The organism is Candidatus Thiothrix putei (genome assembly GCA_029972225.1).
Taxonomy (GTDB): domain Bacteria; phylum Pseudomonadota; class Gammaproteobacteria; order Thiotrichales; family Thiotrichaceae; genus Thiothrix; species Thiothrix putei.
Genome location: CP124756.1, coordinates 57,672 through 114,982 on the forward strand (window position 1 = coordinate 57,672; position 57,311 = coordinate 114,982).

Below are 57,311 nucleotides of genomic sequence, written 5' to 3' on the forward strand. Positions count from 1 at the left end.
AATTTGTGCCGGTGTCGCAGGGTGAAATTGTAGTGCGTTTGCTAGATGCACCTGCGGGTGTCACGGTGACAGTGGCGGATAATGGGGTTGGCATTTCCCCGGATAAGCACGCACTGGTGTTTGAAAAGTTTAGGCAAGTGGATAATGAAGCGGGTTCGGTGCAAGGCACGGGGCTGGGTTTGCCGATTAGCCGCCAAATCGTGGAACATTTTGGTGGACGCATGTGGCTGGAGTCGGAGGAGGGCAAAGGCGCGTGTTTTGGCTTTTTCTTGCCGAGGTAACGATTGGAGAGAGAGGAGCATAACATGACAAAAACCGTACTGATTGCGGACGATGAGCCGAATATTTTGATTTCGCTCGAATATCTGATGAAGCGCGAAGGCTATCGCGTGGTCGTTGCGCACGATGGGCAGGAGGCGTGCGAATTGATTGAGCGCGAACACCCCGATTTGGTGTTGCTGGATGTGATGATGCCGAAAAAAACCGGCTTTGAGGTGTGCCACGAAATCCGTGCCAATGAGACGTTTAAGGCGCTGCCGATTGTGTTGCTGACCGCGAAAGGGCGCGATACCGATGTCGCTAAAGGGCTGGCGATGGGGGCGAATGATTACATGACCAAACCGTTTTCCACCAAGGAATTGGCGCAAAAAGTGCGTGACTTGTTGGTGGCGGCAGCATGAGGCGTTTTGATAAACGGGTTGCGTTGGGTGTGGCGTTGATTGGTTTGATTGGGTTGGTGTGGTTGGGGGCAACGGGCGGTTTGATCTGGTCAACCTTGGATGACGCGGGGCGTACCATCCTCAAAGACACGTTGGGCGAACGCATTATGCTGCTGCTGTTAATGTGGGCAGTGTCGTTGATTGCGGTGGGGTCGGCATTGCGTTTTCTGGTGTCGTATTTTATGACGGCTCCGGCACGCTTGGCGGAAGAGGCGCAGGTATTGCTGGGAACCGATGTGAAGCGCCAGCTTGTGCCGACGGGCAGTATTGAAAATCGACGCTTGGCGGATTTGTTTAACCAATTGGTGCAACAGCGCGAAGCCTTGCGCGACGAAATGGATGCGCGGGTGCAAGAAGCGGCACGCAATACCGAACAGGAAAAAAACCGTCTGGCGGCGTTGATGTCGGAGCTGACCAAAAGCGTGGTGGTGTGCAATCTGGATGGGCGCATTCTGCTGTATAACAATCGGGCGCGGATGCAGTTTCGGGCGTTGTCGCAAGCGCCGGGTGTGGCGGGTGGCGGCGAATTGATTGGCTTGGGACGTTCGGTTTACGGCGTGTTTGACCGCAAATTGGTGATGCACGCGCTGGAAAATATTCAGCACCGTTTGCAACGCGGTGCGTCTGCGCCTTCCGCGCAATTCATTACCACGACGCAAACGGGGCAGTTATTGCGGGCGCAAATGGCTCCGGTACGTTCGGTGCAAACAGCGGCGAATGAGCCGGTGCAAATGACGGGTTTTGTGCTGATGCTCGACAATATTACCCGTGAATTTGAGGCGCAATCTCGCCAAGATCATATTTTGCATACGTTGACGGAACGCAGCCGTGCCGCGCTGGGCAATATGCAGGCGGCGTTGGAGGTGTTGGAATACCCCGATCTTGAGCCGGACATGCACGAGCGGTTGCTGGCGGTTTTGCGCGAGGAAACCGCAGGCTTGGGAACACGCTTACGGGAATTGAAATCGTCGGCGTTGGATAGCACGGTGTTGCGTTGGCCGCTGGAAGACATGCTGGGCGCGGATTTGGTGGCAGCCGCGATTCGGCGTATCGAAGCTTTGGGTGGATTAGCGGTGGTGGCGACTGAGGTCGATGATTCCTTGTGGCTTAAAGTGGAAAGTTTTTCGTTGTTGCAAGCCTTGTCGTATTTGGCGGAACGTTTGCGCCAAGAATGCGTGATTAATACGGTGCAATTGCGCTTGAGCATGGGAGCGGGGCGGGCGCAATTGGATTTGTGTTGGACACCGAGTGCCGCGAAGTTGACCGATAAAGTCGTGCCGGGTTGGGAACATGACCCGATGCGTTCGGGGGGGGAGGATACCTCGCTGACGATTCAGGATGTGGTGGAACGCCACGGCGGGGCGTTCTGGTTTGAACGCGAAGCGGCGACGGGAACGGTATTTTTCCGCTTCTTATTGCCGTTGGCAGCGCCGCAAGAACAGTTGGAAACCAGCAGTGTGGTGCGCAATGAGAGTCGCCCGGAATACTACGATTTCGATTTGTTCCAAGCCTCGGCGCAATCGCGTTCCTTGGAAGACAGCAAGCTGAGCGAGTTGTCGTTCACGGTGTTTGATACCGAAACCACGGGACTAGACCCGGCGAATGGCGATGAAATCATTCAGATTGCGGCGGTGCGCATTGTGAATGGCAAGCTGTTGCGCCACGAAAACTTTGACCAGTTGGTTGATCCGAAGCGTAATATTCCGGCGATTACGATTCCGATTCATGGGATTACGCCGGAAATGGTGCGCGGGCAGCCAACGATTGACAAGGTGTTACCGGCGTTTCATCAGTTTGCGCAAGACACGGTGTTGGTGGCGCACAATGCCGCGTTTGATATGCGTTGCTTGCAGGTGAAGGAAAAGGTGACGGGCATGGTGTTTGATCATCCGGTGATGGATACCTTGTTGCTGTCGGCGGTAGTGCATCCGAATCAGGAATCACATCGGCTGGAGGCGATTACCGAGCGCTTTAATATCAATATTTTGGGGCGGCATACCGCGCTGGGGGATGCGATGGCAACGGCAGAGGTGTTTATGCGCTTGATTCCGTTGCTGGCGGAAAGGGGGATTCATACGCTGGGGCAGGCGCGGGAAGCGGCGCAGAAAACGTATTATGCGCGTTTGAAATATTAGGGTTGACCTTGGCAGTGATTCAGCTTAGCTTATCTGATTACTAAAATTTTAGAGCGAAACCAAAATGGCACGTATTACGGTTGAAGATTGTCTGGGTCATGTCGAGAACAATTTTGCACTGGTGTTGAAAGCGGCGAAACGCGCCCGTGACATTTCTCACGGCGCACAGCCGCTGGTGGCAGAGGAAGGTGATAAGCCGACTGTTATTGCCCTGCGCGAAATTGCGGAAGGCTTGCTGGTCAAAAAGCCGGTGGTGATTTCCACCGCAGCAATCGACGCTTAAGACTGATAAAGAATACCCACTGCTACATTGAGTGGGTATTTTTTTGAGGTTAGTCATACGACCTGACCTGATACGCTCGGTGAGGATGTTTTATGTCAGATGATGCATACCGTGAATCTGCGCCCGACGACGAGCGTGGGGATGAATCCAACAACATGGGGGATGGCTTCCATGAGTTTAGTGAACCATCGTTTGAGCCGCTTGCTGCTTCCCCGCCTGAACTACCTGAGCCTCCTGCCCCCAAACCGGCGATTTCACACAATATCTTTCGTGCCAATAATCTGATGCAGTTGGTTGAGCGTTATATGACGCAAGCCGATTCGCGCAAAGTCTACGATGCTTTTTTGTTGGCGGCGGAAAAGCACGAAGGTCAGATGCGGGCGGATAAAATTACCCCTTATATTACCCACCCCTTGGAAGTCGCCCGCACCCTAGCGTTGTGGTATTTGGATGTGGATACCGTGTGTGCCGCTCTGTTGCACGATGTCCCAGAAGATACCGATTGCACCAATGAAGAAATCGTGGCGAAATTTGGGGCTACAGTCGGGCATTTGGTTGGCGGTGTTACCAAATTAAAGCGTAATGATGCGTTGCCGACTAAACAGGCTGTGACGATTGCCAGTTACCGCAAAATGATGCAGGCGATGACCCAGGATTTTCGCGTGGTGTTGGTCAAATTAGCTGATCGTTTGCACAATATGAAAACTTTGGGCAATGTTGAGCCAGACAAGCGGCGGCGGGTAGCGCGGGAAACCTCCACGACCTATGTGACGTTAGCACGGCGCATGGGGATGAATATTATCCGGCGCGAATTGCAGTGGCTATCGTTTCAAGGTTTGTACCCTTGGCGCAGCAGCATTATGGAACGGGCGCTGGAGACCTATCTGCACGAAAATGAAGAGAAGCACGAGCAAATCTTCAAAAGCATTTCTGATGCATTGGAGGTGAGCATTCCCGGTAGCAGTGCCATGGTCTGGCCGAAAAACCTGTTCCGCGTGTATGAGCAGTGTCGCCGTAAAAAGGTCGGTTTCCGCCAGCAGTGTGATTTGCTGGAAATCAGTGTGCAAGTCGCTGAGCGAGAAGAATGCTACAGTGCATTAGGCATTATTCACAGTTTATTCAAACCGCGCATGGGCATGGTCAGGGATTTCATTGCGGCTCCCCGTGCGTATGGTTTTCAGTCATTGCAGACTACGGTGACGGCATCCAATGGGCAGGTGGTACGTTTCCAAATCCAGACACGCGAAATGTATCAAGTGGCACAATTGGGGGTTGCGGCACGTTGGAATCATGCATCGGGAACCCGTTCTTATACTCAGGGGGTCTTTAATAGCTGGATCGAGCAAGTCAAGGAATTTGATAGTCAGGCGCAAAATTCGGATGAATTTTACGCGGCGATGCAAGGCGATATGTTCCAAACCGAGATTTACGCCTATACCCCTGAAGGCGATGTCAAAGAATTGCCGCGTGGCGCGACGTTGGTGGATTTTGCTTATGCGGTGCATACCGAATTGGGGCATCGTTGCACTAAAGCCAAGGTGGATGGTGTGGAACGCGCCTTGCGCAGCCGTGTGCCAAATAATATGGCGACGATTGAGATTATTTGCGGTGATGCTCCCGAACCCCAAGCCGCTTGGTTGAATTTCGTCAAAACCAGTAAAGCACTGTACGCGATCCGCAGTTGGCTACGCCAGCACAATGCCTTGCCTAAAGAGGGTGAAAATGGTACGGGGCAAAAAATGTTAGCCGGTATTGTCGTGGAAGTGCGCGATGTGAAAGGCATGTTACGCCAAATCACCAAATCGCTGGATGGCTTGGATGTGAACATCGTCGATTTAAAGATCACTGGCGAGGGGCGTATCAAGCAAGATGCTTTTACTATTCAGGTTGATGATCAAGGGCATTTACAAGAAGTCATTCGTCAGCTAAAACATATACCGAATGTATTGAATGTAAGCAAATTGACGAAATAAGGAACTTCATGAACAAGACCATCATTTCCACGCCTGACGCGCCACAGGCGATTGGTACGTATTCGCAGGCGGTGCGCGTGGGCGATACCGTCTACCTGTCCGGGCAAATTCCTCTGGTTCCTGCCACCATGCAAATGGTTGAGGGCGATATTGCCGTGCAAGTGCGCCAAGTGTTTGAGAATTTGTCTGCCGTTGCCAAGGCTGCGGGTGGTTCGCTGAATGATTGTGTGAAAGTGCATGTGTTCCTGACCGATTTGGTGAATTTTCCTGTCGTGAATCAGGTGATGGCAGAGTTTTTCACCGAACCCTACCCCGCGCGTGCGGCGATTGGTGTTGCCTCCTTGCCACGCGGTGCGGAAGTGGAAGTCGATGCCATTATGGTCTTGGGCTAAGCCATGACGAACGGGCAAATGCCGTATAAGCTGGCAACCATTGATTTGGGGTCGAACAGCTTCCACATGATCGTGGTGCAGATTGATGCGTTTGGGCAGGTCAATATCTTGGATCGCTTGCGTGAGCCGGTGCGCTTAGGCGGCGGGTTGGATACGAAAGGTAATCTGAGCCTGGAGGCGCAACAGCGTGCGGTCGATTGCCTGCGGCGTTTTGGCGAGCGGATTCGGGATTTCCCCTCGGAAAACGTGGCAGCCGTTGGCACGAATACCTTGCGCCTGACCAAAAATTCCCGCGAGTTTTTGCACCGTGCTGAGGAAGCTTTGGGGCATCCGATTGCAGTCATCAGCGGGCGTGAAGAAGCGCGTTTGATTTACCTCGGTGTGGCACATTCCCTTGCCAAAGATCAGCAGGGCAAGCGCTTTGTGATGGACATCGGCGGTGGCAGCACTGAGCTTATCATTGGACAGGGTTTCGAGCCGCTGCATCTGGAAAGTTTGCGCATGGGCTGTGTGAGCAGTAGTTTGGCGTTTTTTCCCGATGGTAAGTTAGGCAAAGCCTGTTGGGACAAAGCCATTACCGCTGCTTTACTGGAGCTGCGCCCGATCAAAGCCGCTTACCGCGCCATTGGTTGGGAATCAGCTACCGGCGCTTCCGGCACAATCCGTGCGGTAAAAAAAGTCATTCAGCAAACCGGGCTTGCGCCTTACGGCATTACCTTGGAACACATGTACCGCGTGCGTGACATGATGATCGAGGCGGGGCATATCGACAGACTGAAATTGCCGGGGTTGAGTGAAGAGCGCAAGCCGGTGTTTGCCGGTGGTTTGGCGGTGCTGATTGCGGTGTTTGAGGCGCTGAAAATCGATCGCATGTTGGTGTCTGATGGAGCCTTGCGCGAAGGTTTGGTGTATGACCGGTTGGAGCGTTACCAGCACGATGATATTCGTGATAAAACGGTGCGGGCTTGGCAACAGCGTTTTCAAGTTGATCAGGGTTATGCGGCGGCAGTGCATTTGACTGCGCTTAAATTGTTCAACCGTTGCCGCGATGATTGGAAACTGCCAAGCCATTTGGCGGAATTGCTGGGTTGGGCGGCTGATTTGCACGAATTGGGGCTGGCGGTGTCGCATTCCAGTTACCATAAGCACGGTGGTTATTTGCTGGAATACGCGGATTTGCCGGGATTTTCCAATGAGGAACAGCGCTGGTTGAGCGTGTTGGTGCGTACCCACCGGCAAAAAATTTCCAGTAAACTGTTTGGTTTGTTGAATGTGGAAGATTACCAGAATGCGCTGTATCTGTGCGTGTTGCTGCGTTTAGCGGTATTGTTGCACCGTTCGCATAAGGAAGTTGCCCCGCGTATTGAGCGGATTCGGGTGGCTAAAAATCGTATTGAATTGCGCTTTGCAGATGACATCCGAACAAAAAAGCCCTTGTTACTTGCAGACTTGGAGCGCGAACAGGTGTTTTTAAAAGCAGTAAAGGTGGAACTGATATTCTAACTGCTGCTGGCAAGCGGGGAATGCCTTGCAAAGGCAACCCCGCCCATAAGCATTCGTTTATGGACGCCAAGCCACAAAATTTTCCAACAGTTTTAAGCCATCATCCGCAGATTTTTCAGGGTGTGCCTGAATGGCGAACACATTGTCTTTGGCAATCGCTGAGGCATAGCTAATGCCGTATTCGGTCGAACCGGCAATCAAGTCCGGCGTTTGCGGCTCCACATAATAGCTGTGGACGAAATAGAAACGCGCACCATCGGGGATGCCTTTCCACAGCGGGTGTTCCATCTGCTGCCACACCTGATTCCAACCCATCTGTGGGATTTTCAAGCGAACACCAATATCCTGATGCACAGTGCCAAAATAGCGCACATTGCCTTCATACAAACCTAAGCATTCAATCCCGCCGTTTTCTTCGGAATGCTGCATCAAAACCTGCATCCCCATGCAAATGCCGAGGAAGGGTTTGGTTTGTATGACTTCGCGTACCACTTCTGCCATGCCACGGGTTTCGAGTTCACGCATACAATCACGCGCTGCCCCTTGCCCCGGAAATACCACGCGGTCGGCTTTTAAAATCATGTCCGGGTCAGCGGTAATCGCTACCGTGGCATTGCCGCCCGTAGCGTGGGAAACGGCGCGTTCCACTGAGTGCAGGTTGCCCATGTTGTAGTCGATGATGGCGATTTTTTGCATTACAAGCTCCCTTTAGTGGAAGGCATGATGCCCGCCATGCGCGGATCAAGCTCCAATGCCATGCGCAACGCCCGCCCGAACGCCTTGAAAACGGTTTCGGCAATGTGGTGCGAATTGCGCCCTTTCAAATTGTCGATGTGCAGCGTCACCTGTGCATGATTCACAAAACCCTGGAAGAATTCGTAAAACAGGTCAGTTTCAAACGCGCCAATGCTGGAGCGCGGGTATTCCACCTGATGTTCCAGCCCCGGCCTGCCGGAAAAGTCGATGACCACACGGGAGAGGGCTTCATCCAACGGCACATAAGCGTGCCCGTAACGGCGGATACCTTTCTTGTCACCCACGGCTTTAGCGAACGCTTGCCCCAAGGTAATGCCGAGGTCTTCAGCACTGTGGTGGTCGTCAATGTGGTGATCGCCTTTGCATTCGATGTCGAGGTCGATCATACCGTGACGGGCAACTTGGTCGAGCATATGGTCGAGGAAAGGCATCCCGGTGGCAAAACGGGCTTTACCTGTACCATCAAGGTTGATGGTGATACGAATTTGGGTTTCAAGCGTGTTGCGTTCCACGCTGGCAGTACGTTCGGTCATAACTAAACCTGTGTTTGGTTGATCTACAGGGATATTACCATATCAGCTTTCGACGCTGACCTGTTGATTACGCACCCGAATACGGGTTTTACCTGAGAGTACCTCAGTAAACAAATCATTCACGAGCACGCCACGCCAGTCATCTGAAAGGGTAGTGCGCCCTTCTTCCAGCATTTTTTCAAGCTGCTGGCGAGTCGCAATCATCTGCGCAGAAATTCCATGCTCATTGGCAACTTGATTGAGCAAGGCCGTCAGCAAATCCGCGACCACACTCATGTTGGCATCCAGTTTACGGCGGCGAGGCAAAGACGGGCATTCGTTGTTGGGAATAGCTTGCCCGCGAGCAATACAGGCTAACCATTCACCCGCCCCGCGTTCAATTTGCTCCTCACTCAAGCCGCGAATCTGGCGCAAACCTGCGGGGCTGTCAGGTTGCATCCGTGCCATATCCAGCAAAATCTCATCGGACAAAATCCAACGGCGTGGAATATCCTTTTGCAAGGCACGCTGTTCCCGCCATGCCGCCAATTCGCGCAAAATGGCAAGCTGTTGCGGTTTGAGAATCTGCAAGCCTTTCACCCGCTCCCATACCGTTTGCGGATCAACTGTGTATGTTGCAGGGTCAGACAGTTTTTGAAAGGGCTTTTCCAGCCATTTCATACGCCCCAGTTTCTCCAGTTGTTCACGCAATAGCAGGTAAACATCCCGTAAGTGGCGCACATCGTCAATGGCATATTCCAGTTGCGCAGTGGTCAAGGGGCGGCGTGACCAATCGGTACGTGACTGGGATTTATCCAACGAAACCCCCAGTAATGCCTCGACCAAGCGGGCATACCCTAATTGGTCGCCCATACCCAAGACCGCCGCCGCCACTTGCGTGTCAAACAATGGTGTAGGGACATTGCCTCCTCCCAAATGGTGGAAGATTTCCATATCCTGCCAGGCAGCGTGCAATACTTTCAGACGTTGGGGTTGGTTCAACCAATCGAGAAAGGGCTGTAAATCACTGATGGCAAGCGGATCAATGCAAGCCAGCATGTCAGCACTGGCAATTTGAATCAAACACAAACGCGGGTAATAGGTTTTTTCACGAATAAATTCGGTATCGAGTGTGACCCACTCGGCTTTATCCAAGCGAGTGAGTAAATAGCTGAGTTTTTCGGTGTTATCAATATAATCAAACATAAGGGTGGTGCACTTAACTAGAACGTCAACGATTGTACGGTAAACCAGAAATTAATCCATGGTTATCAATATTCTTCTTCGGTTTGTGCACTGCAACGTTAGTGTTTAAGAATATTTGCAATATCAACTATTTGTTGACATTTCCCTTATTTTTTTGCACATTGAGAAATATCAAATCTATTCTATACAAAAGTTTCAAAACCGCTAGTGAGGGTAGTTGCCATACGCAGTATTGCTAGGTTGTGTATGGTCTGAGCGGTCAGCCCGATCGTATCGATCGGGCTTTTTTTACTTAGTTGCTTGGATTCAGAATGGAATCAAGGTAGGTTTCAATACTGCTTGCGGTTTTCCGTCCGGAAACACTCAAATCCACTCCCTCTATTAACGCAGCATTGCGTAGTCCCATCAGGTAACGCATGAGCAATACAGCATCCTTGTCAGCCTGTTTGCTACCGTCATTATCAATATCCATCACCTGCTGCACCGAAGCCAGAGCCGTTTCTAACGTAGCAAGATCAAACACATAACGGGTAACGCCTGTCACCAATGCCGTACCCCGTAGACCTTGCAAATAACGGGCAATGATAACCCCCTCAACCAATCCCGTCGGTGGGGTATTGGCATTGCGTAAGCGCAACGACGGCGGCAGACCTTTCGCACCCAACCAAGCGCTAATGAAAGGCCAGGTACGTTCAAAGCGGCTGTATTCATCCGGTGCATCGGGGGTGGCACAATCCGATGAACCTCCCAGTAGCGAACCGTTGAGGTAATGCACTCCACCCTCTTCAATCCAGACACCAGAACCGCTACTACCAGGAGCGGTAATACCGGTATGCCAGACGATATTGGAAAAATCCCCATTAGCATCCGGTGTTACGGAGTAGCCACCGCTACCAGTCTCAATACGGGCATGTCCCTGAAAGTTACCCATCGCATATTTTTTCGGGCTACCTAGCGCATGGTGAATACCCGTGACGGCTTGATTACTCGTTAATGATTCAGTTGTCCAACCTGACATCAGCACGCCAGAGGGTGGATTGTTATTCAGGCGTAAGAAACTGGTATCCAGCGTGGTTTTGCTAACCAATAACTGTGCCCCCCCACTGGTTTGCGTAACGCTGCTATCATTACCACCGCAGGTAGCGTTTGCGTATAACCAAAACATATCCATGCTGCTGGCAGCTTGTTGATTATCAATGCAATGTGCCGCCGTAAAAAAATACGGAATTTGGGTATAGACATCGTTATCGGTCAACACCGTTCCCGAACACAAATAGCTCAAGCCGTCGGTATCCGTGAAAACGTAACGTGCCACCGCTTTCCCCGTTTCCTGCCATGCAGGGCTGGCGCAGGCAATATCCTGTTGGCAACTGGTGTACTCTGCTTTGAAAAGACTGCTTTTTAGTTGACTGCTCGCAGGGTCAACGACTAAATGTGAAAGCTGTGGAATAGCTAACTCAATCTGCTGGGGTTCCACACCGTTTGGTAGAAACAACTCCAATCCCAAGGTATCACCTGCTACCGTAGGCGACCAAGTTAAACTATTTGCCTCCGCCTTCGACTCAAATACCTTGTCCGGATGCGTGGGCGAGAAAAAGCGTAGCTCCACACCCTCAGGAATCTTACCCCACTGCAACTGTGCTCTGACCCGTAATGCACCACTGGAGGTTAAGTGGAAATGTGCTACTTTGCCAGCACTAACCCTTGTCCATTGCCAGGTGTCAAGTGCAATCGGCTGGCTGATGCTGGTGGGCAAATCACGCCCCACCCCCACCCGATAAGCTTTCATTCCAGGCTTATTTTGTAACAATTGAATGTCTGCATCGTCCAAAGCAGGCAGCGTTACGACCGTCAGGACGTTTGCGGCTTGAATAGTCGCACTCTTGGCAGCAACAGTACGTTGCATGGGTAAGCGCAAAGCCGCCATTGCCGCTTCAACCGGTTCCCCCTGAAAGGTTTCCGGCTCAGCACGTAGCGTGTTCGCAGCCTGTGTATGGCTATTCGCCTGCACACTATTAGCCAACACTAGCAGCAAGCCAGTCAGAATTAGAATTTTCATCATGGATAACCTTATTGCGGCAAACTGCCGGGTAAAATGTAGTTTGTACTGGCGGTGCTATTGGCAGGGGAAAGCAGGATATTGCCTAACAACGCATTCACATCATTATCAGGCCCGACATAGAGCGTTTTGCCATCCAAATTCAGATCCGTTACCCGATAGCCCGGTAACTGAAAAGGCTCAATATGCGTTTCAGGGTCTTGTTTTCCCCGGCATTGCAAACGTGATGGATAGCGGTAAAGTTAGTCATTTCCGATAGCCAAGGAGAGGCTTTATGAGCTCGCTCATCAGTATTTCCAGCCTGACCAGTGATGCCGCCTGTTTCGAGCAAGTCCGTTCCGTGCGTTGGCCTAATGGGGTGATTTGTCCGCACTGCGGTTCACAGGACACTATCCGTCGAGGCAAGGATGACACCCAGCAGGAACGCCAGCGTTACCAGTGTAAGGATTGCCAAAAGCGTTTTGATGACCTGACGGGCACGGTGTTTGAAGGCCACCACCAGCCGCTGAAGGTGTGGGTGTTGTGCCTGTACCTGATGTCGTTGAACCTGTCCAACCAACAAATCGCCCGCGAATTGGGGTTGAACAAGGATGATGTTCAGGCGATGACGGAACAGTTACGGCGTGGTGTCGAGAAAAAAACGCCAGTAAACCTGTTTGGGAATGTTGAATTTGATGAGGTTTATGTCAAGGCTGGACACAAGGGAAACCCCGAAGCCGTCGCGGATGCTGGGCGTGAAGGTCGCCGCCGCGCCCTGAAAGGTGCGCCGGGGCGTGGGACACTGGAAAAGGACAAACCACCCATTTTCGGCATGATCCAGCGTTCCGGGGAGGTCGTGATCCGTATGCTGGCGAATGTGAAACAGACGACGATCAAGCCGTTGATTGTGGAAACGGTGGCAGCAGGCACGCTGGTCTACACCGATGAGTACAACATTTACAGCCGATTGGAAGAATGGGGCTATGCCCACAAAACCGTCAACCATGGCGCAGGCGAATATGCCCGTGACGAAGATGGTGACGGTTTCCATGAAGTCCACGTCAATACGATGGAAGGTTTTTGGTCACTGTTACGCTCATGGTTACGACCTCATCGGGGGATCTCACAAGAAAAGCTACCGTGTTACCTTGCATTCTTCGAGTCTCTTCACAACATCAGGAAACGGGGGCAAGCTGCCTTACAGTCCTTGCTTTCGCTGCTGTTGGGATAAGACCCTGAAACGCATATTGAGCCATCGCCATTTATCCCGTGCCATCAGTGATATGGGGTTTTTCGAGTTTCGCCGTCAACTGGAATACAAGGCGGAAATGCGCGGTGCGGTGGTCGTGGTGGCTGATCGGTTTTTTGCCTCCAGCAAAACCTGTTCTGCTTCTGGCTGTGGGCATAAAGTGGAAAAGCTACCGCTGTCGGTGCGTGAATGGACTTGCCCTGACTGTCGTGCAGTCCATGACCGTGACATCAATGCCGCCAAGAATTTAGAAGAATACGCCGTGAGTTACACGGTGTCTGCCTGTGGAGGGGAAGGCTCTGGTCTTGGGCGCAAGCCGAAGACGAAACCAGCCCCCGTGAAGCAGGAATTCAACACCATGACTACTTTTAGTTAGCTATAGGTAGATTTGGGTAGGTTTGAAATAACGGTTAATGGTTGAGGGCCGAAAGCTCTTTTTCGATGGTTTTCAGATCTGCCAATTGTTGTTTCATCACGTAGGCCATGCGTTTCTTTTCTTCGACACGGGTTTCGTAGTCGTATTGTTCCAGCACGTCTTGGTGAAGCTCGTAAATACGATGGTCATTGGCTTGCCCTTTGTCTGGTGATGCACTCGTATTGGGTGTGAACAAAAGTATGGCGTTGCCCCAACCATCATACTCCAAACCTCCCCCCTAACACCCCCGCAAGGGGTGAAGGATTGGGGATGGGGGGTTATATTGGCTACTTAATCCAGCCCTTGGCTGCTCAAATATTCTTCGTAAGTGCCACGGTAATCCACAATCGTGCCGTCGCCTTTCACGTCGAAAATGCGCGTTGCCAGTGAGCCAACAAACACCCGGTCATGCGACACGAACAGCAGCGTACCGTCGTAACGATCTAGACCGCCGTTGAGGGATTCGATGGATTCCATGTCCAAGTGGTTGGTGGGTTCGTCCATCAGCATGACGTTGGTGCGCGACAGCATCATTTTGCCGAAAATCATCCGGCCTTTTTCACCACCCGACAGTACGCGCACTGGCTTTTTCACGGTGTCGCCGCCGAACAGCAAGCGACCGAGTGTGCCACGGTTTTGGGTCTCAGCGTCTTCACCTTCGTAGCCGCTTTTGCGCACGTAATCCGCCATCCAATCGGTGAGGCTGATGTCGCTTTTGAAGTCATCTTCGTGGTCTTGCTCGTAGCTGGAAATGCGGGCTTTTTCCGCCCATTTGATGCTGCCTTTTTGTGGCTGCAATTTGCCTTCGAGCAGTTTCAGCAGGGTGGTTTTACCCACGCCGTTTTCGCCGATAATGCCGACTTTTTCACCCGCTTCAATCGCAAAACTGAAGTTGTTGATCAGCGGTTTGTCCATGCCGTCGTAGCCGAACGTGAGGTTGTTGACCTCGACGGCGAAACGGTGCAGGCGTTCTTTTTCGTCGTACTCGAAACGAATCCAAGGGTATTGACGGCTGGAAGGTTTGATGTCTTCCGGCTTGAGCTTTTCGATCAGTTTGCGGCGGCTAGTGGCTTGTTTTGCCTTGGATTTATTGGCAGAGAAGCGCCGCACGAAGTCTTGCAATTCCAGAATGCGGTCTTTCGCTTTAGCATTCGCGTTGGCTTGACGTTCTCGCGCTTGGGTGGAGGCTTCCATAAAGTCGTCGTAGTTGCCTGCGTAAATTTGGATTTTGCCGAAGTCCAAATCCGCCGTGTGCGTACACACTTGGTTCAAAAAGTGGCGGTCATGCGAGATGATGATCATGGTGGAATCGCGGTTATTGAGCGTTTCTTCCAACCAGCGGATGGTATTGATGTCGAGGTTGTTGGTCGGTTCGTCCAGCAACAAAATATCGGGGTTGGCGAACAGGGCTTGGCACAGCAAGACGCGCAATTTCCAACCGGGCGCTACTTGGCTCATCGGGCCATTGTGCTGTTCGATGGGGATGCCGACCGCCAGCAGCAATTCACCGGCACGCGCTTCGGCGGTATAGCCGTCCATTTCCGCGAACTGGCCTTCGAGTTCCGCCGCCCGCATGTAATCGTCTTCGGTGGCTTCCATATTGGCGTAAATCGCGTCCTTGGCGGACATGACTTTCCACATTTCTTCGTGCCCCATCAGCACCACATCCAGCACGCGCACGTCTTCAAAGCCGAACTGGTCTTGGCGCAAATAAGCGATGCGTTCGTGCGGGTCTTTGGAAACGTTACCCGCTGTCGGCTCTAATTGCCCGCAGAGGATTTTCATGAAGGTGGATTTGCCGGAGCCGTTTGCCCCGATCAAGCCATAGCGGTTGCCGTCGCCGAATTTGACGGAAACGTTATCGAATAGCGGTTTAGCACCGAACTGGATGGTGACATTGGCAGCAACTAGCACTGGAAATCCTCTTGAAATCTGATGGGGCGTGATGGGGTGCTACTGTAGCATTTTCTGATATTCTGAACCATGCTTCACAGCACCGAATGCAACATCTTCGCACTCAACAACACCAGCAATACCGCAAACACTTTTTTCAACACCCCAATGGGTAGCGTATGCGCTAAATTTGCCCCCAGTCGGGTGGTAAAGAAGCTGGTCAGCGCAATCAACACCACCGCAGGCCAATACACAAACCCGATGGTATGTTCCGGCAAACCCGTTTGGCTCCAACCATTGATGAGGTAGCCCAGCGTCCCTGCGACGGCAATCGGAAACCCAATCCCTGCTGAAGTTGCAATGGCTTTACGCACATCAACATTGCACCACATCATGTAGGGTACGGATAACGAGCCGCCACCAATCGCCACCAGTGCGGACACACCGCCAATCACCAGTCCTGCCAGCGACAAACCTGCCACCCCCGGCAATTCCCGGTGGGGTTTGGGTTTGATATTCAACCACATTTGCAGCGCCACATACCCCATGAACACGGCGAAGAAAATCGCTAAGCCACGGGTGGATAACGCCGCTGCGAGAAACGTTGCTGCAAAGGTTCCCAGCAAAATCCCCGGTGTAATGCGTTGCACCACCGCCCATTGCACCGCTTGCTTGGCATGATGCGCCCGCATACTGGATAACGCGGTAGGGACAATCGCCGCCATGGAGGTCGCCAAGGCCACGTGAACAACATGTTCCGCCGGAAAACCTTGCGCCACAAACAAAGCGGTCAGCACCGGAACCATAATGCCACCACCGCCGATACCGAGTAGCCCCGCCGCAAAACCCACCACCAAACCCAGTGCCTGAAATGAAACCAGCAATTGCCATTCCACGGTATAATCTCCGCCTTTGTAAATCTTCAAACTCAGGGCAACTTTATGCAATATCTCACTATCCCTGTCACGGCTTTTCAACAGAATTGCAGCATTATCTGGTGTGAAACCACGCGGGAATGTGCCTTTGTCGACCCCGGCGGCGATACCGATACCTTGATAGCAGCCGTTACAAAACACCACTTGAAACCTACCGGTGTGTTTCTAACTCATGCACATCTGGATCATGTGGGGGGAACAATGGGATTGGCAAAACATTATGGTATTCCCATTTCCGGTCCCCATGAGGCTGATAAGTATTGGCTAGACGCCTTGCCCGTGCAGGCTAAGCAATTTGGCTTACCCCATTGCGAGGCGTTTGTGCCAGATGTGTGGTTACATGACGGTGACAGCTTAAGCGTAGGGCAACAAACGCTCAATGTGTTACATACGCCCGGACACACACCCGGTCATGTGGTGTTGTTCCATGAGGAGAGCGGCGTGGTGTTTGTCGGTGACGTACTGTTCAACGGTTCGATTGGACGCAGTGACTTTCCGGGGGGGAACCATCAGCAGCTAATGCAGTCTATAAAGGCTAAGTTGTGGTTATTGGGTGATGATGTTATCGTCATTCCCGGTCATGGGCCGGACACAACTATCGGACATGAACGTCTACACAACCCCTTTATCCGATAATGCGAGGACGGTAAGGTGCGCAATACGCTTGTTATGCTGCTTGGTGCGGTACTACTCACTGCTTGTGGTGGTGGCTCAGATTCTTCGTCTGCAACGCTGACTACAACTACCTCCCTTAATGTGACGGAAATGTTGGACAGTCATGCTCAAGCGCGTGCCGCTGTTGCCGTTATGCCGTTGATCTGGTCTAGCCAAATGACGGATTATGCGCAACAGTGGGCTAATCACTTGGCGACTAATAATGGCTGCCAAATGCAACACCGCTCTGTTGCAGGCATGAACCCATTGAATGCCGGTGAAAACCTGTATTGGGCAAGTGCGGTGCAATGGACGGATGGACGTACTGAAGTCCAAAACATTACGTCTGCCCATGTTGCGAGTGCATGGGCAAGTGAGATAGCTGACTACGATTACGCCAGCAATACCTGCGTGCCGGGTAAAATGTGCGGGCATTACACCCAAATGGTGTGGCGTAACTCTACCGAAGTGGGCTGTGCAATGGCGATTTGCCCTGACAAAGGCCAAATTTGGGTATGCAACTACAACCCACCGGGTAATGTGCTTGGCGAAAAACCCTATTAGAGCCAGCCCCATTTCCCGCTACAATAGGCGTTTTTCAAGCATCAAAGGACGAACACTATGTCGCAAGTGGATATTGCCGCCGTCAAACACTACCTGCTGGCTTTGCAGGATGATATTTGCACGCAGTTAGCAGCCGAGGACGGTGGTGCGACGTTTGTGGAAGATGCTTGGGAGCGCTCTGGTGGTGGTGGCGGGCGTACCCGTGTGATTAGCAATGGCGCAGTTTTTGAGCAAGGTGGTGTCAATTTTTCACATGTTTTTGGTGATAAACTGCCCCCTTCTGCTACCGCACAGCGCCCGGAATTGGCAGGGCGTAGCTTTCAGGCACTCGGTGTATCGCTGGTCATTCACCCGCATAATCCGCTGGTTCCCACCTCACACGCGAATGTGCGCTTTTTCGTCGCCGAAAAAGAAGGCGAAGCGCCCGTGTGGTGGTTTGGTGGCGGGTTTGACTTAACGCCATATTACGGGTTTGAGGACGATTGCATCAGTTGGCACCGCGCCGCCAAAGTGGCGTGTGACCCGTTTGGCGAGGACGTGTACACCCGCTACAAGCAATGGTGCGATGACTATTTTTTCCTTAAACACCGCAACGAACCACGTGGCATCGGCGGCTTGTTTTTCGATGATCTGAATGCTTGGGGCTTTGACACCACCTTTGCTTTTATGCGCAGCGTGGGCGATGCTTACATCAATGCCTATCGCCCTATCGTTAGCAAACGTAAGGGATTGTTGTTTACCGAAACGCACCGCGACTTTCAGCTCTACCGCCGTGGGCGTTACGTAGAGTTTAACCTTGTCTATGACCGAGGTACTCTCTTCGGCCTGCAATCGGGTGGACGCACCGAATCGATTCTGATGTCACTCCCTCCCTTGGTTAAATGGCGCTATGCTTGGCAACCCGAACCGGGCAGCGAAGAAGCTCGCTTGTATAGCGATTTTCTTCGCCCACGTGACTGGCTGGCAGAAGCCTGAAATCGCTTTGCTTACCAGCTTTTTTCACCTGGCTCTGGCTTATGACCGGAAAGCTTATAGAACTTCCATGCCAGATAGCCCAAAAAGCCCAGAATAAAGACGATGGTGAAAGCAGACATGAAAACAATGCCTTCAGCACTGGAAAAGAAATGTGACATGATGTTTGCTCCCTTACGGTAAATGATGCGGTTATCGTAAGGGTTGAAAACAGGGGAGACGTTGCGCAAAATCAAATTGGGTCGGGCGAGAATTCTGCTTTCTTGCTACAGATCAAATTTTTGTAGGTTTTTCATTATCGCGCCATGGCAGCACGTTCGACATTGATCAAACCATACCCGTAATCTTGATCAGGCCCAGGTGAACCTAAATCAGTAGCCGTTTGCTTCAAGGCTTCCGCATTAAACTGTGGATTCAGGGATTTAAGCAACGCAATAGCGCCCGTCACGTGCGCGGTTGCCAGCGAAGTACCGCTAGACACTTGAAAGGCACTGCGTGGTGTCGTTGTCAAAATGCCGACACCGGGCGCAGATAAGTCAATGTAATCACCCCGGTTAGCCCGGCTGAATAGACTCTGATTTTTATCCACCGCCGTCACGGCTATTACACCCGGTAACGCCGCCGGATAAGCAGGTTGCGCCCCCGGCCCGCCATTTCCGGCAGAAGCCACCACCACAATGCCTTTCTGGACAGCAGCCTGCACCAGTTTGTCAACAACAGGATCAGCATTCCCTGCAAAACTCAGATTGAGCACCTGAACACCTTCGCGCATCGCCTGTTCCAAAGCGCGAGCCACCAAAGCGGAATTGCTGCGACGTTCATCGGGGTTAGCCGGGTTAGTGCTGAAAGCACTGATAGCCACCAGCCGAGTATCAGGTGCAATGCCAATACGCTTATTCTGACTAATAATGACGCCTGCTACTTCCGTACCGTGCAAGCGATTACGTTCATCACCTTGTGGTATCAGGTCAATACGCCGGATGTCTGAACGAAATGAGTCGTGGTTAATATCAATAGGTGTGTCGATCATGCCTACGATGACACCGCGCCCGGTGGTGCGCTGGCGCATGGTGTCTGCACCGGTTAAACCCAGTGGGTAAGTGCCACTAATGCCCCCTGCCAGACTTGCAGTGGTGTAAAAATTACTCGTGTTCGCATCAACATCCGTTTCTTTGGCTTTGATAGATTTCACCAAGTCATACGGATCTTGCCCATTGGTCGCTGCGGTAATGAGTGTGGTATTAATGGAATCCAAACTATCGCTACGTTTAGCACGCAACTTGTACTTTTTCAGTACAGCATCAGCGACTTCAGCCGGTTTCTGGCTATCGTAGGTAATAAGCATTTCATTTTTTTCATAGTCCACCCGCCGGAATACGGGCGTTTCGACACAAATACTGCTGCTAAGATGGCAAGCAGGCGAGTCACTGGCTTTGCCGATGACCTTGTACTCTGCGGGGCTGCAAGCGGTAAGCAAGCTGAGGGTGATGAAAGCACTAAGCTGACGTAACAGTGTGACTGGCATGACGGTTTTCAGTATTCTCGTCCGATGAAAGCGATAACGGTATTATCCTGCCCCATTTGTTGCAGGATAGCGTCGGATTGTTGAGCAGATGGCGAAACATCTTTTACTTCAATTTTGAAGAGGCCACCACCTTCAGGGCCATCCACAATACGTGCATTCCAACGTAGCAAAAATTCCCGTACCTGATGCATTTGGGCTTCCCCATTAAAATCCACCAGTAAAACCATACCCTTGACGAGAGGCACAGCCGCAGGATCATCTGTAGCAGTAGCTGTCACATAAATACTGTTGTCTTGTAAAGTACTGTTGGTGTAAACAAACCAACCCAAAAAACCTGCTTGAATCAATAGCAATGCGGCAAAAACAGCGTTAGCCGGTATTAACCATGAAGTGTTTGAGAAAAAGTGACGTAATTTTTGCCTAAAGTCTTTTAGCCAGGCGGGTTGGCGTGTTAGCGAAGCCTGAGGGACATTTCCCGTGTGCTCTTCGCGTTCGATTCTCCTCATCAACTTTTCTAGGCGTTGTTGAGTCGTATCAACGGCCGATAATTGTAGTAGTGCATTATTAGCCCGAATCATCTCCACCATCTTGAGTTCGCGGCGATATTCATCGGCTAACTCAGGGTATTTTGCCAGTACGTTCTCCACCAATTTACGCTCTGGCTCACTCAACTTTCCCGTGATAAACCAAGGTAACAGTAGCCGTGCTTCTTCAATAGGGTCGCCATGTGGGTATTGGCTCATAACGTATAGTCTCGAATACCGTTTAAAAGTCGAAGCCAACGACTCCGGCCTTTTCCAATAACTGCGCTAAGCGCTTACGGGCATAAAACATACGTGTCTTGACCGTGTTTTCGGAAATGTCCAAAAGTGTTGCTACTTCTTTGACTGATTTATCTTCAAAATAGGTTAGCTTGATGACCTCACGATGCTCTTCCGTTAGCTGGTTCATCATGCGTAACAATTGTTGTTTCATATCATCCAATGCCAACTCCTCATGAGGGCCAGCAGCAGGGTCAATCATGGCATCCAGTATCGACTCATCTTCCAGTGTCACTTCCGAGGTTTTACGTAACCACGACACGACTTTGTTGCGGGCGATAGAATAAATCCACGTCGATACTTTTGACCTGCCTGCAAACGTTTCCGCTGACCGCCAAACATCAAACATAGCCTCATCGACTAAATCAGCAGCCTGAGCAATATCGTCACGTAACACGCGTGAACAATAATTTACCAACTTAGGTTGGTATCTCAGGTATAACTGACTGAATGCCTGCTGGCTTCCCTGACTGATTTTTTCCATCAGGGCTTCGTCGCTCAGCTTGCTTGAGGTGTCAGTCGGTTGTTTGCTGCCTTGTGAGTGGCCTTCCATCTCTATGTCGCTCTCGTTGCTGTTTCGGTTCTAATTAATTTGGATCAGTATCCAAAAAAATAATGAATAATCTTTTTTCAACTTGCGTTGAACCACTAACGTTGTGGTTGCGACTCATCAGCAACACTACACACTTAACTAGTAATATTCAAAGTTATAATACTCCCTCGCAAGTCTGGCGGGTCTTCGGATCCGCCTTTTTTTATTTACAAGCCATCCATTAGCATATCATAATCAACTGATACACGATTTTTTCTTTCTAACCTTGGAAGCTGGGTATGTATCAAATTGGCACCACACTGACACAATTTATCCTCGAAGAACAACGTAAACATGCAGGCGCAACCGGCGAATTTAGCTGCGTACTGAATGACATCGCACTCGCCTGCAAAAAAATTGCAGCCTTAACCAGCAAGGGCGACCTTATTGGCGTCTTGGGTTCTGCTGGCTCTGAAAACGTTCAGGGTGAAGAGCAGAAAAAAATGGACATCATCACCAACGACGTGATGATCGAGGCTCTTTCCCGTGGTCACGCAGCAGCGTTAGCTTCTGAGGAAATGGATGAAGTCTATAATCTGCCTAGCAATATTCCACGCGGTCACTATCTGGTGACATTCGACCCGTTGGATGGCTCCTCTAATATGGATGTAAATGTATCGGTTGGTACGATTTTCTCCATTATCAAAGCGCCTGAAGGCGTCGAAAACCCGACTGCCGCTGATTTCATGCAGCCGGGAACAAAACAAGTAGCAGCGGGCTACTGTCTGTACGGGCCTTCCGCCATTATGGTATTGACCACCGGCAATGGCGTGAACATGTTTACCCTCGACAAAGATTGCGGTGAATTCCTGCTGACCCGCGAAGACGTGAAAATCCCTGCTGACACCAAAGAATTTGCGATCAACGTTTCCAATCAACGTTATTGGGAACCGCCCATGCAGCGTTACATCAGCGAATGTTTGCTGGGTGTTGAAGGGCCGCGTGGCAAAGACTTCAATATGCGTTGGGTTGCTTCAATGGTAGCAGAAATTCACCGTATCCTGACCCGTGGCGGCATTTTCATCTATCCAATGGATAGCAAAATGAAAGCAGCGGGCAAAACCGGCAAGTTGCGTCTGTTGTATGAAGCCAACCCCATGGGTTTTATCGTTGAACAAGCGGGTGGTATGGCGACCACGGCTTATTCACGCATTATGGAACTCCAGCCAACTGACCTGCATCAGCGTGTGCCAGTGGTCATGGGATCACGTAATGAAGTTGAATTAGTGACGGGCTACCACAACGCTTAACAGCGTTTGTAAAGGTTTCGGAAGGCATTGCACAACCCGCCTGTCCTTTGGGACACCAAGTTCGGGGGAGACTTTCGGTGTGCAATGTCTGCCGTTTCTCATAACTCTCGCAGGGGGCGGAAGCTATTTCAGGCAGGTCACTTGTAGCTAAATCCTGTTACAATTCGATACTTTACTGTCAACTCGCACGACTAAAGTACCCATGCCGCAGACCACCGAACTTATTACTACCCTGAAAAAGCTACTCAAACGCCACAATAAAACCTATGCCGACGTAGCAGCCTGCCTGCAACTCTCTGAAGCCAGCGTCAAACGCCTGTTTTCCGAACAAGATTTATCGCTGCAACGACTGGATAAAATCTGTACCTTAATGGGCCTCGAAATCTCCGATCTTGTTCACGAAATGCGCTCCGAACACGCCAAGCCGATCAGCGAGTTAAGCCATTCACAGGAAAAGGAAATTGCCGACGATTTGCACCTGTTGCTCGTCACTGTGTTGGTGCTGAATCGCTGGTCATGGCAAGACATTACCAACCGTTACAACTTTAGCGAAGCGCAAGTGATCCGCTACCTTGCACATCTCGACCGTTTGCACATTATCGAATTGCAGCCGGGGAATCGCATTAAGCTGTTAGTTGCCCCCAATTTCAAATGGCGCGATGATGGCCCGATCATGAAATTATTTCTCGCCAAAATCGAAACCGAATTTTTCCGCGCACGTTTCACCAAAGACAACGAAAAACTGGTGGTACTCAATGGCATGTTGAGCGATGCCAGTAACGCCCTGTTCCAGCGCAAAATGGCGCAATTAGCCAAAGATTTCGATACCCTGAGCAAGGATGATGCCAGCCTGCCGATTGGCGAACGCAAAGGGTCGACTGTGCTGCTGGCGATACGCGACTGGGATTACGAACGCCTATTCGGTGATCAGCGCAAGCTACTGCCTCGGATGTAGCACCCATTGATCAATGTGTGGTATCCACCAGTCATTTTTCCTTGAAATTGACTGAGATACTCTGTATTTTTAAACCAAAACATCTCGTTCATTTTACTTTGAGTGTCCTTGGCGCAGACTATTTATGAAACCCATTGCTGTGCTTATAATATTTATAATTGGTTTGTTTAGCGTCTTCCTTGGCTACGCTTTGATTAAAGACAATAAGCCACGTACTGCTGATGAAGTAAGAATGCAGTTGCAATTGGATGACGATAAGCAACAGCATGAAGTGCAGATAAAAGAACTCGATTTAGAGCGTGATTTGGCCTTGAATCAGCAACAACTCAATTACCAAACTTACCTCCAGCAGCAAACCTTAAACCATGACGTACAATTGGAACAGTTACGCATTCAGCGGCAACTTGCCACCGAACAATGGGAATTAAATCAAAAAACCCAAGCCGAGCAACAGAAGCAGCAAGCCGATATTGCCATCAAACAGCTTGAATCCACCACGAAACACACCCTTAACCAGCAAAAATTGACCGCCGATAATGCGCAATTGGGCATGAAATTGACGCACGATGCCACCATGCAAAAACAAAAAGCAGAAAGCATCGAAAGCCGTATTTACCTCGTATCCGGCGCAGGTGTCGCAATAATTTTAGTGTTATCAGGGTCGGGAGCCGTCTTATTTCTTATCTGGCGGCGTTCTAGGGTGGAAATTATGCACCTCAAACAATGCCATCAATACAATCTGGAAGAGCGCCACCTGACGCATGAAGTACGCATGAAGGTGCTGGATGTCATCACCCAGTTTTCTTCAGAAGAACGGGTGGAAATTATTGGCAAAATTGTCAGTGCCACGGCGGTACCGCCCATTGATACCACGATTGTCCTGAACCCTCGGCAAGCGGAACAACCACCAACAGCGCCGCCCGTTACGAACGAGCTAAGCGCCGATAAAGCGAATCCGCCCACATCAACAACGCTTAGCCGTTACAGCTTGCCGACCTTGGCGTTGATGCCTGTGCATGACAGTAAGCGGGTGATTGAGGCACAATTGCACAAACTAGCCACCTACCGTTCCTCTTTTTCCAACAAGACTTCCCCTAAATGACGCAACAACGCCTCTACACCCACGGCTGGGATGACTACGAACTGCTCGACGCGGGCGACGGTAAAAAGCTGGAACGCTGGGGCAAGATCCTCACCATTCGCCCAGAAGTGCAAGCCTATTTCAAACCCGGCAAGCCTCACAGCGAATGGCGCACGCTGGCACATTGGGAGTTTATGGAAACCGACAAGCACAGTGGTACTTGGTATCCCTTGCGTGATGCTGCGCCGATGACGTGGGAAATCGGCTACCAGCGGCTGCGTTTCCAGCTTGAATTAACCCGCTTCAAACACCTTGGTCTGTTCCCCGAACAGCGCTGCAATTGGGATTTTATTGCGGAACATTTGCCCGCTGAGGGGCGCTTTCTCAACCTGTTTGCCTATACTGGCGCGGCATCGTGCATCGCACGGCAAACCGGTGCGGAAACCTTGCATGTGGATTCCATCAAGCAATTGCTGACTTGGGCGCATACCAATATGGAGCGCAGCAAACTCGCTGATATTAAGTGGGTGCGCGAAGATGCACTCAAATTCGTGGAGCGCGAACTCAAACGCGGGCGGCATTACGAGGGCATTATTATGGATCCGCCTGCGTGGGGTCTGGGTAAAAAGGGCGAAAAATGGAAACTCGACAATAAGCTGGAAGCGTTATTGGAAGGCGTGCAAGGGTTGTTAACATCACGCGGGTTTCTGATTCTCAACACGTATTCGCCCACGATTGGCTTGGCGGAAATCACCCGCTTGGCGCATCAATATTTCAAACCGCAACAGTGCGAGGTGCGTGAGTTGTGGATGCAGACGCGCACGGGTAAGGATTTGTATTATGGGAATGTGTTGCGGGTAATTAAACATCAATACACCTAATGAGTATTGTCCGGCAATGCCCTGAGCCGTGCCTAATTCAACTTCTCCCGTTCACGTTGCGCCAAGCACAACCATCCCCTAATCTTCCTCTCAGAGCATAACAACTGTTAATCGCAATCAGAGGAATACCCCATGAACGACAATATCACCCTGCCCAACTCCAGTAGCTGGTTATTCTTCGTCAAACTCACCTTCGGCATTGCGCTGGTAGGGATGGCTGCTTTCATCTTCTTCCTCGAAGGCAATCTGCTTACCAAAGGCTACCTCGCCCTAAATTCCCTGTTTCTTGTCAGCTCCACTATTATGCTATCGAAAACCCTGCGGGATGAGCACGAAGCGCAACGTTTGCTGAATCGCATTAGCGAAGCCAAAACCAACAAAATCCTCAAAGAATACGCCGAGTAAGGGAGGCAATCCGCATGTTTTACTTAATCGAAAAACTCGCCACGGCGGTACGGGGTGGCACACGTGAAGTGCTGGAAAGTGCCGTCGATGCCAACGCCACCCGCATTCTGGGGCAGGAGATTTACGAATCCGAAAGCCATTTGCGCGAAGCCAAGCAACACCTTGCACAAGTGATGGCTGACAAATTACGCCTGCAACGCCAACTTGAGGCGCAAAAAAACCAACTGGCGAGCAAGGAAACCCTGATTCGCCGCCACCTCGAACAAGGCGATGAAGCCGCCGCACTGTCACTGGCAGAAGATTTCAGCCAACACGAAACCCGGCTAGAACAGCAACAGCGCCAACACGCACAATTGCACGCTTACGAACAGCGGCTGTTGCAAACCCTGAAAAGCACCGCCAACAAGCTGGAACATTACCGCGCTGAATTGCGCATGGCACAAGCGACCCAACACGCCCAGCAAGCGGTTGGCAAACTCTCCCGCCATGCCAATGTGCACAGCGACAAATTTGCACGGATGCAAGATTCGTTAGAGCGAATTCGCCAACGCCACGATGCTTTTGACGACCAAATGCAGGCTCAGCAAGACATTGATGCTTACCTCAACGGCGACTTGCCATCTGCACAACATGCCCGCGAACAAGCCGCAGCGGTGTTGGCACGCTTACGCAACCCCCCTCAGCCCTGACATTTGTCAGCAATTGTTTGCCCTAGGTTTGCTAACATGGAAAAGTTAAAATTTGATGAAAAAAATGTGGAGTGCCTAATGGATAAAGAGCAAATTAACGCAAGCGAACCGATGGAAACTGACCCGATTACCGCCGAAGCGGTGGAAACGTTTGCCGTACTGCAAGCCAGTGCGGAAGCGCAAGATGCCCAAATCAGTGCCGCCGAAGACATTTTGGAACACACCGACCCTAGACCAACCGATAGCGCCGCCGCCTTCAAAGCATTGGAGTCGATTCTGGAAGGCGCATCGCCAGATGACGCTGCCGCACTGAAAGCCGCCCTGTTACGCTGGCAAAAATACGAAGCCAGAATGCCCGTCAGCCCCGATGATGAATTAGTCGATGACTGGCGCTCGGCGGTTTACCCTTACAAAAATCGTCTGTCACGCAAGGCTTACGAAAAACAAAAATACCACCTGCAAGTCGAATTACTCAAACTGCAAGCATGGGTACGCGAAACCGGGCAACGGGTGGTAATTCTGTTTGAAGGCCGCGATGCTGCCGGTAAGGGCGGAACCATCAAACGGTTCATGGAACACCTCAATCCACGGGGTGCTCGGGTGGTGGCACTGGAAAAACCCACTGAAATGGAACGCGGGCAATGGTATTTCCAGCGTTATATCCAACATTTACCGTCTGCCGGTGAAATCGTGTTGATGGATCGCTCTTGGTACAACCGTGCCGGTGTTGAACGTGTTATGGGCTTTTGTAATGAAGCGGAATACCTTGCGTTCATGCGTCAAGCCCCAGAATTGGAACGCCATTTGGTTAACAGTGGGGTTCACTTGATTAAATTCTGGTTCTCCGTCAGCCGCAAAGAGCAGCGCCGTCGCTTTAAAGAGCGTGAAATTCACCCGCTCAAACAGTGGAAACTTAGCCCGATTGACTTAGCCTCCCTCGAAAAATGGGATGAATACAGCAAGGCGAAGGAAGCGATGTTCTTCCACACTGACACGTCCGAATGCCCGTGGATCATTATCAAATCAGACTGTAAAAAGCGGGCGCGTCTCAACGCCATGCGTTATGTGCTGAACAAAATGGACTACAAAGGCAAAGATGTACGCAACATCAACCAAGCTGACCCGCTGATCGTTGGGCGAGCCAGCTTTGGCGGCAACAACAGCTAAACACGGGCGTTAGTCATTGACTCTTCCCACTTTGTTTAGGTGAGGTGGGATGAGGTGTTTAAGAACTGTCCCGAAATAACCTCCCTCTTTTCTGCTAACTCAACAGTCATAAGTTCTCCCCATTCCCCCAAGCAGCACGAAATCCCTTAGAGTAGGCGTTACCAGCGACCTATTATCCAAGGGACATCATGCTAGTTGATTTGTACCAGAGCCTTCACCACTTTAAAAGTGAATTTTCGCGCCAGCGAGCATGGCTATTGTTTTGCGCCATCATCCTGAGCTTTTTAGCGGCGACCGAGATGAGCGGGGTCACGTCGATGTGCCGTTACTGGTTATCGGATGAACGGGGCTACCATCGGTTGCTCCATTTTTTTCGTGCCGGGTCTTACCATCCTGAGCGGTTACGGGCGAGCTGGCAGCGGTGGGTGTTGTCCCATGCGCCGCTGGTTGAGGTGGCGGGGCGTTTGGTGGTGCTGGGCGACCATACCCATGTGGTTAAGGATGGTGGGCGGATGCCGGGGGTCGTTTCCTTGCGGGAAACCTCGGAAACCCAAAGCAAACCGGACTATTTCCGGGGGCAGTGTTGGGGAGCCGTGGGGTTGTTGGTGGGGAGCCTGTCCGCCTGTTTCTGCCTGCCGCTGAGTTTGCAAATCCATCAGGGGTTTCGGCATTTGGGGGAAGAGGATGCTAACGACCCGACACTCAAACTGGGGACACGGGTGGTGCAGATGGCGTTGTCGTTTGCGCAGGTGAATGACCGCCCGGTGTGGCTGGTGCTGGATGCGTTCTTTGCCACGGCTTCGGTGTTCCGGCTGGCACGCTCGGTTTGGTCGGTGGCGTTACAACAACCACTGGTGCAGGTCATCACCCGCGCTAAAAAGAACTATGTGGCCTACTTCCCTGCGCCACCCAAACCGCCGGGAAGGCGTGGGCGGCAACGCCAGTACGGGATGAAGCTGGTGTTGTGGGAAGCCTTTGACCATGCTGATTTTTTCCGTGAAGTGACCCTGTGCATTTATGGCAAGGAGGAGTCGGTACGCCTGATGTCCCATACCCTGTGGTGGAAACCGTTAGGGCAGCCGCTGCAATTTGTCTGGGCAGTCACTTCCCGTGGCCCCATCCTGCTGATGTGTTCGGATTTGGTGCTGGACGCGGAAACCATCCTCACCCTGTACTGCCGACGCACCCGGATTGAAACCTTGTTTGATGCCCTGAAAAATACCATGGGCGCATTCCGCTTCCACTTCTGGAGCCGTTACCTGCCGCGCCATTCCCGGCGACCTACCGCCAATCGGCATCTCAAAGCCCCCCAAGCACAGCACCTCCCCACGGTGGTGGCCTGCTGGCAGGCAATGGAAACCTTTGTGTTGTGTGCCTGCATCGCCACCGGTTTGCTACAACTGTTTTCCCTCAAGTACCATGAGGGGCTTTGGAAGCAGCAGGTCTTGTATTTGCGCACCCGTTCCCGTGAATTGCCTTCCGAGAACACCGTGCGACAGATTTTAGCACCACTACTGGCACGGCAATTACTGCGCTCTCCCCCCAAAGCCTTCTGGTGGCGAATTAACGCGGCCGTCAACGGCGATGAGGACGATGATAGGCAAACATGAACCGCTAACAGCGGGAAAATACCCATAATCAAGGTGTTAAAACAGCAGTTCAGTAAGGCTGCTGCCTAACATCATGCTTGGTTTTGGGGGAATGTCACGACTGTTGAGTAATGGCAACCAACCCACCAACCCACCAACCCACCAACCCACCAACCCACCAACCCACCAACCCACCAACCCACCAACCCACCAACCCACCAACCCACCAACCCACCAACCCACCAACCCACCAACCCACCAACCCACCAACCCACCAACCCACCAACCCACCAACCCACCAACCCACCAACCCACCAACCCACCAACCCACCAACCCACCAACCCACCAACCCACCAACCCACCAACCCACCAACCCACCAACCCACCAACCCACCAACCCACCAACCCACCAACCCACCAACCCACCAACCCACCAACCCACCAACCCACCAACCCACCAACCCACCAACCCACCAACCCACCAACCCACCAACCCACCAACCCACCAACCCACCAACCCACCAACCCACCAACCCACCAACCCACCAACCCACCAACCCACCAACCCACCAACCCACCAACCCACCAACCCACCAACCCACCAACCCACCAACCCACCAACCCACCAACCCACCAACCCACCAACCCACCAACCCACCAACCCACCAACCCACCAACCCACCAACCCACCAACCCACCAACCCACCAACCCACCAACCCACCAACCCACCAACCTACCAACCTACCAACCTATACCAGTCCGTGCCATAAAATAGTTTTTTTTGATCAAGGAAATATGGTTAGATGACTGGTAACAAAAGCAGCCATGAGTAATGTATGACATTAAAAATCACTTTCACTGAGGATGAGATAGCGGAGCTGTTCTACTGGAAGGAGCGCCATCCTCATCCCAGAGTCCGTAAGAAAATGTCCGTGCTGTACCTGAAATCCCAACAGTTGACGCATAAGGAAATCAAACGATTGGAAAGGATTACAGAAGCCACGCTGCTTGCCTACCTAAACGCCTACCTACAACCTAACGGTTTAGAAGCTCTTAAAGAAATACGATTCAATAAACCACAGAGTGATTTGATGGCATATAAAGACAAGATTGAAGCCTATTTTCGTGAATATCCCCCCGCAACCAGCAAGGCGGCAGCCGCTAAGATTGAGGAGCTGACAGGCATCAAACGCAGTGAGGACAGGGTACGTGTCTTTATGAAGAAAATAGGGATGAATATCCATAAAGTGGGGATGATACCCGCCAAAGCTGATGTAGAAGCACAAGAAAAGTTCCTGGAAAATGAACTAAAACCGCGCATTCAGGAGGCTAAGGAGGGCAAACGCGCCTTTTTTTGTCGATGCCGCCCACTTCGTGTTAGCACCGTTTCTGGGGTTTTTGTGGTCATTTTCCCGCGTATTCATCAAAGCCCCCTGTGGTCGACAACGCTACAACGTATTGGGCGCACTCAATGCGATAACGCTACAACTCATCACGATCACTAACGACTCCTATATCAACGCTAACAGCGTGTGTGAATTATTGGAAAAAATTGCAGCGTTAGCACTCAAAATACCGATCACTTTGGTCTTGGATAATGCCAAGTATCAACGCTGTGAAGCCGTGTTTGCCTGTGCGAAAAGGCTCAATATTGAACTATTATTTTTACCGACCTATTCACCCAACCTCAATCTGATTGAACGGTTGTGGAAGTTCGTCAAGAAAAAATGCTTGTACTCGAAATACTATGATAAGTTTCCCGCTTTCAAGGCGGCCATCACCAACTGTCTCGACAAGCTGGATACCGATCACAAGAAAGAACTGACCCAGTTGATGACAACAAATTTTCAAACCTTTAAAAATGTTCAGGTCTTGACGCTGTAAGGTATACCAACCTACCAACCTACCAACCCACCAACCCACCAACCAACCAACCAACCAACCAACCAACCAACCAACCAACCAACCAACCAACCAACCAACCAACCAACCAACCAACCAACCAACCAACCAACCAACCAACCAACCAACCTACCAACCTACCAACCTACCAACCTACCAACCTACCAACCTACCAACCAACTTAGTCTTAGTGCGTGGAAACAAAATCCCTGCCCACACTGTGGCTCTTTGGTTTGGGTGATTACCCACCGTTCTTGGTGGCAAAAATTGTTGAAACCCGACCAAACCTTGTGTTTCTGCCGTACCTGTCGCCAACAATTTTGGCGCAAAGGTTTGTAGATTTTACCATTATGGGCAATATGGCGATGTTAATAGCTTGAATTTTATACATTGGGGGGGGGGTAAACTGCGCAACTCTTAACCGATAATCAAAATACGGGGCGGTTTTTTTCACACCGACACTCAGACTTGAAAGGCGCGTACTCCCCTGTTCGTGCCTTTCTTTTTTATGCGCCAGCGCCGTTCTTATCTTGCTCCCTTGGCAGTCCATCAGCAGGCAACCGACCCGGAACAGCAGAAGACCAAAAGTGATGCAAATGGCAATAAATACCCAATGGGGTGGCTCGTTACGGCTTTCCTGCACCATAAGGTCAATCATGCCCATCCCTGCAAACAGGAACGGCGGAAGCCAACGCACAGTAGCGAAGTACCAAGTAATATCTGGGTGAGTCATGGTTATCAATTAGGCAGAATTATTGTAAGTATTTGGTTTTCAGAAGCGGGGCAGATTTTGGCACAAACCATTCCGGGAAACAATGCGATTATTTTTTATTCAGTTGCGATTCATGCAAATTAACAATAATGGCGGTCTTTTCAGGACTAACCCAACCGCTAGGGGAAGTAAGCAACCAGCCAGCGGAGCAAGCGTTACCCGCTGGACTGGCACACGGCTCTTAGTGAAAGCCCCGCCGGGCTTGCACACCGGGCATTATCCCGGTTTCTGCCCAGCTTGCAGCCGTTCAAACGCCGCCAATGCCGCTTGGCAATGGTGAATTCAAGTAATAAGTGCATAACCCACCAACTTTTCGGCCTCTATGCCGGATAGTTCTCGGAACACCTCGTAAGGTGTCTTGAATCCCAGACACTTCCTTGGTCTGTTGTTGAGTTTATGTACAGCCTCCAGTACCTGTCGGGTGGTCACGTCCAATAGCCCCATTGCCTTGGGGAAGTATTGGCGTAACAGCCCATTGGCGTTCTCATTTTGCCCACGCTCCCACGAATGGTAGGGCTTGGCGAAATATACTTTGCCCGTGAATAGCTGTTGAATAATGAGAAGCCCTCAAGCAAAGTACGGCTGTTATTGGCAACCGGTCGTCCTTTCCATGATCCAGATAGACTTCAGCGAATCCGATCAAACCGCCTTGAATGAGGGGCGTTACCGCCATGCCCACCCTCGCGTCCGCCAACGGATGGAAGTGTTGTGGCTAAAAAGCCAGGGAATGGCGCATGGGGACATTGAACGGCTGGCACAGGTGAGTTCAACGACGGTCACCCGTTATTTGAAACGTTACCAACAAGGTGGGATCGCTGCCTTGGAACAACTGGATTTCCGTCGCCCAACCCGCCGGTTGGAACCTTTCCGTGAGCCCCTGAAGAAACATTTTGAGAAGCATCCACCGACCCGGATCAGTCAGGCGATCGCTGATATACAGCGCTTAACCGGCCTTGAACTCAAGCGGGAAGCCGTGCGGCTATTCCTGCATGACTTGGGTTTGTCCGTCAGGAAGGTGGGGATGATACCGGCGAAAGCCGACCCTGCTGCCCAGGAGACTTTTAAAAAAAGAGCTGGAGCCGCGTCTTGAGGAGGCCAAGGCCGGAAAACGCGCCGTTTTCTTTGTCGACGCCGCCCATTTTGTCCTGGCCCCGTTTCTGGGGTTCCTGTGGTGTTTCACCCGGCTGTTCATCCGCGCCCCTGCCGGACGCCAGCGCTACAATGTCCTCGGTGCGTTGAATGCAGTCACCCATGAACTGGTCACCGTGACCAATGACAGTTACATCAACTCCCAAAGTGTTTGTCAGTTGCTTCGGCAAATCAAGGCATTGGCCCTGGATGTCCCGGTGACCTTGGTGATGGACAATGCCCGTTACCAGCGCTGTAGCCTGGTACAAACATTCGCCCAAACACTCGGGATCGAACTGTTGTTCCTACCCGCTTATTCCCCCAACCTGAACCTGATTGAGCGCCTGTGGAAGTTTGTGAAGAAGGAATGCCTGTATTCACGTTACCATGAAAACTTTACCGCGTTTGCGCAGGCCATTGATGCCTGTTTGGCACAAACCCACACTACGCATAAAAAAGCCTTGGACTCCTTGCTGACTCTCAACTTTCAGACCTTTGAGGAATCTGCAATTATGGGCGGTTGAAGTATACGTTTCGCACCCAAGGGCTTGGGCAACTTGCTCATGTTTGGCAAACTCTTTGCCGTTGTCGAAGGTGAGCGTGTGCACCCAATCCTTGAAGCTGTCCAGCAAGGTGATAATGCTGCTGGTCACGGCTTCTGCGGTCTTGTTTGCCACTGGAAAAGCTAGGCGTAGCTTGGATTTGCGTTCATCCAGTGTCACCAGTGCGCCTTGGTGTCCCTTGCCGATCATGGTGTCGGCTTCCCAGTCACCGAGCCGTTCACGCTGATTGGCGACTTCCGGGCGTTCCTCAATGTCCACCCGGTTGGGGATGCCTTTGACGCTGCCCGTTTTACTGCCGTAACGCTGGCGGTATTTCTTCGTATGGCGGCGCAGGTTCAGGTACAGCTTGCCGCCCGCACGCTTGTCCCTGAGTACATGCTGGTAGATGGCTTCATGGCAAATAGTCGTTTTGCCTTCCGCTTTCAGTCGACCGCTGATCTGCTCAGGACTCCATTGCTGTTCCAGCAGCGTATCAATGCTGACCGTCAGTTCCGGGGTCAACTTGACCGCTTTGGGCTTGTCCGCATGGCGTTGTTGCGCTTTGGCGTGCGCTTGCTTGTGCCGATAGCCGCGTTGACCTCGGTTGCGGGTCAGTTCACGACTGATCGTCGATTGACTGCGCCCCAAGGTTAACGCGATTGTTGCCGTCGATTCCTTCATCTTGTGCCGGGTTTCGATATACCAGTCCGTGCCATAAAATAGTTTTTTTGATCAGGGAAATATGGTTAGATGACTGGTAACAAAAGCAGCCATGAGTAATGTATGACATTAAAAATCACTTTCACTGAGGATGAGATAGCGGAGCTGTTCTACTGGAAGGAGCGCCATCCTCATCCCAGAGTCCGTAAGAAAATGTCCGTGCTGTACCTGAAATCCCAACAGTTGACGCATAAGGAAATCAAACGATTGGAAAGGATTACAGAAGCCACGCTGCTTGCCTACCTAAACGCCTACCTACAACCTAACGGTTTAGAAGCTCTTAAAGAACTCAACAGTCGTGACATTCCCCCAAAACCAAGCATGATGTTAGGCAGCAGCCTTACTGAACTGCTGTTTTAACACCTTGATTATGGGTATTTTCCCGCTGTTAGCGGTTCATGTTTGCCTATCATCGTCCTCATCGCCGTTGACGGCCGCGTTAATTCGCCACCAGAAGGCTTTGGGGGGAGAGCGCAGTAATTGCCGTGCCAGTAGTGGTGCTAAAATCTGTCGCACGGTGTTCTCGGAAGGCAATTCACGGGAACGGGTGCGCAAATACAAGACCTGCTGCTTCCAAAGCCCCTCATGGTACTTGAGGGAAAACAGTTGTAGCAAACCGGTGGCGATGCAGGCACACAACACAAAGGTTTCCATTGCCTGCCAGCAGGCCACCACCGTGGGGAGGTGCTGTGCTTGGGGGGCTTTGAGATGCCGATTGGCGGTAGGTCGCCGGGAATGGCGCGGCAGGTAACGGCTCCAGAAGTGGAAGCGGAATGCGCCCATGGTATTTTTCAGGGCATCAAACAAGGTTTCAATCCGGGTGCGTCGGCAGTACAGGGTGAGGATGGTTTCCGCGTCCAGCACCAAATCCGAACACATCAGCAGGATGGGGCCACGGGAAGTGACTGCCCAGACAAATTGCAGCGGCTGCCCTAACGGTTTCCACCACAGGGTATGGGACATCAGGCGTACCGACTCCTCCTTGCCATAAATGCACAGGGTCACTTCACGGAAAAAATCAGCATGGTCAAAGGCTTCCCACAACACCAGCTTCATCCCGTACTGGCGTTGCCGCCCACGCCTTCCCGGCGGTTTGGGTGGCGCAGGGAAGTAGGCCACATAGTTCTTTTTAGCGCGGGTGATGACCTGCACCAGTGGTTGTTGTAACGCCACCGACCAAACCGAGCGTGCCAGCCGGAACACCGAAGCCGTGGCAAAGAACGCATCCAGCACCAGCCACACCGGGCGGTCATTCACCTGCGCAAACGACAACGCCATCTGCACCACCCGTGTCCCCAGTTTGAGTGTCGGGTCGTTAGCATCCTCTTCCCCCAAATACCGAAACCCCTGATGGATTTGCAAACTCAGCGGCAGGCAGAAACAGGCGGACAGGCTCCCCACCAACAACCCCACGGCTCCCCAACACTGCCCCCGGAAATAGTCCGGTTTGCTTTGGGTTTCCGAGGTTTCCCGCAAGGAAACGACCCCCGGCATCCGCCCACCATCCTTAACCACATGGGTATGGTCGCCCAGCACCACCAAACGCCCCGCCACCTCAACCAGCGGCGCATGGGACAACACCCACCGCTGCCAGCTCGCCCGTAACCGCTCAGGATGGTAAGACCCGGCACGAAAAAAATGGAGCAACCGATGGTAGCCCCGTTCATCCGATAACCAGTAACGGCACATCGACGTGACCCCGCTCATCTCGGTCGCCGCTAAAAAGCTTCAGGATGATGGCGCAAAACAATAGCCATGCTCGCTGGCGCGAAAATTCACTTTTAAAGTGGTGAAGGCTCTGGTATAGATCAACTAGCATGATGTCCCTTGGATAATAGGTCGCTGGTAACGCCTACTCTAAGGGATTTCGTGCTGCTTGGGGGAATGGGGAGAACTTATGACTGTTGAGGTCGTTATCAATGTGGAGAAATAGCGCACTATCTACTAGATTATTGGGGTGATTGACGGTTTTCTTGAACCTGTTTTGAGAGGTAAGTCCGGTTGCTTTGGCACAATCACCTACGGCGAGTTACGCCGGATGTAAAGTCTGTGGAGAGGTCGTGAGACCTAGGGGAGCAAGCGGTCGCCTCATCAGCGTAAAGCCCCCCACTGTGGGAGTTTTAATGGCAATAACCAAGCCGTTCCTCTGGGCAGCCTCGATGAAGCAGAAATCTGACAATAAATCTATCATGAGTAGGTTTGTATAGGTTCAGAATAACGGCGCAGATACCTGCTAAACATTGCAGCAACCCCGTTCCGCCCCACGATTGAAATCGACCATAAACGCATCACGCTAGTGGTGCGGGCTGACACAGACCAGGCAGAACGCGCAAGGATTATGCACGAATGGCACAAATCCTTGCTGCACGATTTCATCCGCCAACTGCTGCGAAAATGGGAACCCAAATTAGGCGTTACCGTGCAGGCGTATTTCCTGCAACGCATGAAAACCAAGTGGGGAAGCTGCAACCACAAGGCAGGGAACATCCGCCTTAATACGGAACTGGTGAAAAAACCCAAGGATTTGGTGGAATACGTAGTGGTGCATGAAATGGTTCATCTGCTGGAGCCGACCCACAATGACCGTTTCATTGCGCTTCTCAGCGAACATTACCCGCAGTGGCGCGAGGCGCGGAGCGAACTGAACGCATTGCCCTTGGCGTCATTCCCACTTAATCCTCTAACTCAAAATGAAAGCACACATGAACTCACCCACTAACCAACCACCCCGAAAGCAAAACAACAACCCACTGCACGGCCTGACATTACAAACCATCCTCACCGAACTCGTGGACTATTTCGGCTGGGAAGGCTTAGCCGAGCGCATTCCGGTGCGTTGTTTTGCCAGTGACCCCAGCATGGCTTCCAGCTTGAAATTCCTGCGCAAAACCCCGTGGGCGCGAGAAAAAGTCGAAGGGTTGTACGGCTTTATGTTACGGGAAAAACGGCGCGAATCATGATCCTGCTAAACCTCACCCTCCGCAGTTTGTGGAACCGCCGCGCCAGTTTGCTGCTCACGCTGTTTTCCATCGCCATTAGCGTCGCGCTCTTGCTGGGCGTGGAATACATCCGCAAGGAAGCCAAAAGCAGTTTCCTCAGCACCATTTCCGGCACGGATTTGGTGGTCGGCGCACGCAGTGGCCCGGTGCAGTTACTGCTCTACAGTGTGTTCCGCATCGGCAATGCCACCAACAATATCAGTTGGCAATCCTACCAAGACATTGCCAGCAAACCACTGGTGGACTGGACAATTCCCATCAGCCTCGGTGATTCGCACAAGGGCTATCGGGTGTTGGGCACGAATCAGGATTATTTTCGTTATTACCGCCACGGCGATAAACGCTTGCTGGAATTTGCTGAAGGCAAGCCGTTTGCAGGCGTGTTTGATGCCGTGTTGGGCGCAGAAGTGGCGCGTAAACTCAGCTACCAACTCCACGATAAAATTGTGATTGCGCACGGTGCGGCGGCAACTAGCTTTACCTTGCACGATGACAAGCCGTTTCAAGTAGTGGGAATTCTTAAGCCCACTGGCACACCGATTGACCGCACCGTGCATGTCTCGCTGGAAGGCATTGAAGCCATCCACATCGACTGGGTAGGCGGTGCAAAAATCCCCGGCTACCAAATCAGTGCCGACGAAGCCTTGCAGAAAAACCTGCAACCTAAAGTGATTACCGCGTTTATGGTGGGGCTGAAAAACCGCGCCGCCGCGTTTCGGGTACAGCGTGAAATCAATGACTACAAGCGCGAACCCTTGCTGGCAACCGTCCCCGGCGTAGCGTTGGCAGAATTGTGGCAAGCCATTGGCATGTTTGAAAACGTGCTGCGGATTATCACCGGCTTTGTGGTCATCGCGGGCTTGCTGGGCATGTTAACCACACTGCTTTCCACCCTGAACGAGCGGCGGCGCGAAATGGCAATTTTACGGGCAGTAGGCGCACACCCGCGTCAGGTGTTCTTGCTGTTTGTGCTGGAAGCGGGGGTGTTGGCGGTATTGGGTTGCCTGTTAGGGGCAGGGCTAGTGTTCATAGGGCTGTTGGCGGCACGTCCGTGGGTGATGGCGGAATACGGGTTTTATCTGAGTACGTGGATTCCTGATATGAATGACGGCTTGTTGCTTGCAGTAGTGGCTGTGCTTGCGCTACTGTTCAGCCTGATTCCGGGAGCGATTGCGTATCAGCGGTCGTTGCAAGATGGTTTGACCGTAAGAGTTTAAGATGAAGACAACAATTCTGCCTGCACTGGTACTTGCCAGTCTATTAGTCGCCTGTGGTGAAGAAAAGCCAGCCGTTGAAACCAGTACTAACACCAGTACACCGCCTGCGACCACCTCAGCCGAAACAAGCTCTGCTGCTGATGCGTTAACTGCCATACAAGCCGAATTGCCCGTCGATGCGCCTGCTGTCGGTACACCTATCCAAGAAATAGCGAAAACAACAGATGGCACACCTAAGCAAGACGGTGAATTCACTGAAATTGAGTGGGAAGACCTCGAATTACCGGGGCAGGGGCTGGAGCAAATCATCAAAAAATACCAGCCACAAATTGATGCCATCCCCGAAGGCGACCCAGCAGAAGACGCAGTGATGGAAAAAATGCAATCTGAACTTAATGCTGCCCCAGTCAACCCAGCGCTTAATGGTAAAAAAGTCAAAATTCCTGGCTTCATCTCCCCCCTGGAAGTCGATGAAGACAAGGGCATGGTAAAAGAATTCCTACTCGTCCCGTACTTTGGGGCGTGTATCCACGTCCCACCACCACCGCTCAACCAAACCTTATTGATCAAGCCATTAGAGGGCAAAAGTATCGGTATGGAACGCATGTATGAACCTGTCTGGGTTTCCGGCACGATTGTGACCGAACAAGTCCACACCGACCTTGCTGAAGCAGGCTATCAAATCAAGGATGCTTCTGTAGAAATCTACCAGGACGACGAATCCCAACAGCGGCAGGATTAACCGTTAGCATGTGGCACAATGCGTTGTAACGCCAAGCGCCACAACAGCCAGTACAACAAGATACCCGTTGCATCTGCCACAAAATCTGCAACGGAAAACGATCGCCATGGCGTAAAGGCTTGCGCAATTTCAATGAAAGCCCCGTAGCTAAGGAGTATAGGTACTTGCCAGCGCCAGAAACTGCGGGTGGTTGCCAAATCGAGCAATAGCGCAAACCCAAATAGCGCACCGGCGTGCAGCAACTTGTCGGCGTGGGGTAAACCTTCTCCACTACCGGGCAGTAATGCAGCAACAATGCCAAGTAATGCCAAGGCAACGAACAAAAACTTCATTAAGAGTCGGGTTTGTGGTTGGTTCAGGGTGAATCGTGAGAGGATGGCTTGCATGGATATACCTGCTAGTGTTTTTAATGAAGACTGGCTTATCGTTGCCGGTTTTCTGTTGTTTATCTTGTTGGGGCATTCAATACGCTATGCCAACTGGGCATACGTGCGTGAACACATGCATGTTTACCTAGGTGCTATTCTATTTGCAAGTATTATATGGCTATTAAGAGCAGGTATTGGTAGCACCCTAAACTTTCATTTACTGGGCATGACCGTCATCACCTTAATGTTCGGCTGGCGGTTAGCGCTGCTTGCTGCCACCGTCATTGTCAGTATTGCATTGTGGCGCGTAGAAGCGGGTTTACTGGCAATTCCGCTGAATACCTTGGTCATGGGCGGCATTCCCATCTTAATTACTGTTCAGCTACTCCGCTGGAGTCAGCAGCATTTGCCTACCAATGTCTTCATTTTTGTATTCGTGAACGGATTCCTTGCCGCGATTGTCAGCAGCGTGGCGGTTGTTCTCACTGGCAGTTGGTTACTGTGGTGGACAGATACCTTTAGCGCACATTACCTGCAAACCTATTACTTGCCCTTTATTCCACTCTTAATCTCTAACGTTCCCTGAAGGCATCATCAACGGGATGCTAGTCGCGATTGCAGTGGTGTATGCACCGCAATGCATTCCGGTGTTTGATGATGCGCGTTACCTACGCAAATACGAGGATGATAAGCCGCATTAACTGCTGACTACGCGGCTAATTTCAGCGTGTAAGCGCTCCACCGTGGCATAGCCTTCTGCAATGGCTTCACCAGCACGGTGAAATTCCAATAAACCGATGTGTTCTAGTTGAGGCATCAGCAAAATTTCGGGGGGGTCGCCAGCCATCCGGCTGCGGGTGATCTTATCTTGCATGATATTGATGGAAGCGGCGAGTGCATCCATCAATCCCGGCATCGTTTCTTTCGGTTTACTGCTAGTATCAGGCAATAATGCTGCTGAATAGCCGCGTAATGACGCCGCTAAGGTATCCACCAGTGTTTCTGCCTTAGACGCATTGCCATTGCCCGTTTTGCTGAGGGCTGGCTCAGGTGTTTTCTTTTGAGTATGGTGCGCGTAACGGCGGGCAACGTTACCATTTAAATTCACCGCAATGACAACCTCTGCACCCAAGGCTCGACACAAGGAAACGGGTACTGGATTGACTAAACCACCGTCTACCAACCATTGCTTAGCCTGCCGATAAGGGGTAAACAAACCGGGCAGGGCAATGGAGGCAAACACCGCCTCTAAGACCGTACCTTGGGTAAACCAAACTTCGCGCCCATTTTCTAAGTTGGTAGCAACACTCGCAAATTTTCGGGGCAATTGTTCAATCTGTAAGTGCTCGTCACACACATGCTCTTGAAAAAACTGTTGCAGTTTGTCGCGGTTAACAAAACCATTTAACGACGGGTTCAACTCGAAAAAACGCATGAGTTCCAGGCGATTTAATGCCAGTACGCCCGTTTCCAGTGCATCCAAGTGTCCCGCAACATAAGCAGCCCCAACAATCGAACCCACCGAACAACCGCAGACAATATCAGGGTGAATTCCTCGCTCAGCTAAGGCTCGCAATACGCCAATATGCGCCCAACCACGCGAGGAACCGCTACCCAACGCAATGCCAATCCGGGGAGTGTGCGACATAGTTAATCCATTGCAATCACAATCAAGTTACTGGTATCCGTCAATACAGTGAAGGCACGGCGACGCTCCTGACCCTCCAGTTTTGCTACGGCTTCATAATGACCAGGTGCAACCTCTAGATTAGCAGAATGACGTCTAGGTGTTGCAACGGTTTGCTTACCTCCATCAAGCCGGTATACCGTCCAGCTCATCGGGCGTAATGCCGGACCATTATCCAAGGTAGCAACCAAGGTGACTTTACCTGAAGGTATCTGAATATTGGCATCACTGAGCTTACCAGCATTCACCTGGAGACGTTGCGAATGTTGTATGCCGTTCCCACGAGTAGCGACGACCTCGTACTCACCTGAGGCTAATAACACATTGAGTTCACGGGTATCACTACTTTGACTCACCATTTTTCCAGCAGACTCTCCATTTTGAGCAATAATTTTCCAATCTGCATTTAAGCTACTATTAACCCGCACACGTCCCACTTGAGCACTAAAGGGAACACTACTGGTGTGCTCAGCCAGTACTGTTATTGTTTGTTGAGTGGTATACGTGCCAATAGCCAGATTTACTGCGTATTGCCCAGCAGGTAAGGCCAGCAGCGGCGCATAACCGACATAACGTTGTTCGATACCCGTCTCTTGAGAGCGGATCCTCCACTCAACCTCTCCAGCCGTAATCATCAATTCAGGGGGGAGCTTCACTGACAAAGCCAAATTATAAGCCTGATGCGCCGATGCTGTTGCCCCTAAACCAAAACCTAACACCAGTAAGATGAGCAGCAGATACGTTTGTAGAAAAGCCTTATTTTTATTAGCGAACATGAAAGAGTTACCGCGTTCTGACAGAATGTTTCATGAAACGCGATCACCGTTTAGAGCACAATGTTTAGCAGATAGGCACGAACATTTTTACGCTTGGCGGATACAAGAGATCAAAGTAGATTATTTTTTAATCAAGTCTTGATTGAACGGCGGTAAAGATGTGTTACTAATGGTCTCGAAGGGAATTTTCACCCGTACCTGTAGGGAGGGGATTAATGCTTCCAACGTTGCTAACCATTGCATCTTTTCCAAGGTACACACCGGCAGAATCAGCTTTCCTTGAAACCGCTCTGGGCTAATGGCGTGCAAATCCGCATATTGATAGCCCATGAACATATTGACCCCTTCAACGGTCAAACGCAGGCTTTGCACCTCAGGTAAACCACTGGTTTCTACTTGCACCAGCAGCTCTTCCATTAAGGGAATACTGTTGGGGTTGATGCTAACACGCAGGCTGCGGCCTTGTGAATCACTGGCAACACAGGGAGCCTGATGCAAATCACAAGGTAGCTGTAGGCTTAATTCAACAATGGGTAAGACCGCATCCTTGCGTGAATCTAGCCATAACTTACCTGCGATTGTCAGCGCAAATACTGACAGCATAATCAGTAAGTAACGTATCATCACCGAAACTCTGCTACGACAGGGGTATGGTCGGAAGACTTTTCCCAAGTACGCGGCTCACGATCAATCACACAGGAGAGGCAAGCATCGGCTAAGGGTTGGCTGGCAAGAATCAAATCAATCCGCAAACCGTGATTGCGCCGAAACCCGCCAGCACGGTAATCCCACCAGCTAAAGCTTTTGTCTGGTTGCTCAAACTGACGAAAAGTATCACGTAAACCTAATGCCTGAATCGCTTGCAATGCGGCGCGTTCAGCAGGAGAACAGAGGATAGCATCCCCCCAAGCCACAGGGTCATGTACATCACGGTCTTCGGGCGCGATGTTAAAATCACCCAGTACCACGAGTTTGGGGTAAAGTGCCGCCTGTTGACGTAACCACGTCGTCACTTTCGCCAGCCAATCAAGCTTGTAAGCGTATTTATCCGACCCAACTTCCGAGCCGTTCACCACGTATAAATTCACTACCCGTACACCATCAATCGTCGCTGCCAGAATGCGGCGCTGTGGGTCATCTAAACCGGGAATATCGGTAATGATTTCCGAAGCAGGGGACTTGCTAAGGATTGCCACTCCGTTATACGTTTTCTGCCCGGCAAACGCGGCGACGTAGCCCGCCGCTTGCAGTTCGACCAATGGAAATTGCTCATCCACTGTTTTGGTTTCTTGAATCGCCAGCACATCCGGCTGAGCTGCTGCCAGCCATTGCAAAACGTGAGGCAAGCGTACCCGCAATGAATTGACGTTCCACGTGGCTATTTTCATGCAATTAAACCACTGTGACGCAGCAATGCATCCACTGACGGCTTGCGTCCACGGAAGGCGACAAATGATTCCATGGCTTTGCGCGAACCACCGACTTGCAGCACCTCTTTCAGGAAAGACTCACCCACACCCGCATCAAACAAGCCTTCCTCCTCAAAACGAGCAAACGCATCTGCTGACAATACTTCCGCCCACTTATAGCTGTAATAGCCTGCTGCATACCCCCCCGCAAACACATGCGTAAAGCTGTTCGGCATCCGGTTGAACGCAGGAGGCTTGATTACCGCCACCTGTTCCAGCACCTCACGACGAATCGCTTCCACCTTGCCGGGTTCGGCTGCTTGTGGGTCAAGATGCAGCTTCATGTCAAACAGCGCAAATTCCAGTTGGCGCACGGTAGCCATCGCGGTTTGAAAGTGACGTGCTGCCTGCATTTTCTGAAACAAACTTTCCGGCAAGGGTTCACCTGTTTCCCAATGTGCCGCGATCATATCCAATACACTGCGCTCCCAACACCAGTTTTCCATGAACTGACTTGGCAGTTCGACCGCATCCCATTCCACGCCGTTAATGCCCGCAACGTCGGGGTAATCAACTTGCGTCAGCATGTGGTGTAAACCGTGTCCAAATTCGTGGAACAGCGTCACCACTTCATCGTGAGTAAACAGAGCAGGCTTGTCACCGACAGGTGCGTTGCTATTACAGGTCATGAACGCCACCGGAATTTGCAAGCCATCGGCACGGCGGAAACGCCCGCAGAAATCGCTCATCCATGCCCCCCCGCGCTTGTGCTGACGGGCATATAAATCGAGGTAGAAACATGCCTGTACCGTATCGGTACGGTCGTATACCAAATAAAAACGCACGTCGTTATGCCACAAATCAATGTGACCGGATTGCTGCTCGATGCGTACCCCAAAGAGTTTCTCTACCAAGGTAAACAAACCGCTGATCACACGGTCAGCAGGGAAGTAGGGTTTCAGATCTTCTTCGCTGAAGTCGAAACGCGCCTGTTTCATTTTTTCACTGACATAACCCACATCCCACGCTTGTACATCCGCCAGTCCCAACTGTTCACGTGCAAAGGTTTGAATATCGGCAAATTCAGCCTCCGCAAACGGCTTGGCTTTATGTGCAAGGTCTTCAAGGAAGTCCAGCACTTGCTGCGGGCTTTCCGCCATCTTCGTAGCGAGAGAGAGTTCTGCGAAATTGGCGTAACCCAATAATGCGGCTTCTTCCTGACGCAAACGCAGGATGTCACGCATCACGTGCGAATTATCCCACTCCAGATTCGCTCCGAGTTCGGAGGCTCGGGTGGTGTATGCCCGATACACGTCCGCCCGCAATCCACGATTGTCAGCATAAGTCATCACCGGAAAGTAGGAAGGGAATTGTAGGGTAATTACCCAACCTTCCATATCACGCTGCTTAGCGGTTTGTGCCGCCATTTCCAACGCGGATTCGGGCAAACCCGCGAGTTCGTTCACATCCAGAACCTGCTTTGTCCATGCATTGGTTGCATCCAATACATTGTCGGAAAAGCGTGAAGTCAGTTGCGACAACGCTTGGCTGATTTCACGGAACCGCTCTTTTTGTGCCTCTGGCAACGCTACACCGGATAAAGTAAAACCTAACAAACTGTCATCTAAGCTCTTCTGTTGCGCTGCATCCAACCCTGTTTCGTTCGCACGAATCGACTGCATGGCTTGATACAACTTGGTGTTCTGTCCAAGCTCGGTATGGTAATCACTCAAGCGAGAAAGGTTGTCGTTGTAAGCTTTCCGCAGTGCATCGGTATTTACCACCGCGTTCATGTGGCTGACAGGCGACCACATACGCTCCAAACGATTGCCCGCTTCGTTCATGGGGGCAACCAAATTGTTCCACGTGAAACGGGTTTCACTATCTAAGGTTTGATCTAACCACGCACGGTTGTCTTGCAACACCACATCCAACGCGGGGGTAATGTGTTCCGGTTTGATCAGAGAAAACAGTGGTAACTTATCGTTATTCAGTAATGGATTTTCTTGTTTCACGTGAAACCTCATACGTCCAGATTTGAAACAGACAACGCATTCTTTTCGATGAAATCACGACGCGGTTCAACCTCATCACCCATCAACGTGGTAAACACCTCATCGGCAGCAATTGCGTCTTCAACACGCACTTGCATCAAGCGGCGGCTTTCTGGGTTAAGGGTAGTGTCCCACAATTGTTCGGGGTTCATTTCACCCAAACCTTTGTAACGGCTGATCTGCAAACCACGGTTTGCTTCCTTCATCAACCATTCCACCACTTGGTCGAAACGCTGTGCTTCCTGCTTACGTTCACCCCGCATCACCACCGCACCGTCACCAAGCAAGCCATCCATTTCGCGGTTGGTTTTGATGAGCAATTTGGTTTCAGGCATCAGGAAAAAATCGCGATCCAGTGTAATCCGATGGTCTAAACCGTGCTGGCGGCGATTCACATCCAATGTCCATGCACTATCGTCAATTTTGTGTAATACCGAGGAATAGGTGCGGGCACCATTATCCCCGGCATTTAAGGTGGCAACCGCGTTGCTGACCCAAGCCGCAAACGCTTCAGCCGTGACGCTACTCGCTTCCTCGGTGGAAGGCAGGCTTTCAAACAACAAAGCTTCCAACAGATTACGGTCGTAACGGCGTGACAAACGGGCAATCACTTGCTTGGCAGCATTGTACTGGCGCACTAACGTTTCCAAGGCTTCGCCACTGATGGCAGGGGAGTGTGCATCCAAGTGCAGGTTAGAACCATCCAAAGCTAATTGCAGCAAGTAACGTTCCATCTCACTATCATCTTTGATGTATTGCTCTTGTTTGCCACGTTTGGCTTTGTACAACGGCGGTTGTGCAATGTAGATATAGCCGCGTTCCACCAACTCCGGCAATTGCCGATAAAAGAACGTCAGTAACAAAGTACGGATGTGTGATCCGTCCACGTCCGCATCCGTCATAATAATAATGCGGTGATAACGCAATTTGTCGATATTGTATTCTTCACGCCCAATCCCGCAACCTAAGGCAATGATCAATGTGCCGACCTCTTGGGAACTGATCATCTTGTCAAAACGGGCGCGTTCCACATTGAGAATTTTACCTTTGAGCGGCAGGATAGCTTGGGTGCGGCGGTCACGCCCTTGCTTGGCAGACCCACCTGCGGAGTCCCCTTCCACCAAGAACAATTCGGAGAGGGCAGGGTCTTTTTCTTGGCAGTCCGCCAATTTCCCCGGCAAACCGGCAATGTCTAAGGCTCCCTTACGGCGGGTCATTTCACGCGCTTTACGGGCTGCTTCACGTGCCCGCGCCGCTTCGATCATCTTGCCTGCAATCAATTTGGCTTCAGTGGGGCTTTCCAGCAAAAACTCGGTCAGACGCTCATTCATAGCCGCCTCAACAATGCCTTTGACTTCAGACGACACCAACTTGTCTTTGGTTTGTGAGGAAAATTTCGGGTCCGGCACTTTGACGGACAATACAGCAGTCAAACCTTCGCGGGCATCATCACCGTTAGGACTCACTTTCTCTTTTTTGGCTAATCCAGCACTCTCAATATAGCTGTTCAGGGTGCGGGTGAGGGCAGCGCGGAAGCCGGACAAGTGCGAACCACCATCGCGCTGCGGGATATTGTTGGTGTAGCAGAAAATGTTTTCCTGATACGAATCGTTCCACTGCAAGGCGACTTCCACACCCACGTCATCGCGTTCGGTGGTGAAGTAAATAATATTATTGTGGATCGGTGCTTTGTTGCGGTTCAAGTGGGCAACAAAGGCTTTAATCCCACCTTCGTATTCAAAAATGTCTTCACGGCCTTCCCCGCGACGATCGATCAAGTGGATGCGAACCCCAGAGTTTAAAAAGGATAGTTCGCGCAAGCGTTTCGCTAAAATGTCGTAATGGAATTCGGTCAGTGCGAAAATCTCGGCGCTCGGCCAGAAACGCACAGATGTCCCTGTACCTTCGGTATCACCAATAATCGCCAGTGGCGCAACCGGATCACCCAGCTTATACATCTGCTGATACAACTTACCGTTGCGGCGAATCGTTAATTCCAGATTGGAGGAAAGGGCATTCACTACCGAGATACCCACACCGTGCAAACCGCCCGACACTTTGTAAGAGTTATCATCAAACTTACCGCCTGCATGTAACACGGTCATAATGACTTCAGCAGCAGAACGACCTTCCTCTTCGTGTAAATCAACAGGAATACCACGCCCATCATCCGAGACTTTCACCGAGCCATCACTGAACAATTCCACTTTGACTTCTTTACAGTAACCCGCGAGGGCTTCATCGATGGAGTTATCCACGACCTCAAATACCATGTGGTGCAAACCCGTGCCATCATCGGTGTCGCCGATGTACATGCCGGGGCGTTTGCGCACCGCTTCCAAACCTTTAAGTACTTTAATATTCGAGGAATCGTAGGTTGGTGGTACAGGTGTTGGTTCAGTCATATCGTTTCCATTATTTACTGCTGTGATTCGGTGGTTACGCGCTGGCAAACACTTGCCCGTGTTTCACGTGAAACACCTTGGCATCTGCCACCCAATTTTTCAGCGGTTGGTGATGTGTGCCGGTGATTAGCAACTGTTGCTGTGTTGTGTGCAGCGTATTGTATAACGCTTGCTGATTTTGCTCATCCAGTTCTGCTGCCAAGTCGTCGATGGCGATTATACCGCGTTTTGTGCCAGTCTCCGCAATTGCATAGCTTTGAGCTAATAATAAACTCACGGTAAGTATTTTAAGTTGCCCACGAGAAGCGACCCGCACAGCGGGAATCGTATCCAACATGATGTGCAAGTCAGCACGGTGTGCACCGTAGAGACTGAAACCTTGTTTAAGTTCCTGCTCCGCTTTATCACGGAAAAACTGTTGCAGAGTCGTTTCATCCTCCACATCAACCCCCTGTGGAAAACCACTGCTAAGGTGTAGTTGTGGTGTTCCCAATACAGCTAAAAGTTCTGCGGTATTCTGCAAAGCCTCCTGCAAGGCCGCTAATGCACTCACACGATAACGGTATAATACGGCTTGCAGACTAATGAGCTGCTGTGTCCATTGCAGCAATGCTTGACGCTGACGTGGATCACGTAAGCAGGTATTGCGCTGCTTCAACACCCGCTGGTATTGCCGCCATGCCATATTGAAATCCGCAAAACGGTAAAACGCAATCCAATCGAGAAATGCCCGCCGCGCCGTTGGACTACCCGTAACCAATTCCACCGAACTGGGGTGAATTAAGGTGAGGGGAACGTGGCTGCTGAGTTCGGCTTGCTGAGGTACATCGGCGTGGTTAATACGAATGCGGGTATCCGTCATACTTTTGCTGATACCCAAAGGGTAACGCGCCCCGGACAAACCGTTTTCTACGGTGGCAGCGACAGTGAGTTCGGTTTCCCCGCGACTAATCAATTCGGCAATGCGCGGGGTGCGAAACGAACGCCCACGTGACAATACACTCAAGGCTTCCAGCACGCTGGATTTGCCCGAAGCATTGTCACCGTACAGCACATTGACCCGTTCCGCCAAGCTCAGCTCGGCATGAGTAACCACACGGCAATAGTCGACGCTGACACGGCTTAACCACATTCGCCTGCGTACCGGGGCTTACAGACGAATCGGCATAATGACATTGCGCACGCTTTCATCCTCAGGGTCGGTGAGCAATACACTGCTTTCAGGGGAATTGCAGTGCAGGCGCAGGGTTTGCCCCTCCAGATGGTTTACCGCATCTAATAAATAGGTAACGTTAAAACCGATACTGAAATCATTACCAGTGTACTGCACATCCAACTCATCGGTAGCGATTTCCTGTTCCGGGTTATGTGCTTGCACCTGCAATAAGTTTTCACTTAAGGATAAGCGCACGCCACGGAATTTTTCATTGGAAAGAATCGCAACCCGACTCAACATGTCTTTGAAGGCTTTACGATCCAGATCAACTTGAATTTGCCCACCACCGGGAACCGCAGCCCGGTAATCAGGGTAGCGCCCGTCCACCAGTTTAGTGGTGAAGCGTAAATTATCCAGTTGTACCCGCAAATGGTTTTGGCTGCTCTGTACCTGTACAGGTACTTGGCAATCGCTACGCAGCAGTCGTGATAATTCCAAAACCCCTTTACGTGGAATAATCAACTGACGGCTTTGTTCGACACCGGGCATCTCAGCCGTATGAAAACACAGGGCTAACCGGTGTCCATCCGTAGCAACAGTACGTACCCCATCCGGGTTGACTTCCAACAATAAACCGTTGAGGTAATAACGCACATCCTGATTTGCCATGGCAAAAGAGGCTGCTTCCAATAAGTGTTTCAAGACACTTTCAGGTAATTCCAAGGTATGCACATCACCGATGTCTTCCAATTCGGGAAACTCACTGGCGGGCAAGGTTGCAAGCTCAAACCGGCTACGTCCTGCGGTTACACGTGCACGTTTATCTTCCTGCACTTCTATATTAACAATGCTTTCAGCAGGGAGGGATTTACAAATATCTGCGAGTTTGCGGGCAGGTAAAGTGATCTCACCATCTACACCATCCATGATGGGTGCGTGAGTGGCAATTTCTAATTCCAAATCGGTTCCACGCCAGAATGATTGGCTACCTTGGATACGTAGCAACACATTTTCCAGAATAGGGGAAGTATGCCGTTTCTCGATGGCTCCCAACGTAGCTTGGAGGGATTCGAGCAGATGTTCACGTGTTTGGGTCAGTCTCATTACTTATATATCTTAAATCTTAAAGAATAGTCATCATAATAAAGGAAGTGACCAAATGTGGATAACCTTGCTATCTAGCTGATTTCCATGCCTCGAAAGGCACTTATCCACAGGGATAAGCTTGTGGTCTATTTCCCCTCCAAGTTGTCAGTATCCTGTGGATACTTTTCCATACACTGTTTATCCACAGGCTATCCTGTGAGTTATCGGGGTAGTTATCCTCAGCTTGTTAGCGTCCGAAATAGGATGCGGAATTCCTCTTCCAGCTTAGGATCCGATTCGCGTAACTCTGCCACCTTGCGGCAAGCGTGCAGCACAGTGGTGTGGTCGCGCCCTCCAAATTCATCGCCAATTTCCGGTAAGCTGTGATTGGTGAGTTCTTTGGAAAGCGCCATTGCAATCTGACGTGGACGTGCCACTGAACGGTTGCGGCTTTTGGCATCCATGTCGGTTATCCGAATATTGTAGTACTGTGCTACCACTTTTTTGATATTTGCCATCGAGACCATTTTGTCTTGGCTGGCTAATTGATCACGCAAAGCATTTTGTACAAAGTCCATGGTTACTTGGGTAATGCACTTGAGGCGCATACTGGCGATCACCCGTTGCAGTGCACCTTCCAAGTCACGGATATTGGAATGGAAACGCTTACCAATGAAAAAGCTCACGTCATTGGGTAAACGTAGCCCGGCATCTTCGGCTTTTTTGCGTAAGATAGCGACACGGGTTTCTAAGTCGGGGGATTCAATTTGTACCGTTAAACCCCAGTTAAAACGGGTTTTGAGACGGTCTTCAATACCGTCAAGATCGCGTGGGAATTTATCACTGGCAAGAATAATACGCTTTTGACCTTCGAGCAGCGCATTAAAGGTATGGAAGAACTCTTCCATGGAGCGGTCTTTGCCCGCAAAAAACTGAATATCGTCAATCAGCAAGGCATCAAGGCTACGGTAATGTTGTTTGAATTCTTCCATACGTGAGTTACGAATGGCGGAAATCATGTCATTAACGAAACGTTCTGCATATACATAAATGACACGTGCACCCGGTTCGCGTTCCAGAATCCGGTTACCAATAGCGTGCATGAGGTGAGTTTTGCCCAAGCCAACGCCGCCGTAGATAAATAACGGGTTGTAAGTGGTATCTGCATGGTCACCGACTTGTTGTGACGCTGCACATGCCAGTTGGTTGGATTTGCCTTCCACAAAATTAGCAAAGGTCATGCGGGGATTCAGTGCATTGGCAAAACGTTCGCTGACTGGTGCGGGTTGTGTTGGGTTCCACGCTTTACTATAGGGCTGTGCTGGTGGCGTCGGTGACGGGTGTTGATGTTGGTTAGTGAGCGGCTGTGGTGATACCGGCGGCGGGGCTGGCACAGATGAACCAATCTGCAACAATACATCAAATTCATTATCCCCGGTGAGAATACGAGCATGAAATAAGATACGCGGCAAATAGTGTTCGTGAACCTGTTGCAGGACAATGGTATTAGGGGCTAATAAATACAATGCCTGACGCTTTTCAACTGCGTGCAAAGCACGTAGCCAGGTGTTGATTTCGCTATCAGGGACTTCCTGTTCGAGTTGCTGTAAACATTGTTGCCAGAGCATAAGAAAGCGGTTCCAAGGTGGTTGAAACGGGTGGAAAGCACAGTGTTGGGAGGGCAATTATAGACGTCCTCCAGAGTTATCCACAAGCACAAGCTACGCACACTTGTTGATGGTAGTGTTGACAAAATCCATGCAATCCCTTAATGTGCCTCACCTTTTTAGCTGTACGTGAACCGGAAATTTTTTTGTGGTGCGCACAGTGATTGACTTAATGAATTAATCTGGTGACTTGTCATGAAAAGAACCTTCCAACCGAGCAAAATCCACCGCGCCCGTACTCACGGTTTCCGCGCTCGCATGGCGACCGCTGATGGTCGTAAAGTATTGAGTGCGCGTCGTGCCAAAGGCCGTGCACGCCTGATTCCATAAGATTTTGGATGCAGGTCTGTCAGGAATAACAGGCTTTCCGCGTGAGGTTCGCCTGACTCGCGGGGTTGAGTTCCAGCGGGTATTCCAGCAAGGTAAACGCCTGCACGTTAATGGTCTGAATGCCAGAGCCGCCGCTAACACGGTCGGCTTTCCGCGTTTAGGCATGGCGATTGCTAAGAAAGCGTTACGGCGTGCACATGAACGCAATCGTATCCGGCGACTGGTACGGGAAAGTTTTCGCCAGCATCAGGCAAGGCTTCCGGCGGTTGATCTGGTTATCATGTGTCGCACGGATGTCCTGAATATGAGCAATACCGATATTTTCCAGCAACTGGAAGGTTTATGGTTGCGCCTGCACAAGCTATACTCTGCCGGTCTGGGCAACCCCAATGAGACTGCCCTACCCTAACCGTCAATAACCGGATTGCTTTACCCATGGATTCGCAACGTCCCTTCCTGTATCTCACCCTGCTTTTCATGCTGTTCCTGATTTGGACAACATGGCAACAGGATCATGCACCCAAACCCCCAGTCGCGGCCGCCAGTAGTGTGACTGCTCCTGCCAGCGTTGATGGCGCGGCTCAAGAAGTTCCCGTGCAAAGCAGTGTGGCTGCAATACCGGGGCAAGTAGCGCCTGTACCGGCTGCGGATAATGGCGTGGGTCAAACCCTGACCGTGCGTACCGATACACTGGTGTTACGCATTAATACCCGTGGTGGTGAAATTTTAGAAACCGATTTGCCTACTTACCCTGTCAGCCTGGATACGCCGGATAAGCCGGTTAAAATTCTGGATTTGAATGGGCGCAATTACGTGGCGCAATCCGGGTTACAACATCAAGTGGCGGAGGGGATTGATGCTAAATCCCTCGCGCCGGATCATCTCGCGATCTACAGCGCTGCTCAAACCGAGTACACCTTGGCTGAGGGACAGAATGAGTTGATCGTGCCGTTAACTTGGCAAGGGGCAAATGGCGTAACCGTCACCAAGCGCTTTGTCTTTAAACGCGGTAGTTTTCTGGTTAACGTTGAACACGAAGTTAACAACCAATCCACTAGCATCTGGAGCGGCACCGAATACCGTCAATTGAAGCACGGTTACGCGGCAAATGCGGGTAGCCTGTTGAGCGGGGTGCAAGCCTATGTTGGCGGGGCGTATTTCCACGACGGCAAATACACCAAGCTGTCATTTGACGATTTGGATGAAAAGCCAGTCAATGAAACCGTGAATGGTGGCTGGGTGGCGATGCAGGAGCATTACTTTCTGAGTGCCTGGATTCCGCAGCAAGACCAAGAAACCCAGTACTACAGCATGGTAAGCCAAAACCAAGGCGTGAAAGGCTATGTGTTAGGGATGCGCAGTGCTGTTCAGCAAATTGCGCCGGGCGCAACGGGGGTATTCAAAACCGGTTTCTATGTCGGGCCTAAAGACCAAGACATGCTGGAAAGCATTGCCACAGGGCTGGATTTAACCGTGGATTACGGTATTTTTGCCTTCATTTCCAAGCCGATTTTCTGGCTGATGCAGATGATTCATGGCGTTGTTGGCAATTGGGGTTGGACGATTATCTTCCTCACGATCTTGATCAAACTGGCGTTCTTTTATCCATCGGCAATGAGTTACAAGTCGATGGCGAAAATGAAAGCGGTATCGCCGAAGCTCAAAGAAATTAACGAGCGTTACGCAAATGATCCACAGGGCAAGCAAAAAGCCATGATGGACATTTACCGCAAAGAAAAGATTAACCCGTTAGGTGGTTGTTTGCCGATTTTGATCCAGATTCCGGTGTTCATGGGCTTGTATTGGGTACTGTTGGAAAGCGTGGAATTGCGCCAAGCACCATGGTTGCTGTGGTACAAAGATTTGTCGATTATGGATCCGTACTTTGTATTGCCACTCATTATGGGTGCATCAATGTGGGTACAGCAAAAACTTAACCCGCCACCGGCTGACCCGATGCAGCAGAAAATTTTCCAGTTCATGCCGATTATTTTCACGGTCATGTTCCTGTGGTTCCCGGCGGGTCTGGTGCTGTACTGGGTGGTCAATAACGTATTGTCGATTGCCCAGCAATGGTTCATCAATAAGAAAATTGTGGGACACGCCTAAGAGGTTAATGTTTCATGTGGAACAATCCTGACACCATCGCTGCCGTAGCCACACCGCCGGGGCGCGGTGGGGTCGGGATTATCCGGCTTTCCGGCAAGCTTGTTCCTAAGCTTGCCGTTGGTATTCTTGGCTCTCTGCCCTCCCCGCGTAAGGCGGTTCACCGTTTGTTTAAAGCTGCCGATGGCTCGGCCTTGGATGACGGTATCGCATTGTATTTCCCTGCCCCGCATTCATTCACCGGCGAAGACGTGTTAGAGCTGCAAGGTCATGGCGGTACGGTGGTGCTGGATATGCTGCTCAAACGCTGTGTGGAACTGGGAGCACGGTTGGCACGCCCCGGCGAGTTTTCCGAACGTGCTTTCCTCAATGACAAACTGGATTTGGCGCAGGCAGAAGCGATTGCCGATTTGATTGATTCGGGGTCGGAACAGGCAGCGCGGTCGGCATTGCGTTCCTTGCAGGGGGAATTTTCCGCTGCGGTGAATGTGCTGCTCACGGGCTTGATTGAATTGCGGGTGTATGTGGAAGCGGCGTTGGATTTTCCTGATGAGGAAATCGACTTTCTCGCGGATATCGCGGTGACTAACCGGCTGGAAAGCATTAAGCAGCAATTACACACGATTTTCCTGAAAGCGCGACAAGGCAGCTTATTGCGTGATGGAATGCATCTGGTGATTGTGGGCAGACCCAACGCGGGCAAGTCGAGCTTGCTGAATGCATTAGCAGGGCAGGAAACCGCGATTGTCACCGAAATTGCCGGAACCACCCGCGATGTGTTGCGCGAACGCATTAACCTTGACGGAATGCCGCTGCACATTGTCGATACTGCTGGCTTGCGCGAGAGTGATGACCCGGTGGAAAAGATTGGTATTGAACGCGCTTGGGCGGAAATTGCCAAAGCGGATTTGATCCTGTTGCTGGTGGATGATACCCGCCATGATGAACCGGAAAATGCTGACATTCTGGCGCGTTTGCCCCCGCACCTGCCGCGCATTACCGTGCATAACAAAGTTGATTTAAGCGGCAAACTCCCCGGTAAACAGGGCGAACACCTTTACATTTCCGCCAAACAGTCATTGGGAATTGATGCCTTACGCGCCGAGTTGAAAACGCGGATGGGCTATCAGGGCGAGGCGGAAGGTACGTTTATGGCGCGGCGGCGGCATTTGCAGGCGTTGGAGACGACGCAGGCAGCGGTGGAACGCGCTGAGTTCCAGTTGCGCGAATTCAATGCGGGGGAATTAATGGCGGAAGAATTGCGCACCGCACAGGATGCGCTAGGGCAGATTACCGGCAAGTTCACGCCGGATGATTTGCTGGGGGAAATATTTTCCAATTTTTGTATCGGAAAATAACCCCAGCAAATCAATGCTCACTGGTATTGTTAAGGATTACCCACCTTATCCCCGTCCTTCACTTCACGGGTTGCATCCATGATCAAGCCGTAACTCACCCGATCCGTCACTTTGTAAATTACCAGATGCGCGACTTTTTCCGGGGGAAGTTGGCTGCACACCGCTCCCGATTTGGCTTTGCACGATTCCACCACGTCCACCACATACTTACCCTGGGTGTAAACGCCTAGGGTGTGTCCGACTTCAATGCGGTCACGTCGCCCTTTATTAATCACCGCAATCATGTGGTTGCCACTAATCGCTTCGGCATCAAACAACGACACGATGTCGCCGCGCACCTTGGTGGTAGGTGCATGGATGATGCCATTGAGGTTTGCCATTTCATCCACAGGAGCCAGTAAGCGGTCACCTTTGCGAATTTCGCGTTTGGCATCCAGCACGGTTGCTGTCGAGGTACTGTCCACCCGTTCTACCCGACTGTAGCCGCCATAGGTCACTTCATAGCCCAGCAATTGCCCGGTACGTGGGTCATGCAAGGCTTTGTTGGGGTGGAAAATAGCGCAACGTGTGCCTGCTTGTGCATTGCGCAGGTTTTTCACATAAATGGTTTCGCCTTCAGTGATTAACTGACGGTCATCGCGTGAAGCTAAAATATACGGGGCATTGTTGATGGTGGCTTCATCCAATACACGCGGCCATAACATGAAGGTCGCTAACGTGGCGATGGGTTCACCTTCCCCGCGTCGATCAATACGGATGCGCGGTTGTAATTTATCGCCATTAGCCCCCGTAGCGTAGTCAAAGGTCAACACATCACCGGGGTAAAGCTGATGCGGATTAGCTATGCGCTGATTCTTATCCCAAATTTCTGGCCAATGCCAAGGGGTATGCAGAAATTGGCGAGCAATACGCCACAAGGTATCGCCTTTTTTGACAACATAGGTTTGTGGTGCAGCGGGATTGACGATAATACTACTGGAATCAATCACATCACTTGATTGTGTGGTGGCTTGCCCATAATACTTATCATACGGGTCTGCGCCCCCGCGAGGGGTTGTGGTAGTCGTACCGCAGCCGCTAAGCACAAGGGCAGCCCCGATACTAATGCACAGGGTTTTTAAGAAAAAAGCTGAAGAATGCCGCATGGTGGTATCCTTGTCGTTATTATGGGTTGGATGTGCGGGTTATAATAAACTATGCCCTGATAAACATTCAGAACTTTTAGATTTTCGGTATTTACAATGGCAAAACTAGAGATTTTACACCACCCAGACCCGCGTTTGCGCAAGAAAGCCGCGCCGGTTGCCCAAGTTGACGCAACCATCCAACAGATTGTGGATGATATGTTTGAAACCATGTATGCCAACCAAGGCATCGGTTTAGCCGCAACACAGGTCAATATTCACCAGCGCATCGTTACCTTGGATGTGTCTGAAAACAAAGATGCGCCGTTGTGCCTGATCAACCCTGAAATTCTCCATAAAGAAGGCAAGATCGAGCATGAAGAAGGTTGCCTTTCAGTACCTGATTACTACGAAAAAGTGACGCGAGCCGAACGTATTCGGGTACGTGCCCTGACCCGTGAAGGTACGGTGCTAGAGCAAGACTTTGATGAGCTACTCGCCATTTGCATCCAACATGAAATGGATCATTTGGACGGTAAGTTGTTTGTCGATTACCTCTCCACGCTCAAGCAGCAACGCGCCCGCAAAGTGGTGCAAAAGTGGGAAA

60 protein-coding genes and 4 pseudogenes (2 of these 64 cut by a window edge) are annotated in these 57,311 nt (G+C 51.2%); 35 read left to right on the top strand and 29 right to left on the bottom strand.

Going from position 1 to position 57,311, the window contains the following annotated elements; genetic code table 11:
* The 7 genes from QJT81_00245 to ppx all read left to right on the top strand — a co-directional run.
* A protein-coding gene (locus tag QJT81_00245) for a sensor histidine kinase (protein WGZ94453.1) crosses the window boundary here: on the top strand, positions 1–281 show its 3' end. It extends 2,371 nt beyond the left edge of the window; only the last 281 of its 2,652 coding nucleotides appear in the window; its start codon lies beyond the left edge, outside the window; it ends in the stop codon at positions 279–281.
* Between the two features lie 24 nt (positions 282–305).
* Positions 306–680 (top strand): response regulator, encoded by a 375-nt coding sequence (locus QJT81_00250; GenBank protein WGZ94454.1) that lies wholly within the window; start codon positions 306–308, stop codon positions 678–680.
* Entirely contained in the window at positions 677–2,854 is a 2,178-nt protein-coding gene (locus tag QJT81_00255) for an exonuclease domain-containing protein (protein ID WGZ94455.1), read from the top strand. Before QJT81_00250 ends, QJT81_00255 begins: the two co-directional genes overlap by 4 nt.
* A gap of 64 nt (positions 2,855–2,918) precedes the next feature.
* Complete coding sequence (gene rpoZ, locus QJT81_00260; protein ID WGZ94456.1) at positions 2,919–3,137, top strand: DNA-directed RNA polymerase subunit omega; 219 nt, start codon at positions 2,919–2,921, stop codon at positions 3,135–3,137.
* A gap of 92 nt (positions 3,138–3,229) precedes the next feature.
* On the top strand, positions 3,230–5,110 hold the full coding sequence (locus QJT81_00265; GenBank protein ID WGZ94457.1) for an HD domain-containing protein: 1,881 nt from the start codon (positions 3,230–3,232) through the stop codon (positions 5,108–5,110).
* Between the two features lie 8 nt (positions 5,111–5,118).
* Complete coding sequence (locus QJT81_00270) at positions 5,119–5,502, top strand: RidA family protein (GenBank protein ID WGZ94458.1); 384 nt, start codon at positions 5,119–5,121, stop codon at positions 5,500–5,502.
* Between the two features lie 3 nt (positions 5,503–5,505).
* Positions 5,506–7,005 carry an exopolyphosphatase gene (ppx, locus tag QJT81_00275; protein ID WGZ94459.1) on the top strand — a complete coding sequence of 500 codons (1,500 nt, stop codon included), beginning with the start codon at positions 5,506–5,508 and terminating at the stop codon, positions 7,003–7,005.
* A gap of 57 nt (positions 7,006–7,062) precedes the next feature.
* Here ppx and hisH read toward each other — a convergent pair whose 3' ends face one another.
* The 5 genes from hisH to QJT81_00300 form a co-directional block, all read right to left on the bottom strand.
* Entirely contained in the window at positions 7,063–7,701 is a 639-nt protein-coding gene (gene hisH, locus QJT81_00280; GenBank protein ID WGZ94460.1) for an imidazole glycerol phosphate synthase subunit HisH, read from the bottom strand.
* Complete coding sequence (hisB, locus tag QJT81_00285; protein WGZ94461.1) at positions 7,701–8,294, bottom strand: imidazoleglycerol-phosphate dehydratase HisB; 594 nt, start codon at positions 8,292–8,294, stop codon at positions 7,701–7,703. The genes hisH and hisB overlap by 1 nt, the downstream gene beginning before the upstream one ends.
* Before the next feature lie 42 nt (positions 8,295–8,336).
* Positions 8,337–9,479 (bottom strand): ribonuclease D, encoded by a 1,143-nt coding sequence (gene rnd / locus QJT81_00290; protein WGZ94462.1) that lies wholly within the window; start codon positions 9,477–9,479, stop codon positions 8,337–8,339.
* Between the two features lie 292 nt (positions 9,480–9,771).
* Entirely contained in the window at positions 9,772–11,538 is a 1,767-nt protein-coding gene (locus QJT81_00295) for a hypothetical protein (protein WGZ94463.1), read from the bottom strand.
* Positions 11,539–11,549: 11 nt separating this feature from the next.
* Positions 11,550–11,759 carry a hypothetical protein gene (locus QJT81_00300; GenBank protein WGZ94464.1) on the bottom strand — a complete coding sequence of 70 codons (210 nt, stop codon included), beginning with the start codon at positions 11,757–11,759 and terminating at the stop codon, positions 11,550–11,552.
* Positions 11,760–11,812: 53 nt separating this feature from the next.
* Here QJT81_00300 and QJT81_00305 point away from each other — a divergent pair, with 53 nt between their 5' ends.
* On the top strand, positions 11,813–12,748 hold the full coding sequence (locus tag QJT81_00305; GenBank protein WGZ94465.1) for an IS1595 family transposase: 936 nt from the start codon (positions 11,813–11,815) through the stop codon (positions 12,746–12,748).
* 16 nt (positions 12,749–12,764) lie between these two features.
* Positions 12,765–13,142: a zinc ribbon domain-containing protein gene (locus tag QJT81_00310; protein ID WGZ94466.1), complete on the top strand. Its 378-nt coding sequence runs from the start codon at positions 12,765–12,767 to the stop codon at positions 13,140–13,142.
* Positions 13,143–13,176: 34 nt separating this feature from the next.
* Here the strand turns inward: QJT81_00310 and QJT81_00315 are convergent, their stop codons facing one another.
* The 3 genes from QJT81_00315 to QJT81_00325 all read right to left on the bottom strand — a co-directional run bounded on the left by QJT81_00315 (position 13,177) and on the right by QJT81_00325 (position 16,021).
* Positions 13,177–13,410: a hypothetical protein gene (locus QJT81_00315; protein WGZ94467.1), complete on the bottom strand. Its 234-nt coding sequence runs from the start codon at positions 13,408–13,410 to the stop codon at positions 13,177–13,179.
* Positions 13,411–13,472: 62 nt separating this feature from the next.
* Complete coding sequence (locus QJT81_00320; protein WGZ94468.1) at positions 13,473–15,095, bottom strand: ABC-F family ATPase; 1,623 nt, start codon at positions 15,093–15,095, stop codon at positions 13,473–13,475.
* A gap of 74 nt (positions 15,096–15,169) precedes the next feature.
* Entirely contained in the window at positions 15,170–16,021 is an 852-nt protein-coding gene (locus tag QJT81_00325) for a sulfite exporter TauE/SafE family protein (GenBank protein ID WGZ94469.1), read from the bottom strand.
* On the opposite strand from QJT81_00325, the gene QJT81_00330 reads away from it, so the two are divergent.
* Genes QJT81_00330 through hemF form a run of 3 tightly spaced genes read left to right on the top strand, consistent with a single transcriptional unit; the run spans position 16,016 to position 18,202 of the window.
* The gene (locus tag QJT81_00330) at positions 16,016–16,645 is read left to right on the top strand and encodes an MBL fold metallo-hydrolase (GenBank protein WGZ94470.1); all 630 of its coding nucleotides are present in this window, start codon (positions 16,016–16,018) and stop codon (positions 16,643–16,645) included. The genes QJT81_00325 and QJT81_00330 overlap by 6 nt on opposite strands.
* 15 nt (positions 16,646–16,660) lie before the next feature.
* On the top strand, positions 16,661–17,227 hold the full coding sequence (locus QJT81_00335) for a CAP domain-containing protein (GenBank protein WGZ94471.1): 567 nt from the start codon (positions 16,661–16,663) through the stop codon (positions 17,225–17,227).
* Between the two features lie 57 nt (positions 17,228–17,284).
* Complete coding sequence (gene hemF / locus QJT81_00340; protein ID WGZ94472.1) at positions 17,285–18,202, top strand: oxygen-dependent coproporphyrinogen oxidase; 918 nt, start codon at positions 17,285–17,287, stop codon at positions 18,200–18,202.
* Between the two features lie 11 nt (positions 18,203–18,213).
* Here the strand turns inward: hemF and QJT81_00345 are convergent, their stop codons facing one another.
* From QJT81_00345 to QJT81_00360, 4 genes are all read right to left on the bottom strand, one after another.
* Positions 18,214–18,360 carry a hypothetical protein gene (locus tag QJT81_00345; protein WGZ94473.1) on the bottom strand — a complete coding sequence of 49 codons (147 nt, stop codon included), beginning with the start codon at positions 18,358–18,360 and terminating at the stop codon, positions 18,214–18,216.
* 134 nt (positions 18,361–18,494) lie between these two features.
* A complete protein-coding gene (locus QJT81_00350) occupies positions 18,495–19,724 on the bottom strand; it encodes a S8 family serine peptidase (GenBank protein WGZ94474.1) in 1,230 nt (409 codons plus the stop codon).
* Between the two features lie 8 nt (positions 19,725–19,732).
* Positions 19,733–20,467 (bottom strand): hypothetical protein, encoded by a 735-nt coding sequence (locus QJT81_00355; GenBank protein WGZ94475.1) that lies wholly within the window; start codon positions 20,465–20,467, stop codon positions 19,733–19,735.
* Between the two features lie 22 nt (positions 20,468–20,489).
* On the bottom strand, positions 20,490–21,098 hold the full coding sequence (locus QJT81_00360) for a sigma-70 family RNA polymerase sigma factor (protein WGZ94476.1): 609 nt from the start codon (positions 21,096–21,098) through the stop codon (positions 20,490–20,492).
* Positions 21,099–21,376: 278 nt separating this feature from the next.
* Here QJT81_00360 and QJT81_00365 point away from each other — a divergent pair, with 278 nt between their 5' ends.
* The 8 genes from QJT81_00365 to QJT81_00400 all read left to right on the top strand — a co-directional run bounded on the left by QJT81_00365 (position 21,377) and on the right by QJT81_00400 (position 29,175).
* Positions 21,377–22,387: a class 1 fructose-bisphosphatase gene (locus QJT81_00365; GenBank protein WGZ94477.1), complete on the top strand. Its 1,011-nt coding sequence runs from the start codon at positions 21,377–21,379 to the stop codon at positions 22,385–22,387.
* A 202-nt stretch (positions 22,388–22,589) separates the two neighbouring features.
* Complete coding sequence (locus QJT81_00370) at positions 22,590–23,342, top strand: helix-turn-helix transcriptional regulator (GenBank protein ID WGZ94478.1); 753 nt, start codon at positions 22,590–22,592, stop codon at positions 23,340–23,342.
* 190 nt (positions 23,343–23,532) lie between these two features.
* The gene (locus QJT81_00375) at positions 23,533–24,444 is read left to right on the top strand and encodes a hypothetical protein (GenBank protein WGZ94479.1); all 912 of its coding nucleotides are present in this window, start codon (positions 23,533–23,535) and stop codon (positions 24,442–24,444) included.
* Positions 24,441–25,304, top strand: coding sequence for a class I SAM-dependent methyltransferase (locus QJT81_00380; protein ID WGZ94480.1), 864 nt, complete (start codon positions 24,441–24,443; stop codon positions 25,302–25,304). The genes QJT81_00375 and QJT81_00380 overlap by 4 nt, the downstream gene beginning before the upstream one ends.
* A 132-nt stretch (positions 25,305–25,436) precedes the next feature.
* Positions 25,437–25,709, top strand: coding sequence for a YiaA/YiaB family inner membrane protein (locus QJT81_00385; GenBank protein ID WGZ94481.1), 273 nt, complete (start codon positions 25,437–25,439; stop codon positions 25,707–25,709).
* A gap of 14 nt (positions 25,710–25,723) precedes the next feature.
* Positions 25,724–26,398: a PspA/IM30 family protein gene (locus QJT81_00390; protein WGZ94482.1), complete on the top strand. Its 675-nt coding sequence runs from the start codon at positions 25,724–25,726 to the stop codon at positions 26,396–26,398.
* Positions 26,399–26,749: 351 nt separating this feature from the next.
* On the top strand, positions 26,750–27,565 hold the full coding sequence (gene ppk2, locus QJT81_00395) for a polyphosphate kinase 2 (GenBank protein WGZ96527.1): 816 nt from the start codon (positions 26,750–26,752) through the stop codon (positions 27,563–27,565).
* Between the two features lie 188 nt (positions 27,566–27,753).
* Complete coding sequence (locus tag QJT81_00400) at positions 27,754–29,175, top strand: transposase (GenBank protein WGZ94483.1); 1,422 nt, start codon at positions 27,754–27,756, stop codon at positions 29,173–29,175.
* Positions 29,176–29,211: 36 nt separating this feature from the next.
* On the opposite strand, the gene QJT81_00405 is transcribed toward QJT81_00400, so the two are convergent.
* Positions 29,212–29,877 carry a hypothetical protein gene (locus QJT81_00405; protein WGZ94484.1) on the bottom strand — a complete coding sequence of 222 codons (666 nt, stop codon included), beginning with the start codon at positions 29,875–29,877 and terminating at the stop codon, positions 29,212–29,214.
* 115 nt (positions 29,878–29,992) lie between these two features.
* Between QJT81_00405 and QJT81_00410 the strand changes: the two are divergent.
* Positions 29,993–31,040, top strand: a pseudogene (locus QJT81_00410) (IS630 family transposase).
* Positions 31,041–31,059: 19 nt separating this feature from the next.
* Here the strand turns inward: QJT81_00410 and QJT81_00415 are convergent.
* Positions 31,060–31,194 carry a hypothetical protein gene (locus QJT81_00415; protein WGZ94485.1) on the bottom strand — a complete coding sequence of 45 codons (135 nt, stop codon included), beginning with the start codon at positions 31,192–31,194 and terminating at the stop codon, positions 31,060–31,062.
* 357 nt (positions 31,195–31,551) lie between these two features.
* On the opposite strand from QJT81_00415, the gene QJT81_00420 reads away from it, so the two are divergent.
* Positions 31,552–31,914 (top strand): hypothetical protein, encoded by a 363-nt coding sequence (locus QJT81_00420; GenBank protein ID WGZ94486.1) that lies wholly within the window; start codon positions 31,552–31,554, stop codon positions 31,912–31,914.
* On the top strand, positions 31,904–32,110 hold the full coding sequence (locus QJT81_00425; GenBank protein WGZ94487.1) for a hypothetical protein: 207 nt from the start codon (positions 31,904–31,906) through the stop codon (positions 32,108–32,110). The genes QJT81_00420 and QJT81_00425 overlap by 11 nt, the downstream gene beginning before the upstream one ends.
* A gap of 2 nt (positions 32,111–32,112) precedes the next feature.
* Here QJT81_00425 and QJT81_00430 read toward each other — a convergent pair.
* Positions 32,113–32,361 (bottom strand): annotated as a pseudogene (locus QJT81_00430) (hypothetical protein).
* A 79-nt stretch (positions 32,362–32,440) separates the two neighbouring features.
* On the opposite strand from QJT81_00430, the pseudogene QJT81_00435 reads away from it, so the two are divergent.
* A pseudogene (locus tag QJT81_00435) lies at positions 32,441–33,482 on the top strand (IS630 family transposase).
* A 48-nt stretch (positions 33,483–33,530) separates the two neighbouring features.
* Here the strand turns inward: QJT81_00435 and QJT81_00440 are convergent.
* Positions 33,531–34,181, bottom strand: a pseudogene (locus tag QJT81_00440) (IS30 family transposase).
* A gap of 102 nt (positions 34,182–34,283) precedes the next feature.
* Between QJT81_00440 and QJT81_00445 the strand changes: the two are divergent.
* Positions 34,284–34,580 carry a hypothetical protein gene (locus QJT81_00445; protein ID WGZ94488.1) on the top strand — a complete coding sequence of 99 codons (297 nt, stop codon included), beginning with the start codon at positions 34,284–34,286 and terminating at the stop codon, positions 34,578–34,580.
* A 36-nt stretch (positions 34,581–34,616) separates the two neighbouring features.
* Here QJT81_00445 and QJT81_00450 read toward each other — a convergent pair whose 3' ends face one another.
* On the bottom strand, positions 34,617–35,927 hold the full coding sequence (locus QJT81_00450) for a transposase (protein ID WGZ94489.1): 1,311 nt from the start codon (positions 35,925–35,927) through the stop codon (positions 34,617–34,619).
* Positions 35,884–36,039: a hypothetical protein gene (locus tag QJT81_00455; GenBank protein WGZ94490.1), complete on the bottom strand. Its 156-nt coding sequence runs from the start codon at positions 36,037–36,039 to the stop codon at positions 35,884–35,886. Before QJT81_00455 ends, QJT81_00450 begins: the two co-directional genes overlap by 44 nt.
* A 453-nt stretch (positions 36,040–36,492) precedes the next feature.
* Between QJT81_00455 and QJT81_00460 the strand changes: the two genes are divergently transcribed.
* From QJT81_00460 to QJT81_00475, 4 genes are read left to right on the top strand one after another with little or no spacing between them, the layout of a single operon-like run.
* The gene (locus tag QJT81_00460; protein WGZ96528.1) at positions 36,493–36,939 is read left to right on the top strand and encodes a SprT-like domain-containing protein; all 447 of its coding nucleotides are present in this window, start codon (positions 36,493–36,495) and stop codon (positions 36,937–36,939) included.
* Positions 36,923–37,180 carry a VF530 family protein gene (locus QJT81_00465; protein WGZ94491.1) on the top strand — a complete coding sequence of 86 codons (258 nt, stop codon included), beginning with the start codon at positions 36,923–36,925 and terminating at the stop codon, positions 37,178–37,180. Before QJT81_00460 ends, QJT81_00465 begins: the two co-directional genes overlap by 17 nt.
* Entirely contained in the window at positions 37,177–38,436 is a 1,260-nt protein-coding gene (locus QJT81_00470; GenBank protein WGZ94492.1) for an ABC transporter permease, read from the top strand. The genes QJT81_00465 and QJT81_00470 overlap by 4 nt, the downstream gene beginning before the upstream one ends.
* A gap of 1 nt (position 38,437) precedes the next feature.
* On the top strand, positions 38,438–39,178 hold the full coding sequence (locus tag QJT81_00475; GenBank protein WGZ94493.1) for a DUF3299 domain-containing protein: 741 nt from the start codon (positions 38,438–38,440) through the stop codon (positions 39,176–39,178).
* Here QJT81_00475 and QJT81_00480 read toward each other — a convergent pair.
* A complete protein-coding gene (locus QJT81_00480; protein WGZ94494.1) occupies positions 39,175–39,564 on the bottom strand; it encodes a VanZ family protein in 390 nt (129 codons plus the stop codon). The genes QJT81_00475 and QJT81_00480 overlap by 4 nt on opposite strands.
* Here QJT81_00480 and QJT81_00485 point away from each other — a divergent pair.
* Entirely contained in the window at positions 39,563–40,132 is a 570-nt protein-coding gene (locus QJT81_00485) for an energy-coupling factor ABC transporter permease (protein ID WGZ94495.1), read from the top strand. The genes QJT81_00480 and QJT81_00485 overlap by 2 nt on opposite strands.
* 111 nt (positions 40,133–40,243) lie before the next feature.
* Here the strand turns inward: QJT81_00485 and QJT81_00490 are convergent, their stop codons facing one another.
* The 9 genes from QJT81_00490 to dnaA form a co-directional block, all read right to left on the bottom strand.
* Positions 40,244–41,194, bottom strand: coding sequence for a patatin-like phospholipase family protein (locus QJT81_00490; GenBank protein ID WGZ94496.1), 951 nt, complete (start codon positions 41,192–41,194; stop codon positions 40,244–40,246).
* 2 nt (positions 41,195–41,196) lie between these two features.
* The gene (locus QJT81_00495; GenBank protein WGZ94497.1) at positions 41,197–42,009 is read right to left on the bottom strand and encodes a hypothetical protein; all 813 of its coding nucleotides are present in this window, start codon (positions 42,007–42,009) and stop codon (positions 41,197–41,199) included.
* 120 nt (positions 42,010–42,129) lie between these two features.
* Positions 42,130–42,633, bottom strand: coding sequence for a hypothetical protein (locus QJT81_00500; GenBank protein WGZ94498.1), 504 nt, complete (start codon positions 42,631–42,633; stop codon positions 42,130–42,132).
* On the bottom strand, positions 42,633–43,397 hold the full coding sequence (gene xth / locus QJT81_00505; GenBank protein ID WGZ94499.1) for an exodeoxyribonuclease III: 765 nt from the start codon (positions 43,395–43,397) through the stop codon (positions 42,633–42,635). The genes QJT81_00500 and xth overlap by 1 nt, the downstream gene beginning before the upstream one ends.
* On the bottom strand, positions 43,394–45,433 hold the full coding sequence (locus QJT81_00510) for a M3 family metallopeptidase (GenBank protein WGZ94500.1): 2,040 nt from the start codon (positions 45,431–45,433) through the stop codon (positions 43,394–43,396). Before QJT81_00510 ends, xth begins: the two co-directional genes overlap by 4 nt.
* An 8-nt stretch (positions 45,434–45,441) precedes the next feature.
* On the bottom strand, positions 45,442–47,877 hold the full coding sequence (gene gyrB / locus QJT81_00515; protein WGZ94501.1) for a DNA topoisomerase (ATP-hydrolyzing) subunit B: 2,436 nt from the start codon (positions 47,875–47,877) through the stop codon (positions 45,442–45,444).
* 34 nt (positions 47,878–47,911) lie between these two features.
* Entirely contained in the window at positions 47,912–49,009 is a 1,098-nt protein-coding gene (gene recF, locus QJT81_00520; protein ID WGZ94502.1) for a DNA replication and repair protein RecF, read from the bottom strand.
* Between the two features lie 18 nt (positions 49,010–49,027).
* Positions 49,028–50,137: a DNA polymerase III subunit beta gene (gene dnaN / locus QJT81_00525; protein ID WGZ94503.1), complete on the bottom strand. Its 1,110-nt coding sequence runs from the start codon at positions 50,135–50,137 to the stop codon at positions 49,028–49,030.
* Positions 50,138–50,358: 221 nt separating this feature from the next.
* The gene (dnaA, locus tag QJT81_00530) at positions 50,359–51,747 is read right to left on the bottom strand and encodes a chromosomal replication initiator protein DnaA (GenBank protein WGZ94504.1); all 1,389 of its coding nucleotides are present in this window, start codon (positions 51,745–51,747) and stop codon (positions 50,359–50,361) included.
* 234 nt (positions 51,748–51,981) lie between these two features.
* On the opposite strand from dnaA, the gene rpmH reads away from it, so the two are divergent.
* From rpmH to mnmE, 4 genes are read left to right on the top strand one after another with little or no spacing between them, the layout of a single operon-like run.
* Complete coding sequence (gene rpmH, locus QJT81_00535) at positions 51,982–52,116, top strand: 50S ribosomal protein L34 (protein ID WGZ94505.1); 135 nt, start codon at positions 51,982–51,984, stop codon at positions 52,114–52,116.
* 4 nt (positions 52,117–52,120) lie between these two features.
* Entirely contained in the window at positions 52,121–52,525 is a 405-nt protein-coding gene (gene rnpA / locus QJT81_00540) for a ribonuclease P protein component (GenBank protein ID WGZ94506.1), read from the top strand.
* A gap of 26 nt (positions 52,526–52,551) precedes the next feature.
* Positions 52,552–54,225, top strand: coding sequence for a membrane protein insertase YidC (yidC, locus tag QJT81_00545; protein WGZ94507.1), 1,674 nt, complete (start codon positions 52,552–52,554; stop codon positions 54,223–54,225).
* 14 nt (positions 54,226–54,239) lie between these two features.
* Positions 54,240–55,580 carry a tRNA uridine-5-carboxymethylaminomethyl(34) synthesis GTPase MnmE gene (gene mnmE, locus QJT81_00550; GenBank protein ID WGZ94508.1) on the top strand — a complete coding sequence of 447 codons (1,341 nt, stop codon included), beginning with the start codon at positions 54,240–54,242 and terminating at the stop codon, positions 55,578–55,580.
* A 29-nt stretch (positions 55,581–55,609) separates the two neighbouring features.
* Here mnmE and QJT81_00555 read toward each other — a convergent pair whose 3' ends face one another.
* Positions 55,610–56,725 (bottom strand): LysM peptidoglycan-binding domain-containing protein, encoded by a 1,116-nt coding sequence (locus QJT81_00555; protein ID WGZ94509.1) that lies wholly within the window; start codon positions 56,723–56,725, stop codon positions 55,610–55,612.
* A gap of 96 nt (positions 56,726–56,821) precedes the next feature.
* Here QJT81_00555 and def point away from each other — a divergent pair, with 96 nt between their 5' ends.
* Positions 56,822–57,311, top strand: the 5' portion of a protein-coding gene (def, locus tag QJT81_00560; protein ID WGZ94510.1) for a peptide deformylase. Its footprint extends 59 nt past the window's final position; 490 of the gene's 549 nt are visible here — the first part of the coding sequence; the start codon lies at positions 56,822–56,824; the stop codon falls past the right edge of the window.

Coding starts and splice junctions, on each gene's coding strand:
- QJT81_00250 (WGZ94454.1), top strand. CDS start 306: ATGACAAAAACCGTACTGATTGCGGACGATGAGCCGAATATTTTGATT.
- QJT81_00255 (WGZ94455.1), top strand. CDS start 677: ATGAGGCGTTTTGATAAACGGGTTGCGTTGGGTGTGGCGTTGATTGGT.
- rpoZ (WGZ94456.1), top strand. CDS start 2,919: ATGGCACGTATTACGGTTGAAGATTGTCTGGGTCATGTCGAGAACAAT.
- QJT81_00265 (WGZ94457.1), top strand. CDS start 3,230: ATGTCAGATGATGCATACCGTGAATCTGCGCCCGACGACGAGCGTGGG.
- QJT81_00270 (WGZ94458.1), top strand. CDS start 5,119: ATGAACAAGACCATCATTTCCACGCCTGACGCGCCACAGGCGATTGGT.
- ppx (WGZ94459.1), top strand. CDS start 5,506: ATGACGAACGGGCAAATGCCGTATAAGCTGGCAACCATTGATTTGGGG.
- hisH (WGZ94460.1), bottom strand. CDS start 7,701: ATGCAAAAAATCGCCATCATCGACTACAACATGGGCAACCTGCACTCA.
- hisB (WGZ94461.1), bottom strand. CDS start 8,294: ATGACCGAACGTACTGCCAGCGTGGAACGCAACACGCTTGAAACCCAA.
- rnd (WGZ94462.1), bottom strand. CDS start 9,479: ATGTTTGATTATATTGATAACACCGAAAAACTCAGCTATTTACTCACT.
- QJT81_00295 (WGZ94463.1), bottom strand. CDS start 11,538: ATGAAAATTCTAATTCTGACTGGCTTGCTGCTAGTGTTGGCTAATAGT.
- QJT81_00305 (WGZ94465.1), top strand. CDS start 11,813: ATGAGCTCGCTCATCAGTATTTCCAGCCTGACCAGTGATGCCGCCTGT.
- QJT81_00330 (WGZ94470.1), top strand. CDS start 16,016: ATGCAATATCTCACTATCCCTGTCACGGCTTTTCAACAGAATTGCAGC.
- hemF (WGZ94472.1), top strand. CDS start 17,285: ATGTCGCAAGTGGATATTGCCGCCGTCAAACACTACCTGCTGGCTTTG.
- QJT81_00345 (WGZ94473.1), bottom strand. CDS start 18,360: ATGTCACATTTCTTTTCCAGTGCTGAAGGCATTGTTTTCATGTCTGCT.
- QJT81_00350 (WGZ94474.1), bottom strand. CDS start 19,724: ATGCCAGTCACACTGTTACGTCAGCTTAGTGCTTTCATCACCCTCAGC.
- QJT81_00355 (WGZ94475.1), bottom strand. CDS start 20,467: ATGAGCCAATACCCACATGGCGACCCTATTGAAGAAGCACGGCTACTG.
- QJT81_00360 (WGZ94476.1), bottom strand. CDS start 21,098: ATGGAAGGCCACTCACAAGGCAGCAAACAACCGACTGACACCTCAAGC.
- QJT81_00365 (WGZ94477.1), top strand. CDS start 21,377: ATGTATCAAATTGGCACCACACTGACACAATTTATCCTCGAAGAACAA.
- QJT81_00370 (WGZ94478.1), top strand. CDS start 22,590: ATGCCGCAGACCACCGAACTTATTACTACCCTGAAAAAGCTACTCAAA.
- QJT81_00380 (WGZ94480.1), top strand. CDS start 24,441: ATGACGCAACAACGCCTCTACACCCACGGCTGGGATGACTACGAACTG.
- QJT81_00385 (WGZ94481.1), top strand. CDS start 25,437: ATGAACGACAATATCACCCTGCCCAACTCCAGTAGCTGGTTATTCTTC.
- QJT81_00390 (WGZ94482.1), top strand. CDS start 25,724: ATGTTTTACTTAATCGAAAAACTCGCCACGGCGGTACGGGGTGGCACA.
- ppk2 (WGZ96527.1), top strand. CDS start 26,750: ATGCCCGTCAGCCCCGATGATGAATTAGTCGATGACTGGCGCTCGGCG.
- QJT81_00400 (WGZ94483.1), top strand. CDS start 27,754: ATGCTAGTTGATTTGTACCAGAGCCTTCACCACTTTAAAAGTGAATTT.
- QJT81_00425 (WGZ94487.1), top strand. CDS start 31,904: ATGCAAATTAACAATAATGGCGGTCTTTTCAGGACTAACCCAACCGCT.
- QJT81_00445 (WGZ94488.1), top strand. CDS start 34,284: ATGACATTAAAAATCACTTTCACTGAGGATGAGATAGCGGAGCTGTTC.
- QJT81_00450 (WGZ94489.1), bottom strand. CDS start 35,927: ATGAGCGGGGTCACGTCGATGTGCCGTTACTGGTTATCGGATGAACGG.
- QJT81_00455 (WGZ94490.1), bottom strand. CDS start 36,039: ATGCTAGTTGATCTATACCAGAGCCTTCACCACTTTAAAAGTGAATTT.
- QJT81_00465 (WGZ94491.1), top strand. CDS start 36,923: ATGAACTCACCCACTAACCAACCACCCCGAAAGCAAAACAACAACCCA.
- QJT81_00470 (WGZ94492.1), top strand. CDS start 37,177: ATGATCCTGCTAAACCTCACCCTCCGCAGTTTGTGGAACCGCCGCGCC.
- QJT81_00475 (WGZ94493.1), top strand. CDS start 38,438: ATGAAGACAACAATTCTGCCTGCACTGGTACTTGCCAGTCTATTAGTC.
- QJT81_00485 (WGZ94495.1), top strand. CDS start 39,563: ATGGATATACCTGCTAGTGTTTTTAATGAAGACTGGCTTATCGTTGCC.
- QJT81_00480 (WGZ94494.1), bottom strand. CDS start 39,564: ATGCAAGCCATCCTCTCACGATTCACCCTGAACCAACCACAAACCCGA.
- QJT81_00490 (WGZ94496.1), bottom strand. CDS start 41,194: ATGTCGCACACTCCCCGGATTGGCATTGCGTTGGGTAGCGGTTCCTCG.
- QJT81_00495 (WGZ94497.1), bottom strand. CDS start 42,009: ATGTTCGCTAATAAAAATAAGGCTTTTCTACAAACGTATCTGCTGCTC.
- QJT81_00500 (WGZ94498.1), bottom strand. CDS start 42,633: ATGATACGTTACTTACTGATTATGCTGTCAGTATTTGCGCTGACAATC.
- xth (WGZ94499.1), bottom strand. CDS start 43,397: ATGAAAATAGCCACGTGGAACGTCAATTCATTGCGGGTACGCTTGCCT.
- gyrB (WGZ94501.1), bottom strand. CDS start 47,877: ATGACTGAACCAACACCTGTACCACCAACCTACGATTCCTCGAATATT.
- recF (WGZ94502.1), bottom strand. CDS start 49,009: ATGTGGTTAAGCCGTGTCAGCGTCGACTATTGCCGTGTGGTTACTCAT.
- dnaN (WGZ94503.1), bottom strand. CDS start 50,137: ATGAGACTGACCCAAACACGTGAACATCTGCTCGAATCCCTCCAAGCT.
- dnaA (WGZ94504.1), bottom strand. CDS start 51,747: ATGCTCTGGCAACAATGTTTACAGCAACTCGAACAGGAAGTCCCTGAT.
- rpmH (WGZ94505.1), top strand. CDS start 51,982: ATGAAAAGAACCTTCCAACCGAGCAAAATCCACCGCGCCCGTACTCAC.
- yidC (WGZ94507.1), top strand. CDS start 52,552: ATGGATTCGCAACGTCCCTTCCTGTATCTCACCCTGCTTTTCATGCTG.
- mnmE (WGZ94508.1), top strand. CDS start 54,240: ATGTGGAACAATCCTGACACCATCGCTGCCGTAGCCACACCGCCGGGG.
- QJT81_00555 (WGZ94509.1), bottom strand. CDS start 56,725: ATGCGGCATTCTTCAGCTTTTTTCTTAAAAACCCTGTGCATTAGTATC.